The following is a 57,671-nucleotide window of genomic DNA, read 5'->3' as shown; positions in this document are numbered from 1 at the left end:
CTGAAAACAGTATTATCGCGCTTTATGAATTAGCAGAGCTGTACAGAAGAATTGGAAACGAAGAAAAAGGAAAGGAATATGAAAGCTTAATTATGGAAATTGATCCAAGAAGTGATCCAAACGGTATAGAGATTTGGGCTAAAGTGCACCTAAAGAAGGGAAATTACGATAAGGTTATACAGGTGATAGAAAACGTCATAAAAAGTTCTCCGGAAGCAAGACATTTAAATCTGGTTCTGGCAGTTGCTTATGCAAAGACCAATCAGTATGAAAAGGCTCGAAAGATTATTGAGGACTTAAAAGAGGACGACTTCTGGTATCTCTACGGAAAACGTGAATTCTTTGATGAACTACTTACACAGCCTGAGAAGGAACTATGTGGGATAAAGTAAGTTTGTTGTTTTGGTTTGTTGTGGGAACTATTTTTGGGAGTTTTGCAAATGTCTTAATTTACAGACCAATAGCGGGGCTCAAATTAACTGAGCCCCGCTTTTCGGTATGTCCTAATTGTCGCAAACGTATCGCTTGGTACGATAACATACCTATTTTCAGTTTTATTCTCCTTCGAGGAAGATGTAGACATTGTGGTGCAAAGATTTCCATAAGATACCCACTTGTTGAGTTAGCTTTTGGCATTTCTTTCCTTGTTAATCACACACTCTTTCCAATGGACGTTGCTTTATTAACGGATGCGATTTTTGTAGCTTCGGTTCCCGCAATTTTTACAGATTTGAAACTCATGTTGTTGCCTGATTATACGTGGATAACAGTCCTTGGCTCAGCTTTTTTGATTAACGTATTTCATTTCAGAAATTCCATGCTTTTAGATATCTTTGGAGCTCTAGTTTCGTTGGTGATATTGATTGGACTGAGAATCAAGTATAAAGACGGTATAGGTGAAGGTGATTTGTTTTTGCTTCCAGTTTACTCTTTCGCAACTGGATTTTTATTTATGCCGTTACTTTTATTTGGTGCTTCATTAGGTGGCATAGTTTACTCTCTTTTAAGTAAAAACCGCGTTATACCATTCGGTCCGTTCATAATAATATTTGGTTACTCACTTCTTTTTGTAAGGCTCATTTTGAATATTTAACTATTTGAGACGCTGTTGTTTAAGTTGAGCTTTGTGCTATAATATCTTCAGAAAGCTTTCTGTATATTCCCAGTAATACCTGGGAATTTTGTGTTTTAGTACGTGATATAGGAGGAAACAGGGGCGTGCGTGTGTTTTTAATGTTTATCTTCATAAGTGTTATATTCTTGATTTTGATTTTCGTAGAGCTGTTCCCCTTGAAGTATTACGATATCGTTGTCCAATATGCTGATGGTTTGGATCCACTTTTGGTAATTAGTGTAATGCGGGCAGAAAGTAGCTTTAGACCAACTGCACAATCTAATGCGGGAGCATACGGACTCATGCAGTTGATGCCTGATACGGCAGAATGGGTAAATAAAAAATTCAAGACGAACTTTGATTACACAACGATAGAGGGAAATATAGCTCTTGGTTGTAAATATTTGAATTATCTACTAGAAAAAGACGGAGACCTCAAGAAGGCGTTGGTTCATTACAATACAGGTCCGTATGCACCTGATGATGTGAAAATGGATGCCGGCGAAAGATACATCAGCAAAGTTTTAAGGTTTTACCGTATCTACCGTTTACTTTACAGGAGATGAGAACATGTTCGTGATAACAAGTAAAGAGATGAAGGAACTAGAGAAAAGAACAATAATGGATTTCGACATTAGTGAAGAGATTCTAATGGAAAGAGCTGGTATTTCCGTAGTGCAAGCCATTTGGCACGAGTACGGTGAGCTTTCAAACAAGAGCTTTGTCGTCGTTTGCGGTTCTGGAAACAATGGCGGGGATGGCTACGTTGTTGCGAGGGACCTTCTTAACTATACAGAGGCTGTAAGGGTTATATCTGTTGGTCTTCCTACTACAGAGGTTGCTAGAAAGAATTACGAGAGATACTTGAAACATGGCGGAATTGTGTACACCTACAATGAGCTTGGATTGGAAGAAGCATCAAAGATTATTTCTGAAGCTGACATCGTTATTGATGCCCTTTTTGGAACGGGTTTGAACAGAGAAATTAACGACGAAGAACTCACCAAGTTGATAGAAGTGATGAACTTATATTCAAGGTGTGTAGTGTCTGTCGATATACCATCTGGAATTTGTGCTGATGATGGAAGAATAATGGGATGTGCTGTCCAGGCGGATTTAACTGTAACTTTTGGTTTACCGAAAGTGGGACACTTTCTGTTCCCAGGTCGGGAGTTGTGTGGCAAACTTAAGATTGCAAAGATAGGGATTCCCAGTTTAGATATGCTTACATACGATATCAACAAAGAACTTATAACCGCCGAGAAATTGCGACTTGCAAACAGACCGCGTTGGTCAAACAAAGGGACGTATTCACAAGTAATTGTAATCGGAGGTTCGAATAAATACATAGGTGCCCCCATTTTGAGTGCACTTGCCACGTTGAGAAGCGGAGCAAGTATGGTGAAGGTGGTTTCCGTTTCCAAAGTGTGCCAATGTGCTATGAATCACGACCCCTCACTAATATGTGTGAATATTGGCGAGGATTTCGATGTTGAAAGATTGGAAGATTTTATATCGAGTGTTAATAAAGACGCTATTTTTGTTGTTGGACCGGGTTGGGATACGCAGAACATGGAAGAGAAAATTTATATCTTAAAAAAGCTATTACGAACCTCAAATACAACGATACTAGATGCTGATGGCCTTAACATCTTGTCACAAAACATAGAGTTATTGAAGGAGAAAAATCCTTCAAAATCAGTGATTTTAACTCCGCATCCTGCTGAGTTCTCCAGATTGACGAAAAAATCCTTAGAGGATGTCAAACAAAATTACGAACTTGTCTACGAATTCTCCAAGAAATATGATGTGATAACTGTTTTAAAAGATGCAACATCGATAATTTCAGACGGTAAAAAAATATACTTTAACATAACTGGTAACACCTCTCTTTCGAAAGCAGGGAGTGGTGATATCCTTTCCGGATTACTTGCAGGTCTTATCTCTCAACACCTTGAGCCTGTCGAAGCGGTAAAGACGGGAGTGTATGTATTTGGTTTATCGGGTGAAATGGTTCCCGTGGAAGGTATGAACAGTGCTTTCAGCATTTTAAACTATATCCCAGATGCTTTAAAAACGTTGAGAGAAAATAAATAAGAAACTTGAGTATTTGAAATAGGGGTGAAGAGGTGTGGAGAAAAGAAATTCTGATTTTGGCAATGTTTTTGAGAAGAATACTGATTCTGTTGAACGATTTATAAGATTTTTGATATCAAATAATGAGATTTCCCTTGCTAGAAACATATTGGAGGCACTTGGTAAGAAATACAACCATTTGTTATTTGAACTGGAAGTAAAGGCTGGGAATTATGCAAGGGCAGTTGAGATATTCAATTTTATGCCTAGAGAACAGCAAGAGCTCTATATACATGTTGTCGAAAACATAGAAAAAGATGTCAGTAAAGTTTCAGAGGCACTTGAAAAGATTCTCAAAGAGTTTAATGAAGAGAACTATCCGATAGTTATCGCTGAAGTTCAGAGAATAAAGAAAGAGTTTCCTCAGGTTATAGAAATCATCGCTATGGAACTTTTAACGGCGTTAAAGCGTGGGGATAAAAAGAAAATACAACTGCTGTCCGAAATACTTAGCCAGCTTGATAAAACTCACCCTGTTCTCACCCAAGTTAAAAAACAAAAATCATTTGGCACGTTCCTTTTTCCTGCGTTGACGTTAGTTATCTTCATTGTGGTTTCGGTAAACTTAGTCGTATCATTTATGAACTTCGCCAAATCTGGAAGTTTGCAACTTGGAAGATTGGAAAAGACTATCTCCAATCTCCAAGGAAAAATAGAAGGGTACACAAACGATATTACAAAGAAATACGAAGAACTGTCAAAGACTTTGGAAATTGTAAAAACCAGCCTTGATTATATAAGCAAAAAGCTTGAAAATCCAACACAGGTTTCGACCAGTGATTTACCTAAAGCATTAGCAGACCAACTAACCTTGATAAACGATAAGCTATCTGGTGTTGAGCGGGAAATATCCCAGCTTGTTAAGAACTTGAACAAATCAGTTTTAACCGCTAATCCCGGTGTACAAACCACGATTGTGAAATATGACGATACGTCCTTAAAAGAGCTCAGCACACAAGTAAGGTTGCTAAAAGAAAAAATAGTGTCTCTCGAAGGGAAATTGGAAGGTATTGGAGCAACATCATCGGATAATTCCTCTTCTTCTTGGGAATTTGAAAAAATTTATTCCGAACTTGCCGTTGTTAAAACCCGTTTGGGCAAGATAGAGGATAGCGTGATGGAACTTGTGAAAGCAGAACTTGACGTAAGTATGAAAAACATTATAGCTAAGTTGGGTGAAATTTCTTCTCAGATTACTCAGCTTAGTTCCCAATCGGCAAATTCATCAAAATCTACAAATGACCAAGAGAGCTTTACTCTAACGCTTGATGCAATTCAAAAACGTTTGGAAACACTGTCGCAGTCTATAAGTATCCTTTATTCAGAAGTGTTGCAAATTAAAGAACAACCTGTAATTGCTAAGGAACAGAGCAGTCAAACCAATGCGGACCTCTCAGAAAAAATCGTGGAATTTGAACAAAAGTTTGATAAACTTTTGATAATGGTAGAACAGTTATCAAAAGAGATTTCTGGTAGGGAAACTGTGACCAAGTCTGAGGAACAAATTGTTGTAGATAATGATAGATTTCAGGAGATAGAAAAGAAAGTTGACGATGTTTTAACGGCTTTAAAAGAACTTACAAGTGAGGTTACCGGTCAGCGAAAAGAGTTCGAGACTAAAGTCTCAAGCTTAAAAGAAGAGACAATTTCCGTTAAAACTAACTTAGATGATATCTCGAAACAGGTAGTAGATTTGAAAAAGGAACTTGAATTTCTAAAATCAAACGTTTCAAAAATATTGGAGATATTGTCCTCTAATCAAAAGGGTTCTGATTCTTCAGCTTTAGATGAGAATAAAACGTCTGTTGCTTCTACAGAACTATCCAACTTAGAGAAAACTACAAAAACTTCTGAACAAGTTTCTGTGACTTCATTGGTACCTACATATGCTTCGACAAATTCTACCTCACAGAATCAACTGGTGGTGGAACAAAAGACTGTAGATGCGTCTCAACGAAACGAAGTTGTTGAGCAGATTCTCAAACAAACGAAAGACTTAAGAGAGTTATTCTTGATTGGTCTAAGATTCTATGTGGAAGGACAGTATGAAAATGCTATAGCTGTTTTCTCTTACATCGAACCGCGTGTAGAAGATATAGACGTTTACTTCAAGGAAGACATGTACTACTACGAAATTCTTTGTTATGTTGGTTTAGGGCAAAAAGAGCAAGCAGCAAAGAAGTACGAAGTTTATAAGAAATTATATCCGTCAGGGCAATATATAAAAGAATTAAGTGCTTATTTCAAGTGATATCGATGGTTAACCAAGTAAAATAAAACAGACGAGGTGTAAATGTATGAAGGACATGGAAAAATACGGTGTCTTTTCCAAAGAAGTGCGTCCCGCTTTATTTGACTACTTACCTATAGATTGGTCCTGCATCTTTGGCAACAACAATGGAATTATAGTTGAAATCGGTTTCGGAAGCGGTGAATATCTTCAATCTTACGCAATTAAACATCCTGAAAAGAATTTCGTCGGATTCGAGGTTTCAATAACTTCTATGAAAAAGGCTCATAAGAGGGTGGAGAATCTTGAGAACGTAAGATTGGTAATAACCGATGCAAGGTTTGGACTCAGGGAATTCTTTGGACCAAATACTGTTGAAAAGGTGATAATGAACTTTCCAATTCCCTGGGACAAAAAATCTCACGAAAGAAGGCGAGTTATCGTTCCGGAGTTTTTTGAAACACTTTCGAACGTGCTTGTCGACGGCGGGACTTTTGAACTTGCAACAGATGTTGAATGGTATGCGAAACAGACAATGGAAACAGCAAAGGAAATGGGATTCGAAATTGTCGAATTTTTGGAGAATCCAGACAGAGAAATTAAAACGCGTTACGAGCAGAAATGGATAAAGTATGGTAGAAATATCTACTCGCTTGTGATAAGAAAAGTTAAACACACAGAAATTGAAAGACTGATAGGAGGTAGGCACGAAATGCCTCATGCTAGGAGCGTCGTTGTTGAAGAAAAGATACCACTACTTCACAACAAAGTATTCAAAGAAGGCAAGAAAGTTGTGGTTGTCAAAGGTGTTTACAAATCAACAGCAAATGATGCTTACTTAATAAAAGTAATTTCTACAGACGACGAGTTCCAACAACATTATTACTTGGTGGCTTATCCAGAAGAACCTGGAAGCAGAGAATGGATAATCAAGCTTGATAGTGCTTCGAACCCTTATAGAACACCAGCTGTTAAATGGTCCGTATCGGTTTTGGCAGATTTTCTTTCATCAGAAGAAGAACAGGGCAAATAGCTTTCCGTATTCTTAACATTTGATTCGAGGTGTTCTTGTATGCGCTATTTCGTTCTTGGTGCGGGTAGTTGGGGATGTACAATTGCTCAAATGCTAAAAGATAATGGACACGATGTCTTGCTTTGGGCGCATAGTGAAGAACATGCAAACTTATTAAATACTCGAAAGAAAATGCCACATCTTCCAGATGTGGATTTGGATGTGCCAATAACTAGTGATATTTCTGTTGGTAAGAACTTCGATGTTCTGATTATCGCAGTTCCCGTCCAGTTTGTAAGGAGCGTGCTGGAGAAAATTGATTACGATGTTAGTATTGTACTTAATTTGTCCAAGGGTATAGAAATATTAACTGGTAAGAGGGTATCGGAGATAGTTCGTGAAACCTTAGGATGTAAGTACGCGGTTTTATCGGGTCCTTCTCACGCTGAGGAGGTAGCGCTTAAGTTGCCAACAGCTGTCGTTGTGGCAGGAGATATGGCTTTGGAATTCCAAAGAGAATTTTCGAACGATTACTTCAGGGTGTATGTTCATGATGATGTTGTCGGTGTCGAACTGGCAGGAGCACTCAAGAACGTCATAGCAATAGCTGCAGGCATCGTTGATGGACTTGGTGGTTGGGACAACGCAAAGGCGGCTTTAATCACGCGTGGATTGTATGAGATTGCGAGGTTTTCCATGGAATTTGGAGCCAATCCTCTGACTTTTATGGGGCTTGCAGGAATAGGTGATTTGGTAGTAACGTGTGGAAGTAAACACAGCCGAAACAGGCGTTATGGAGAGATGGTTGCAAAAGGGTACGATCCAGTTTACTTGTTAGAAGCAAGTAAAGAGATTGTGGAAGGAGCGTTTACCTGTAAGGCTGTCGTAGAGAATTACGGAAACAAGTATGACCTTCCCATAATCAAAGAAGTTTACGAAGTAATTTACAATAGAAAATCTCCAATTGATTCGATAAAATCATTGATGAGCAGGTCTCTGAAACTGGAAATGGAGGAAGTAAGAAGATGGTTGGAAAAGAGTTTGAAAAACTAGTGGAAATCATGGCAACACTGCGTGGAGAAAACGGATGTGAGTGGGATAAAGCACAGACACATGAAAGTTTGAAGCCATATTTGATAGAAGAGGTATACGAGGTGCTCAACGCTATTGATAATAATGACGATGAAGAACTTAAAGAAGAACTCGGTGACGTACTTTTGCAAGTGGTTTTTCATTCACAAATTGCTGCAGAGCGAGGGGCATTTACAATTGAGGATGTAATAAAGACACTTTCCGACAAGCTCGTGAGACGTCATCCGCATGTGTTTGGTAATGCACAAGGGTATTCGTATGCGCGTTGGGAGGAAATAAAAGCAAAGGAAAAAGGTCAGAAAAAACGTTCAAGTATTGGGGACGTGAATCATGCTTTGCCTGGTCTTTCATTAGCTCGTAGAGTCCAAGAGAACGCAGCTGGTGTGGGCTTTGACTGGACGGAAATCGAAGATGTATGGCACAAAGTTGAGGAAGAAATAAAAGAACTGAAAAACGCAAAAAACGAGGAAGAAATAGAAGAAGAAATGGGAGATTTACTATTTGCAATCGTAAACTTAGCAAGGTTTTTAAACGTGGATCCAGAAAGAGCTATTAGGAAAGCTACGGAAAAATTTATCGCAAGGTTTGAAAAAATGGAGAAAGAGATTGAGAAGGATGGAAAGAAACTGGAGAACATGACTGTTGCAGAGATGGATGAATACTGGAATAAAGTGAAATGGCAGGAATATAAAAAAGTTGAGGAAGTGAATGAAAAATGATAGTCTATGGTAGAAATGTGCTCAAAGAGCTTTTTCAAAGCAGACAACCGATAAAGATGGTTTATTTTTCCGAAAGCGGTGATAGAGAATTGGAAAGTCTCATAGAAGAAGTTAAAAAAAGAAAGATACCGCATTCAGTGGCTCCAAAAAATGTTTTGAAGAGGTTGTGTGGTGAAGAAAAAAATCAAGGTGTAGTGATTGATATCGGTGAATTTGAGTATGCAGATGAAAACAATTTGCCGGAGAACCCATTTCTCGTTTTACTTGACCAAGTTCAAGACCCACAAAACCTTGGTGCTATTGTACGAACTTGTGTTGCAGCTGGTGTAGATATGGTTGTGTTAACCAAGGACAACAGTGCGCACGTTACACCAGGAGCGGTTAAAGCGTCCGCTGGTACAGTCTTTAGAGTACCGATAGCTATAACTGTAAACCTTTCTAGATACATCGAAAAAATCAAGGAAAGAGGCGTTTGGGTATTTGGAGCAGACATGAGAGGAAAACCTATTTGGCAAGCTGACTTAAAAAGACCTCTAGCCCTCGTTTTTGGTAACGAAGGTAGTGGGATAAGACAACTTGTTAAACAATCGTGTGATGAGTTGGTTTCAGTACCCATGAAAACTTCCATTGACTCACTCAATGTCTCTGTTAGTGCTGGTATTATCATATATGAAGTGCTTAGACGAGAGATGATGAACACTTAATCTTGAATTTTTGAATTAGAGAGATGGTGAATAATGATTATCATCTCAGGAAGTTCTTTGGTAACGAGTGAGTATGATGTGGACATACTAATCACTACGAGTATAAACGGGTATAAGTTTGATGTCCCTTACACCTTTTACTTTGATGGGAACAAGGTCTACATCTATCAGTATGCGTTACATAAGCACACCGTTGATAAAAAGGTCGATGTGAAGTTTGATAATACGGTGTTTCGTGTTCTGATTGGCACAGAGATAGGGGTAATTGAAAACTATGTTAAAAATCCTCCCAATCTTTTCATATGTTTCGAGCGGACAAGTTATCCTTCAAAATTTTTCTATAGAAAAGCGCAGATGTGGATTGGTGCCCAAGTTTCGAAAACGAACGTCTTCGGACACATTATCTATAACAACGTTGTCAATCGTATGCTCTTTTCTGTTAACGCAGATGAAGGTGTAGTATTTGAAGGGACTGGAGTCGTTGTCCTTGATGATAGTTTAATATTTTCAAATATGAAGAAAGGAAGTTTTGAAAGCCATGATAAGCCAGGTTGATAATAATAGCAATAGCTCAGAGATAAGAAAAAGAAAAAATTCAAGAGTCGGAGGTTCTCATGAGTATCGGTGCAAATAACAATAGTAGTGAACTTTTTGAGATTGTTGCTTTCTGTTCTTCGGGGTTGGAAGGTGCGGTGGCATTAGAACTTAAAAAATTTGGATACAAGGTCTATTATTCCTCCTCCGGGAGGATATTTTTTAAAGCAAGGTTGGAAGACCTGCCTTTTTTGAACATGTATATGAAAACGGTGGATAGGATATTGATACTGATTAAAAAATTCAAAGCAGAGACATTCGATGAACTTTTTGATAATGTGAAAGATTCAAATTTGAAGGAAATTGTTCAAAAGAATGCAAGGATTGTTATAGACAAACTGAAGATAACAAATTCAAAACTCAGCGCAACTGGGGCGGTTGCTTCTGTCTTAAAAAAGGCAATCGTTGAAAGCTTAGGTGGAACTGACGAAAGTGGTCCTATCTACAGTTTCATCCTCATATTGAAAGATGACGAGGCATACTTACTTCTGGATACTTCTGGAGATGCATTATCAAAACGTGGTTATCGTTTAAAGACAAGTAAAGCGCCACTTAGAGAGACAATAGCCGCAGCGATTATTACGCTTTCAAGATGGGATTTGAATGATAACAATGAAAGTCCTGCCCTTTTTGACCCTTTCTGTGGCAGTGGTACAATTCCCATAGAGGCGAGTACTATAAATTTGCCGAATGTAAATAAGAAGTATATCTCTGAGAACTGGATGATTTTAAAAGAGGAATGGAAAAAATCAAAAAAAGACGCTTTAAGACACCTTCAAAACGTTTCTGAAAAAATTTCTCGAAAAATTATCAAAGGAAGCGATATCGACTGTCAAGTTATACGGATTGCTCAAGAAAACATAAAAGTGGCTTCTAGAATCTTTCAGGCAAACTTACCAGTTGAATTCTCGTGCTTGGACTTTAGAGATTTGCCTGTATTTACCGAAAAAGCATGGGTAATTTCCAATCTTCCGTATGGTCGAAGGTTAGATGATGAGAACGTAATTAGGGATATAAAGATTTTGAGAGAAAAGTTTCCGAATGCGAATTTTTATCTGCTACATCCTGACAAGGATTTTGAGAAAATTTTTGGAAGGGCTACTAAAAAGATAAGGTTTCAAAACAGTGGTCTTTGGACGTACCTTTTTATGTACTATTAAAGACCTCAAAAAGAGGGTGTAAGTATGTTGCTCATCGAAGAATTTCTTGATAATTGCTATGAAATATCAAGAGAAATAAGTGAAGAAGCTCTAAACGCTCTCATAGAATATATCGAGGACAACTACGAAAGGATAGATGACCCCCTTCTTTTTGACGGCGAAATACAGGTTAAGCTTGAAGAATTTAGGAACTACATAATCGAGGCAAAAAAACTTCCAACACAGCGTGCTCTAAAAAGGCTTTCACATGTTCGAGGAATGGTTGAGCGTTTTAAATACAATTTTCTGATATACTCCGTTACTTGTGAGGCATCGAATTCTACTAAGTCGTTGGATGTTCCTATAAAATATGCAAAAGGTGTAGGACCAGCAAGGGAAAAACTGCTTAAAAAACTTGGAATTCAGACTATAGGAGATTTAATAAGTTTCTTTCCTAGGGATTACGAAGACAGAAGAAAAGTTATACCACTGATGTACGTTCGAGAAAATGAAAAAATTACGACTAAGGGAATTTTGAAGAGCGTAGAAAAAACCAAAAAAGGTGACTTGATAATTGTTAGCGCACTTTTGCAAGACGGGATAAACCAGGTTATTCTGAAGTGGTTCAACCAAGAATTTAAAGAAATGGAACTTAAACAACTAGTAGGTAATGAGGTTTATGTAACTGGAACCGTTAAAAGAGGCTTCTTTGGAGCGATGGAGATACAAAACCCGGAGATTTCGTTAAGTGATTCTCCAGAAAGAACAATATTGCCTATATATCCTCTAACTGAAAACCTAACACAGAAGACTATCAGAAAAATTATAGTAGATAATTTGCCCAGCATATGTAATTTGAGGGATTTGATACCGAAAGAAATACTTGAAGATAGAAAGCTTATCGATGTTTGGAAAGCCTATACCGGGATGCATTTTCCAAAGAGTTCTTTCCACTACAAGATATCTCGAAAGCGTCTGGCATACGAGGAGCTTCTTTTGTTTCAAACAGCTTTATATCTATCCAAAAGGAACGTTAAACAAGTTGGAGGAATTCCTAAGAGCTTTTCCGGTAAGCTTGCTGAAAAGTTCATCTTAAAATTACCATTCAAACTTACAAACGCACAAAAGAGAGCACATGCGGAAATTCGCGAGGATATGCGAAGTCCGGACCCGATGAACAGATTACTTCAAGGAGATGTGGGTAGCGGTAAGACGTTAGTTGCAGAACTTGCAATAATAGACAACTACGAGGCAGGTTATCAAAGTGCGTTTATGGTTCCCACTTCCATTCTTGCTATCCAACATTTTCAAAAGCTCTTTAATCATTTGACAGACCTTGGTATCAGGGTTGCATTGCTCATTGGTTCAACTTCTCAAAGGGAAAAAGAAAAGATAAAGTTTGCTCTGAGAAATGGGGATTTGGATGTTGTAGTTGGTACTCATGCGCTAATTCAGGAAGATGTTCACTTTGCAAACCTTGGTCTTGTGATAATTGATGAGCAACACAGATTTGGTGTAAAGCAAAGGGAAGAACTAATATCGAAAGGAAAGGTCGTCGATACACTCATCATGACAGCAACACCTATCCCAAGGACACTTTCTCTTACGCTTTATGGAGACTTGGATGTGTCTGTTATTGATGAAATGCCTCCAGGTAGGAAAGAAATCAAAACATTTACATTGAGGCACACTCGGGCAAAAGAAGTCTACAAATTCGTTAGAGAACAGGTCCTTGAAAACGGGGACCAAGCTTACATAGTTTACCCCTTGATTGAACAATCGGAAGCAATCAACGCGAAAGCAGCGGAGGATATGTACCGTACCTTGAGTAAGGAAGCGTTTCCAGATATTCCCATGGGCTTGCTCCACGGACGGATGTCTGATGAAGAAAAAAGCGATGTAATGAATAAATTTGTGAGGGGAGAAATCAAGGTATTGGTCTCAACGTCTGTTATAGAAGTTGGAGTGGATGTGCCTAACGCAACGATAATGGTCATTGAAAATGCTGAAAGATTTGGGCTTGCGCAATTGCACCAACTAAGAGGAAGAGTTGGAAGGGGCGAAAAACAAAGTTACTGTTTCCTCATTGTGAGTGAAGCAGGCGAGGAGGCGTGGGATAGATTACAATTTTTTGCAAGTACAAACGATGGGTTCAAGATTTCAGAATACGACTTGAGATTGCGTGGACCAGGTGAATTCTTTGGAACACGTCAGCACGGACTTCCAGAGTTTAAAGTTGCAGATATTATATCAGACACAGAACTGATGTTAATAGCACGAGAAGATGCTAAGCGCATAGTTGAAAATTATCCAGATAGTGAGATAATAAGAGAGGTATATAAGATTTATGGAGAGCGAATCAGGTTTTTGGATGTTGGATAACTTTACAGGATATGCTATAATCACTTAGCAGATAAATTCACAATCAAACTCAAGGGAGGTATGATGGGATGAAAAAGTACACAAAAACTCACGAATGGATTGATACTGAAACGGGAAAAGTAGGAGTTTCAAACTACGCACAAGAACAACTTGGTGATATTGTTTATGTAGAACTTCCAGCTGTTGGTAAGGAAGTTAAGAAAGGGGAAAGAATAGTATCACTTGAGAGTGTCAAAGCAGCTGGTGATGTGTATGCACCAGTCAGCGGTAAGATAGTGGCAGTCAACGATAAGGTGAACGCAACACCAGAACTGATAAACCAAGACCCAGAAGGTGAAGGTTGGCTCGTTCAAATAGAGATGTCAAATCCTGCAGAACTTGATGAGCTTTTGACAGAAGATGAGTACAAAGCCACACTATAAAGTTATGAGGATGTGGTTGGGATGACAAATGTTAACGCGTATTCTGTTTTGATGTTCATAGCAAACATAGTTTTAGCAGTGCCTATCTTACTTGCTGTAATACAGCAGGCGAAGGCATCTATGAACATTGCAAATGTTGTTTCAGCAGTCTACATACTTATCTCCGTTGGTTTCTTTTCAGGAGATTTCAAGCTTTTCTTCTCAAAGTTAGGGCTTTCTATATCACCAGTAGCATACGTTATTTTGGCCATTTTTACTTTCCTTATCGCTAAGGATTTTGGTGAGCTGAGAGTTAGACAAGGTATGAGAAAAGCAGTCTCAATGAGTGCGATAATGATTGCCCTGAACGTTATTGACTTTTTCTGGGTGAAGAGCGCTGCCCTTATACCACTTTTCTCAATCACATGGGCTTACGTTGTGGTTCTTATCGTTGGTACAATGAAGTGGAACATAGAATAATTACTCACGTAAAAAAGAAATTGATAAAAAAGCCCGTGACTGCAACAAGTCGCGGGCTTTTTTCTTTTGGTTTTGTGGTATAATATGAAAAAAGCACCACTTGGAAAATATAAAGTATTAGCAAGAAAAACAAAGATTGGAGGTGTAAATGTGAGAAAGACAAAAATTGTTGCGACTATTGGACCTGCAAGCGAATCTGAAGAGAATATTGTTAAACTCTTGGAATGTGGGGTTAATGTCTTCAGGTTGAATTCATCACACGAAACGATAGACGTTCACAGAGAAAGGATTGAAAGACTAAAAAGGGTAAGAGAAAAAGGGTATCAATTTGCCATACTCTTAGACTTAGCAGGTCCAAAGATAAGAACAGGAAGGTTTGAAACGGATTACATAACACTCGAGGATGGAAAAGAAGTAGAAATTGTGTGTGGTGAAGAATTTGTTGGTAATTCACAACGCTTTTGGATAAACTACGATAAGCTCTACGAGGAAATCAAACCGGGCGAAAAGATATTAATTAATGATGGAGCAGTTTCTTTAACAGTTAAGGACATCGATAAGTCCAGAAAAGCTATACTATGCGTAATTGACCGTGGCGGAACGATAACACATAAAAGAGGTGTCAACCTTCCAGGTGTCGATATCTCTATACCATCTATCACAGAAAGAGACAAAGAATTTATCAAACTTGGAAATGAGGAAAGGATAGATTACTTTGCACTTTCATTTGTTAGGAAAGCAAAAGATGTTGAAGATGCGAAAAGACTAACGGACATCCCTATAGTAGCGAAGATAGAAACTGCACAAGCTTTAAATAATCTTGAAGAGATTGTAATTAAAGCGGATGCCGTGATGGTTGCACGCGGAGACCTTGGAGTCGAAATCCCTATAGCTCAAGTTCCAATTGCTCAGAAGCGGATAATAGAAGTTGCGAATCTTTATAAAAAACCCGTAATTACCGCAACTCAAATGCTTGAAAGTATGATAAATAGTGCAACTCCGACCAGAGCCGAGGTAACTGATATATCGAACGCCATTTTAGATGGAACGGATGCCGTAATGCTGTCCGCAGAGACTTCAATCGGTAAGTATCCATGCGAAGCTGTACGGGTTATGGATGAAGTAGCAAAGAACACTGAATCCTTTATGGAGGAGTACGAAACATTTAGACTTGACTGGTTAAAAGAGTATTCGTCAAGTTTGGATCTCCCAAGTGCTATTTCTTACGCAGCGACTAATCTTGCCAAGAACATCGACGCGAAGCTCATAATAACTGCAACTGGAACAGGAACGACAGCTATTCATGTTTCCAAATACAAGCCGTCGATACCCATAATGGCAGCAACAAATTCTTATGAAACGTTCTGTAGGTTATCGTTGGTTTGGGGTGTGGTTCCTGTAATGCTAGAAAAGAGTTTAACAACGGATGAGATGATAGAAGAGGTTACGAAAAAAGCTAAAGAGTTAGGATTCGTTCAGCCTGGTGATAAGGTTGTCATTGTTGCTGGTATTCCTTGGGGTAAACCAGGGACAACAAATACGGTCCAAGTCCAAGAAATCAAATAAAATTAACCTAAGTGCCAAAAAAAACTACTTGAATTTGCAAAGAGAATTGGTATAATATACCACGTAGTGGTCCCTGTTGTATTATTACTTAATTAGATAGAGCAATTAAAATCAAAATAAAGGAGGAAGCGGTCATGGCAAAGTGCGAAATTTGCGGAAAAGAACCAAGAGCAGGTAAGAACGTCAGCCACTCCAACAGACATACGAACAGATGGTTTAAGCCAAATGTTCAGAAAGTAAGGGTTTTACTCGAAGACGGAACTGTGAAAAGGATGAACGTTTGTACGAGTTGTTTAAAAGCAGGTAAGGTCAAAAGGTACGTAAGCAAATCACAATCCGTAGCAGTAGAGGCATAAAAAGCGGGGATATACCCCGCTTTTTTTGAAATTGAATGAGTGATGAGTATGGTTTTGAGAGTAAAGAAGTGGTATAAAGTTTTGGTATTGTTAGAAATAATTTTGAGCACACCTGTTGTGCTCTATCTTTTTTCTTTGCAGCTATCGAATTTGATACTCTTCGCACTTGTATCAGCTTATGCTGGGCTTGTTTTCTTTTTGATAGAGAGTTTTATATTAAAGTTGGAGGTTTCAAAGGATGAAATTTCAACAATATACTTTTCAGTTCCTTTAAGTGATATAATTGACATTGAAGATGGAGTTTTTGAAACAAAGATAAGAACGCGATGGAAAGTGTATAAACTACCACCTATCGAGGATGTAGAGATGATTTTTGAAAATAGTTCAAGAAATATCGTTGAATAGAAGGATTGGGAGGCGCTGCTTGTGGAAAGTCGAAGAACATACGCTGTGATAAACGTTAGGAACTATATCGACAACCTCCGTTTCTTCCAAGAACATTGTGCACCGGCAAAGGTTATGCCTGTTGTTAAAGCAAATGCGTATGGTCATGGCGCGGTTGTGCTATCCAAAGCAGCAGAACGGGCAGGAATGGACTATTTTGCGGTAGCGTTTTTAGAAGAAGCACTTGAATTACGTAAACACGGTTTAAAGTCTAACCTCCTGGTTTTTAATTACATAGAACCAGACATGCTTCAAATAGCCTACAAACACAACATAACCATAACACTTTACTCTTGGGAGCAACTTTGGCGGTATTCGAAAGAAGCCTTGAAGCCAAAATGCCATGTGAAGATAGACACAGGAATGCGCAGGTTGGGTATTCCACCTGCCGAAGCGACAGAGTTTGTCGAAGCGGCACGAAAAGCTGGATTTGAAGTTGAAGGCGCCTACACTCACTTTGCTGTAGCTGATAGTTTGGAAGAGTCGGATGTGGCATTCACTCGAAAGCAAGCAGAAGAGTTCTCTAAACTCGAGTTGGATGTCAAGATAAAACATGTTTGCAACAGTGGTGCAGGTATATCAAAAGTTGTTAATTGTTTTGATTACGTCAGGGTTGGTATTGCAAGTTACGGTTTACAACCAGGTGATACGGTCAGGAGCGATAAATTGAAACCTGTGCTCACTTGGAAAACAGTTGTTTCACATGTAAAAACCATACAGCCTGGAGACACGGTAAGTTACGGTCGAACGTTCACTGCGTATACTGAAATGAGAATTGCAACCATTCCTGTTGGGTACGCTGACGGATATTGGAGAAGTTTATCGAACAAGGGATATGTATTAATACACGGGGAAAAGTGTCCAATTGTTGGAAGAATCTGTATGGACCAGTTCATGGTAGATGTTAGTCATTTGGAAGACGTTAAAATAGGAGATGAAGTGGTTTTGATTGGTAAGCAAGGTTCTAACCAAATTACTGCTGAAGAAATAGCAAAATTAGTAGGAACGATAAACTACGAGGTTACCTGCAGAATATCCGAACGGGTACCAAGAAAATACGAGGGGTTGGAATTGTGAACGGATTCAGAGAAGCACTTGAAAAGCTTAGGTCTCCTTATGTGGAGGAACTGAGAAACTGGATTGACAAAGAAATTGATGGAATATACAAAATTAAAAGCAAAAAACTCCAGGAAGCAAAAGACGGTAAGAAGTTCCTGCTTTTAACGTTGGAAGACAGAACCGGAAGCGTTCGTGCTGTTGATTGGTACAACGCTGAGGCAAACGATGAAAAACTCCAGGTTGGTCATGTTGTCAACGTCAGAGGAAAAGTTGTGTATTTCGAAGAGCGTGTACAGATAAATATTTTAAACGAACATGACGCGATAAAGAAGCTTTCTGAAAACGAATACGATATTGAGCGTTTTGTTAAGAGTGCTGAAAATGTTGAAGAAATGTACAAATCAGTTCTCAGATTGATTGATACAATCCGAGACGAAGACTACAGAACAATCCTTCAAAGATTCTTCGTTGAGGACAAAAATTTTGTAGAAATGTTTAAAAGTTCACCTGCTGGAATGAGGATCCATCACGCGTATAAAGGTGGATTATTGGAACACTCACTGACCGTTGCAAAACTTGTGGATAGTGTTTGTAGGATTTACAACCAACTTGATAGAGATTTACTTGTAACAGGTGCATTGTTACATGATATTGGAAAGGTCAAAGAATACACAGTTAATTACAACGGTATAGAAGTGACAACAGAAGGTGAATTGGTGGGGCATATCGTCATAGGAATCGAAATGCTAGCTCAGAAGGCAAGAGGAATATCCTATGAGAAGTTCTTGAAATTAAAGCATCTTATCGCATCCCACCATGGTGAATTTGAGTGGGGTTCACCTGTGTTACCAAAAACTCCAGAAGCACTTGTGCTTCACTTTGTTGAAAATATGGATTCCAAGATTAATCGTGTTATGCAGATAATAGACAAGGAGGATAAAGAAAAAGATTGGAGCGAATACGACTCCAATCTCAGTAGAAGGTTCTTCCTTAAGTAAAGGGAGTAGGTGAAAGCTATGGCAAAATCCAAGACCAAAGATAAAAGAGACGAATTAGAGAAACAAAATGGTCAACAAGGTGTAGAGGGACACGACAAAAACGAAGAATCAAAGAAAGAAAAGAAAAAAGTTATTATCGTTGAGTCACCTGCGAAAGCGAAAACAATAGAGCGAATACTTGGAAGTGATTACCAAGTCATATCTTCAAAAGGTCACATCCGAGACCTTCCACAGAAACAGTTCGGTGTAGACCTTGATTCGCTTAAACTTGATTTTGAGATTATACCAGGCAAAGAGAGTGTTGTCGAGCAGATAAAGAAGATAACTTCAGGGAAAGAAGTATTGCTTGCTTCCGACCAGGACAGGGAAGGAGAAGCTATTGCATGGCATCTCTCAACAATCCTCGGGGTTAAGGGAAAGAACAGGATTACGTTCACCGAAATTACCGAGCGCGCGATAAAGGAAGCTGTTAAAAACCCAAGAGAGATAGACATGAACAAAGTCAACGCTCAACTTGCCCGAAGAGTACTTGACAGAATAGTAGGTTACATGATTAGCCCACTTCTTTGGCGTATCATAAAGGATGCAAAAAGTGCAGGAAGAGTACAATCTGCAGCCCTAAAAATAATCTGTGAGCGCGAAAGGGAACGACTTAGATTTGTTCCACAGAAGTATTTCAAGGTCTGGATAGATATCGCAGGATTGAAAGCTTATTTAACAAAAATAGACGGTAAAAAGGTGAAACCCACAGACATAAATGAAGAGATAGCAAAAGATGTAGTCAAGAATGTAAAGAAAGTCCGTTTGGCGGATATAGATATCAAGGAAGTAAAGAAAAATCCACCTGCACCGTTTATAACCAGTACGTTGCAACAAGATGCGGCAAGCAAGCTTGGTTTTCCAGTTTCCAAAACGATGCGAATAGCTCAAGAGTTGTACGAAGGTGTTGATACAAAAGAAGGTCACATCGCATTTATAACCTACATGAGAACAGATTCAACGAGAGTTTCCGATGAGGCGAAAGAGGCAGCAGAAGTGTTCATTTTGAAAAATTTCGGAAAAGAATACTTAAATGAAAGTGCGAGCGGAACTTCCAAGAAAAGTTCAAAGACAAAGGGAAAGATACAGGATGCGCACGAGTGTATCAGGCCAGTTGATATAAATATTACCCCAGAGAAGGCTAAAGAATTGCTGGACAAAGACCACCATAAGTTATACGAACTGATTTGGAAGCGATTCATAGCATCACAAATGAGTAGTGCTGTTTACAAACAGTACAGCTACGATTTTGAAAGTGGTAGGTATGTTTTTGAGGCAAGTATAAGAGAACGGATATTTGATGGGTTTGAAAAAGTTTACACATTAGACAACGAACCAAGTGAAGAACATAAAGAACTTAAGGTTAACGAAGAATACTCGGTCGAAGTTAAAACAGCGGAATCACAAACAACCCCTCCAGATAGATACACAGAAGCTTCTCTCGTTAAGACGTTGGAAGCGGAAGGTATAGGTCGACCAAGCACGTATGCGACGATTATCCAAACACTTTTAGACAGAGGATACGTTGTTAAGAGAAGAAAGACTTTGGTTCCTACAGTTCTTGGTTTTGTTGTAAATCATTATCTTGAGCAAAGATTTCCTGACATAGTGGACAAGGGATTTACCGCAGAGATGGAAAAGGACCTTGATGAAATTGAAAACGGCAAAAGGGATTGGAAAGAGGTTGTTAGGGCGTTCCTCAAGGAGTTCAACAAAGATATGGAAAAAGCTAAGAATGAGTTTTTTGCTATAGATTTTGATACGGATATCCAGTGTGAAGATTGTTCAGGTAACTACAAACTCAAAGTTGGAAAGTTCGGCTTATACTTACATTGCCCACATTGTAAAACAAACAAGGCTTTAAAACCGGATATATTCGGGGTTATAGATGGTAATAAGCTTTATGTGGTGAAAGAGCAAAATTCAAATGAACAGGACGAATTAGAACAAGAAGGTCAGGAAGGAACCAACAAAGAAAGTAATACGCAGAGAAAAAACTCGTCGAGTAACTACAGCAAGAAAAGATTTTACAAGAAGGGTCAAACTTCGAATTCAAAGACAACTAAAAAGAAAAAATAACAAAACAAAATATCGATGAGGAGTCCAGTTAAATGGGATTATGGGCAATAGGTGATATACATGGTTGTTTGAAAGCTCTGGAAAGGTTGATAGAAAAGATATCACCAAGTGAGCACGATAAATTAATCTTCCTGGGTGATTACATAGACAGAGGACCCGATGCGAAGGGCGTTGTTGATTTTTTGCTCCAGCTCTCTAAGAAGACGCAGTGTGTTTTTTTAAGAGGAAACCACGAACAGATGTTGCTTGATGTTATCGATAATAACGACGATATTTTCTTATGGAACTTAAACGGAGCACAGGCAACAATTAGAAGTTACGGAAATTTTATTCAATTAGAAACCAACGAAGAACACATGAGTTTCTACAGAGATACTAAATACTACCACATCGAAGGGAAATATTTATTTGTCCATGGTGGTGTTAGACCAAACGTACCAGTTGAGAAACAGGAACCAAGAGATTTGATATGGATTAGGGAAGAGTTTATACTTAAAAGACATAACCTGGGTTTTATAGTCGTTTTTGGACATACACCCTTTGAAGAAATATATTTTGATGAAGATAAAATAGGTATAGACACAGGATGTGTGTACGGCGGGAAATTGACAGCGATTGAAGTAAACGAAAAAGTGGTTATACAGGAGGACTGCAAGAATGTACGATGAAATTTTTAGACCAATCATAGCAGGCTTGTTCATGGGTTGGGCGAATGTGATTCCAGGTATCAGTGGTGGAACAATAGCTGTTATAATGGGCATTTTTGAGAGGTTTATCGATGTTATAAACGACATAATGGGGTTTAAGATTAGTAGGAAAGATATCGCCTTTATAGCAACACTTGCTTTAGGAATTCTTATTGGGGTTATTACTGGGAGTAAATTACTTACATGGGCATTTCAAAATCATTCGTTTTACACTTACAGTTTTTTCTTTGGGCTTATACTGTTTTCTTTGTGGAATTTCAGGAAAGAGGTTTCTAAATTTCGCTTTTTTGAGTTTGTTGTTGGTTTTCTGATAGTTGTGGTTCCGTATTTTTTTAAAAGTGGGCAATCATATGTAACTTCTGTGGTAGGTGGATTTGGCTACGTCTTTATAGCTTTTGCTGGGGTTATCGTGGGAGCAGCGATGGTTTTACCCGGAGTTAGTGGTTCACTACTGCTGATGCTCATGGGGTACTACGAACCGGCTATAAAAACCGTGTCTAAGTTGACAAAGATTGCCAGTGGTGGGTTCACGATTTCCGATTTCCTTTTCATACTTGCTCTTGGTATAGGTGTTTTGATAGGGATAGGAACTATTTCGAAACTTCTGAAGATTTGGTTTGAAAAAGCTAAGCTCTCTGTTTTGAACTTTATCTTGGGATTGATTGCTGGTTCACTTTATCCCGTAACTCCAGCTTATCATGGGTCAGGCAACGTTTTTGGGATGCTTCTCTGGATTGTTGTTGGCGGATTAGTTGTTTACACTCTCGGAAAATTTGAAAAATAAATTCTTGTAAAATGAACAAGGGGGCATACACATGGTTTCTGAATACTCCGGATACTCTGAAGAACTCAAAAGTATACTTGAAAATGCAAAAAGCGAGATTTCAAATGCAGTAGATAGTAAACAACTTAACGACATGAGGGTAAAGTACTTGGGAAAATCGGGTATTGTTACTTCCTTGATGAAAAAGCTCAAGGATTTACCACCTGAAGAAAGACCGAACTTCGGAAAGGTTGTCAATGAGATAAAAGACGAGATAGAATGTTTGCTTGAAGAAAGAAAAAATCAGTTGCTGGAAAGTGAGAAACAACAGCTTTACAAAAAACTCTGGGTTGATCCAACGATGCCTGGTGCACGCAGGTCTCGTGGACATCTGCATATAATTACGAAGGTCCAGAGAGAATTAGAAGATATATTCATTTCGATGGGTTTTTCAGTGGTTGAAGGTCCGGAAATCGAACAGCCTTGGTTTAATTTTGATGCACTCAACACTCCAGAATGGCATCCTGCACGGGATGCGCACGATTCTTTTTACATCAACGACGAGTACATGTTGAGAACACATACCTCACCTGTCCAGATACGTACCATGCTCTCAAGGAAACCGCCTCTTGCAATAGTTGCACCAGGTAGGGTTTACAGAAGAGACTACGATGCCACGCACCTTCCAATGTTTACACAGATGGAAGGTTTGTACGTTGACCACGACGTTACAGTAAAGCACTTAAAGTATTTCTTGGAAGAATTTGCAAGAAGATTACTTGGAGAAAATACTAAGGTAAGACTTCGACCAAGTTACTTTCCGTTCACTGAACCGAGTTTTGAGGTTGATATATACTTTAACAACAGATGGTTTGAAGTGCTTGGTGCAGGAATGGTTCATCCTAACGTATTTAAAAATGTGGGTTACGACCCTGAAGAATGGCGCGGACTTGCTTTTGGGCTTGGTATAGAAAGAATCGCAATGGTAAAATACGGTGTAAAGGATATCAGGGACTTGGTGAGGAACGATATCAGGTTCTTGGAAAACTGGTAATTTGCTAATAGTATAAGCGAGACTTGGAGTGATGTTGTGTCAACTATTTCAGGAATACTACTTGTAGATAAAGAAAAAGGACCCACGTCTCACGACATTGTTGAGAGAATTAGAAAACTGCTTCGAATAAAACAAGTTGGACATGCTGGAACGCTTGACCCGTTCGCAACGGGTCTTCTTGTGGTTGGTGTGGGAAAGGCAACAAGGTTACTTGAGTATCTTCAACATGAAGACAAAGTCTACAAGGTAAAGTTCAGATTAGGTTTAATCACTGACACTTTTGACATAACAGGTCAAATAATGGAAGACCATTCTGATGATATCTCAAAACTTTCTGAAAAGGAAGTCTTGGATGCGGTAAAATCTTTTATAGGAACATACAAACAAGTTCCACCTGCGTACTCGGCTAAGAAGTACCAAGGCAAAAAACTGTACGAACTTGCACGCGAAGGGAAGATTATAAACCTTCCACCGCGTGAGGTAACAATATACGACATATGGGACATAAAGATTAACTTACCTGAGGTTGAATTTGTTGCTAAAGTCTCTTCTGGCACTTACATAAGAAGTCTGTGCATGGATATAGGTTACAAGTTGGGCTGTGGAGCAACTGCAATAGAACTTAGAAGGTTATCTGTTGGAAGATTTGTAGTCGATGATGCAATAATGATACCGGAGGTAAAGAATTTAGATACTCAAGTTTTTGAGAGTTTACGTGAGTTGATTACTAAAAACCTAATTCCGTTGGAAAAAGTGCTCGATTTTCCAAAAATAATTGTGAACGACCAAGAGAAAATTTATAACGGTATTCAGCCAAAGGTTGAAGACCTTGTAGAATACGAGAATTTCAAAAAGGACCAAATAATCCAAGTTTTTCATGGCGGAAAATTAATAGCAGTAGCTCGTGCTGAGAGGAATTCTGAATTCATCGAGACGCTCAAAAAACACAATAGGAACGAACGCATCGCAACGCTAATAAAGGTGTTCAAGGAGGAGTAGAAATGAAGGTAGGCATTGTTGGACTTTCGCAAGTTGGTAAAACGACAATATTCTCTTTGCTCACAGGAATTGAGGTAGACCTCTTTTCTCAAGAGCATCAAAAGGGAACTGCAAAGGTCCATGATAAACGAGTTGATATTCTTGCAAAGATGTACGAACCGAAGAAAGTGACTTACGCAACCCTTGAATTTTTCGATACGCCTGCTTTGAAGATAAAAGATATTAAGGAACGAACAGCGGTATTTAACGCGATTCAAAATGTTGAAGCTATGCTTATCGTGGTTCGAGCATTTAAAAGCGATAGTGTTCCATACCCTGAGGTAGAAAAGCCTATTGACCAGCTCAAGGCTACTTTGGATGAATTCCTTTTCAGAGACCTTGACGTAGTGACAAACAGGATTGGTAGATTAGAAAACGCAAAGAGAAAACTTGAACCAAAGGAAGAGATAGAGTTAAAGTTACTAAAACGCATACAAGAGGCGTTAGAGAACGAGCAACTTTTATCGAAAATTGGGCTCACGGATGAAGAAAAGAAGATGCTCGGAGGTTTTTCACTTACTACCTTGAAGCCGATAGGTGTAGTAGTAAATGTTGATGAGGAACAGTTCTCTGCAAAGAGTTATGAAACAAAGGATGAAGTTATAAAACTTTGTCAAGACAACGGGTTTGCGTATGTCGAGCTGTGTGGTAAGCTTGAAATGGAACTGAACGCTTTGAGCGAAGAAGAGAAGATGGAGTTTCTCAAAGAATTGGGAACAGATGAAACAGGTATTGAAAGACTATCCAGAGCACTTTATACACAATTTGGGTTGATTTCCTTCTTTACTGTTGGCAAAGACGAGGTACGTGCATGGACGCTCAGAAAAGGTGCAACAGCAGTCGATGCGGCAGGCGTTATCCATAGCGACTTAGCGAGAGGTTTCATCCGTGCTGAGGTTATAAAATACGATGACCTTGTAAGGCTTGGTTCCGAGAAAGCGGTTAAAGATGCCGGATTGATGAAGCTTGTTGGGAGAGATTATATCGTTGAAGATGGTGATATAATAACAATAAGGTTCAACGTATAAAAGTAGAAACGTAACAAAGAGGGGGTTAGAAATATGTCTGAAGCGGTTGCGAGAATAAACGAGAACGTGTATATTGTAAGAGACAGGGTAATTGCGGTTGTTCCGGTTACATCAACGATGTCAAGGCGTATAAGAGCAAGCATCCAGCTTGGTGGAAAAATGGTCAATCTGTCTTACGGTAAAGAGTGTAAATCTATAGTCTTTATGGATAGTGGCCATTCTTTACTACTTGCCGAACCTGCCATTGAAGTAAGAAAAAAGATTTGGGGTTAAAGATAATTGGAGGTAATCTCGAAAAGGGTAAGTATGTTTAAAAGGCTCATATTCAGAACAACGAAGCACAATCGTTACAGTGTTACTGCACTTGTTTCCGCTGTGCTTAGTGGGATTGAAAATGTTGAGATTCTTGAAACTAAAAACGTTGCTGATATCTTGCAGTATCCGGTATCGGATACTGCAGTTGCTTTTTCATTTATGACATTCGATTTGGATACTGTAATAGAAGAACTTAGAGTATTGAAAAATCATGGTTACACTGTAATTGCCGGTGGTCCACATGCAACGGCACTGCCTTTTGAACTATTAGAGCTTGGTTTTGACTATGTTTTTATTGGTGATGGGGAAGAGAATATCATCAAGTTCTTGAAAGGTGAATTACCGGAGAATAGAATCTTCGACGGGGTAAAAAATCGTGTCGATTTGAATAAATACCCTCCTATATGTGAGAAGAAGAAACTCTTCATGCCCATAGAGATTACTCGCGGATGCCCTTTCGATTGTGGGTATTGCCAAACGCCAAGATTGGCTGGTAAGATAGTCAGACATCGAAGCATAGAACAAATTGTCGAATACGAAAAGATTTCTGTAAAGAACGGCAAAACAGTTGCACGATTTATTACACCAAATGCGTTTGGGTATGGTAGCAAGAATGGAGTTACTCCTAAACCGGAAGTTGTTGACGAATTGCTTTTTAGGATAAAGTCTACTGGTGTAAAGGAGATATACTTTGGAACGTTTCCATCCGATGTAATGCCTGAGAGTGTTACCGATGAGATGGTCAAAGTTGTCAAAAAATATGTGAACCATGATTACATCGTTATAGGTGCACAAAGTGGAAGCAATAGGATACTACAGCTTATACGTCGTGGACACACGGTTGAGAAGGTAGAAGAAGCGCTTGAAATATTGGCTAACAACGGTTTTTATGCGAAAGTAGATTTCATATTTGGATTCCCGTTTGAAACAAAAGAAGACGTAGAACAAACGTTCAATTTCATCGAGAAGATTGTTAAGAAGTACAATGCAAAGATTCACGCCCACACCTTTATGCCTCTACCAGGTACACCTCTTTCAAACGTTGGACCTGGTGTTTTGAAAGATTACCATTACAAATTCCTTGGACAACTTGCTTCAAAAGGTATTCTCGATGGATATTGGTTGAAACAAGAACAACTTGCCAAAAAGGCTGTTCAAAATATGAAAATCAAAGTTGGGAACGATTTTTAAAGGGGGAAGAGGGATGACGATAAGAAAGGAATACGTGCATTCTTGCGAACCAGAAAAACTCTACGAGGTCGCTATGAAAGAAGCAGAGCCGTACATCTCTAAATTCAACGTGAAGATATCAAGAATAAGTGAGAACGTCTTTGAAGCAAAGGTCAGTATCTTCGGAAAAGGAATAATTGAAGTTCAAAATGACAAAATCATAATCACTGTTGATTCTTCATTCCTCGGGATGCCTGGAATGAAGGAAAAGGTAGAAGAGATGATGGATAAATATATGACTGAGTTGATTGAAAAATGCAAAGTGCAGTAGTGAAGTTGAAACAGAGAATATAAGTGGAGAAATTTTCTCTTGACTATTCCCAAAAATTTGTGATAGAATACTGCAAAACCGGAAGATAACGGACGGTGTGTGATTTTGGTGAGTAAATTTAGATTTTCTTTGAATGTTAATCAATATCAAATGAGTTCAACAAATTCTTGGTGGTGGACAACCGGTGGTTGTCCACCAGCTTGTTGTTGCCGTACATAAGGAGAAAATAGGCAACAACAAAAATGCAAAGTGTGGACAATCGCCGGGTACGTGTAAAAACGTGCCCGGCTTTTTTATTTAACAAGAAAAGGAGGAGGGGACTGTATGTTTAGGGAAGTTGTGTATTTGAAGCCCGAGGAAACGCCAAGAAGTTACTACAACGTGCTTGCAGATTTGCCATTCAAACTGGACCCACCACTTGACCCTCAAACAGGGCGACCTGTGAACCCTGAGAAGTTGCTCAAGATATTTCCAGAACCACTACTTGAACAGGAGATGAGTGACAAAAGATTTATCTCTATTCCAGAACCTGTTTTAAAAGAATACGCAGTCTACAGACCTACACCACTTATACGAGCACACTTTTTGGAAGAATACCTTGAAACGCGTACACGGATTTATTACAAATACGAAGGGCTCAGTCCTACAGGTAGTCACAAAACGAATACTGCTCTTGCACAGGCTTACTATAACAAAATCTCAGGGACAAAAGTTTTGGTAACCGAAACAGGCGCAGGACAATGGGGAAGTGCACTTTCATACGCAGGTGCAAAGTTTGGCTTGGAAGTTCGAGTATTCATGGTAAAAGTTAGCTATAACCAAAAGCCTTTCAGAAAGGTACTCATGAATATATTTGACGGTAACGTGGTTCCAAGCCCGAGCAAGTTAACGCAATTTGGTCAGATGTTCGATGAAAGACATCCGGGAACACTTGGTATAGCAATTTCGGAAGCTATTGAAACAGTACTTAAAGAACAGAATGCAAAGTATGCACTTGGAAGTGTTTTGAATCATGTATTACTACACCAAACGATAATTGGACTCGAACTAAAAGAACAGTTAAAAAAGTTAGAAATTACGCCGGATATGATTGTTGCATGCCATGGAGGTGGTTCTAATTTCGGTGGCACGATACTGCCTTTTATTCCTGATGTTCTCGATGGGAAAGATATCAAAATTGTTGCGGTAGAGCCTGAGAGCTGTCCATCATTAACAAAAGGCGAGTATCGATATGACTTTGGAGATAGTGCAGGTTTGACACCAATGATGAAAATGTACACACTTGGTAAAGACTTTGTCCCGCCAGCGATTCACGCAGGTGGGTTAAGATACCACGGAGCAGCTCCTATTGTTTCAAAGTTACTCTACGAAAAACTGATATCCGCAGCAGCTGTCAGTCAGGATGAAGTTTTCGAGGCCGGAAAGCTTTTTGCAAAAGTGGAAGGAATTGTTCCTGCACCAGAATCGGCACACGCAATAGCATATGTGATTAAGGAAGCGAAAAAGAATGAGAAAAAGACAATTGTCTTCACACTTTCCGGACATGGATATTTTGATTTGAATGCGTACGTCAGTTCTTTAAACGAGAACTTTAGAAACTTTTGAAATTGTCTATGGGAGGTGCGAACTATGTTGGGGAAAACATTGAAGACACTATTTTTTACACTCATTTTTTTGAGTTATACAAGCTCCTTTGCTATCGTTAAAATAGGGGTTCTACTACCATTAACTGGTCCGTTAGCCGCTGCTGGGGATTTAGTGAAAAGGGGTATTGAGATAGCTCACAACGAAAGAGATTCAGTGTTGGGGGAAAAAGTTGAACTTGTTTACATAGACACTAGGAGTGAGAAAACAGAAGCTGCAAATGGAATGGCACGGCTTATTGACAGGGAAAAAGTTGTAGCAGTGATTGGAGAAATAATGAGTGGTAATTCGATGGCTGCTGGTGAGTTAGCTGAGAGTAAGAAAGTTCCGCTCTTGAGCCCTGCGTCAACCAATCCACTTGTTACACATGGGAAGAAGTTTGTTTCACGTGTCTGTTTCATAGACCCTGTGCAAGGGACTGCTTTGGCGGAATTTGTGGTAAAGAATTTGAAATTAACAAAAATTACAGTGTTCACAGATATTGAGCAGGATTATAGCGTTGGGCTTTCAAACTATTTCATCGAAAGGTTCAAAAAATACGGTGGAAAAGTACTACAAGTTCAGTATAAAACAGGAGACATAGATTTCAGTGCCCAAATCACCCAAGCAATTTCTTTTGGTAGTGAAGCTATTCTTATAGCTGGTTATTACAACGAAATAGCTTTAATTGCACATCAAGCAAGAGCTTTAGGCTTTAAAGGATACTTCCTTGCTGGGGATGGTGCAAATGCCCCCGAATTGCTTAAAATAGGCGGTAAAGCAGTTGAAGGTTTGTATTTCTCGGATCATTATCACCCAGATGCAGCAGTATCATCTTCTGGAAAAAGGTTTGTTGAGCTTTATGAAAAGAAATACAGAGAAAAGCCTTCAACACTTTCAGCCTTAGGGTACGATGCTTATATGATTATTTTGAAGGCTATTGAGAATGTCAAAAGTACAAATCCGGAAAAGAGAGCGTTGGGTATAAGGAATATCAAGAACTACGACGGTGTAACTGGGTCAATTACTATAGACAGGATGGGAAACGCAACGAAAGACATTGTTATTCTTGTCGTACAAAACAACGAAATGAACTTTTTCACAAAAATCTCAGCAAGCTCTCTTAAATAAAGTACTGTATCTAATATCAGACAAATATGATAAATATAAAAAGCGGTCCATTTCTGGACCGCTCTGTTTTTTAATTTTCAATTTTATACTTATTCTCTTGGGAAGACTATAAACTTAAGTGCTGTTCTTGTTTCATTTTCCACTGTTACGTCTGTAAATGCTGGAACGCAGACGAGATCGTATCCACTTGGCGCAAGGTACCCTCTTGCTATTGCGATTGCCTTGACTGCTTGGTTAACAGCACCTGCACCGATAGCCTGAATTTCCGCCTTGCCCTTTTCTCTAATAACACCTGCTAACGCACCTGCAACCTTGTTTGGGTTTGATTTTGAAGAGACTTTTAGTACTTCCATAGTTCTACCTCCCCTTCTTTGGCGCTTGATAGCTCAGTAGTTTGTTCTAAGCACCGGAGAATGACGTACTTTATGCTACAACCGCTATTAAAAAAATGAACAGGAATTTTTCTCAAAATTTGGCGCGCCCGGCAGGACTTGAACCCGCAACCATCGGATCCGAAGTCCGACGCTCTATCCAGTTGAGCTACGAGCGCGTCCTTAATAGACACACTATATAAAAAACTGGGGTGGCTAGAGGGATTTGAACCCTCGACCACCTGATCCACAGTCAGGCGCTCTGCCAGCTGAGCTATAGCCACCACAAATAGTTGTTTTATTGATTTTTCCTTTTGGCGCGGCCGGCGGGACTCGAACCCACAACCCTCGGATTAGAAGTCCGATGCTCTATCCTGTTGAGCTACGGCCGCAACCCGCCTTTCAGCGTCAATATTACTAATAAAACTGGAGCGGGCGACGGGACTCGAACCCGCAACCCTCGGCTTGGAAGGCCGATGCTCTACCAATTGAGCTACACCCGCACCGTTGGTCGGGGCGACTGGACTTGAACCAGCGTCCTCCGGTTCCCAAGACCGGCGCGCTAGCCAACTGCGCTACGCCCCGACGCGAAGGACCGTGAGTTATTATAGCACACACGTTTTAGAGTGTCAAGTAAACGATACATATAAAACTACGTTAACTTTGTGTTGATAAAGCCAAACATGTGATAACGTATTATTCTCCACCTTCTTTTGGAATGACACAGATGAACGATGCCTCTTTGTCCGTGAAGTTGTGGAATTGGTGTTCTTCGTTTGGTTCCACAAAAACAAAAGAACCTTTAGATACCCTTGTCCTTCCATTTTTACTCACAACTTCAATTTCTCCATCGACAACAAATACTTCGTGTTCCCATGGGTGGGTGTGATACGGTGTTGAAGCTCCGGGTTTCAATGTAAAGAGTCTCATTACGAAGTTCGGAGCACCGTCTCTTGGACCAATCAAAACACGTTTTAAAATCTTTCCGCCATCGATTTCAAGTGGTTGCATTTCTGAAATGTTTCCTATCTTCATTGTTTCGCCCCCTTCTTCTTGCTTCAATGACAACGTACCTGTAAGGTTCCAAACCTTCAGAGTACGTGTGTATATCTTTATGTTTTTTTGCTAGCTCATGGACGATTTTCCTTTCAAATGCAAACATTGGGTCTAACTTCACTTTGCCGAATTTTCGTGCTCTTTCAACGGCTGCTTCTACAATCTTTACCAGCTGTTCTCTTCTCTTCTCACGGTAATTTCCCGCGTCGATGATTACGGTAACTTTTGTGTCCGTTAGTCTGTTTAGGTATATATTAGCAAGATGTTGCAAAGCTCCCAAGCCTTTTCCGTGCTTCCCTATCAATTTTCCTATCTCTTCACTGTGGCATGTTGCTATAAACGTTTTGCCACGACTTGCTATTTCAATGTAATAATCAGCTCCGAAGCGTTTGAAAATCTCTTCTAGAAACTCTTTTAACTTTCTCTCATAGTATCTGTTAGTTATCGTAATCTCTACCACAGCATCCCTTGCAAAAAGTCCGAAAATACCGTGAGTCCCTTTATCAATAACATTGACTTCATACTCTCCTTCCAAAACATCGTGTTCGCTTTTGAATTGCTCAAGGATTTCGTCTACACTTTTACCCACGTAGTTTATCGTTTTCAAGTCACCCACCCCTTTTTCTTACCGTGTGGTTTGTTGTTTAGCTCGTTGGTTTTATGCCTTCCTTTTTTGGATTCCCCAAAGTTCATGCTGGGAGATGCCCTTTATCTTGTAACGCTTGTATATGTAGTATGTAATGACAAGTTGTATTATCGAGTTCATAGTCCAGTAAAGGAATATACCGCTTGGTAAACTTATAAAGAAGAACGGGAATATGGCACCCATGAGTATCTGCTGCCAAGCTGTTCTACTGTCCTGACTGGTGATAAGTGCAAGATAGTAACTTGTCAGTATCGTGATTACTAAGAAGAGCCAGTTGTTTGACCAGCCACCTACGGAAAGGTCCCTCCAAATCAAGAATCCTTGAGATACTGAGAAAAGTTCCTGGTAGCTTTGAATAACTCCGTAAAGGAGCATGAAAATTGGTAACTGAATAAGTAACATCAAACAACCACTCGATGGATTTATTTTGTTTTCTTTGTAGAGCTTCATTAATTCCTCTTGTTGTTTCTGTGGGTCTTTGTATTTCTTTTTGATAGCATCTACAGCTGGCTGGAGTTTTCTCATTTGAATCATCTGTTTGGTTTGTGCATGATAGAATGGATAAAGAATGAGCCTAACAATGATTGTGAAGATAATAATCGTTAAGCCGAAGTTTTTTGTGAACGAATTTATCCAACTGAAGAATTCGTTGAGACCATCAGATATAAAACTGTACCAGGTTCCTACACCAGGGATGGTTTTTATAAGTGTCGCGAGTCTTTCATAATCTTCTCCATAAACATGTTTTACGACAACCTTTTTGTACGGTCCCATGTAAACTGTGAATTTCAAATCCTTTCCGATGACTTGTGTTTGGTCTAACTTGCCCGAAAATTTGACAATGGATGAGTAGTCTCTATCGGGTCTAAATGAGACAAAGAAATTCACTGCTGAGCGAACTGTTGATTTGTCCCAGATTAATGGTAGCGCGACTTTGATTTCCTCGTTAGAGCGAATTTCTACATCAAAAGTGTAAGTGTAAAACCTCTGGTCAAAGGAGTAAACCTTTTCAATCCCGTTTTCATAACTGAAAATAACTTTGACACTTTCGTATGAGTCCTTCAAATCTTTAGATTTCTCTCCGTATTGAATGTTGTATGTTGGTGTTGCAACTGAAATTTCGTTACCTTGTAAATCAAACAAATCGAAACCATCATTGTCGTTTATAAAAAATAAATACGCTCTACCCAACATGTGGGTAACCTTTTGTAAATTGCCATCTTTTCCCAATTCAACTTGTAGATATCTTGATGTGACAACTATAGAATCAACGCGTTCTTCCACGAAGAATCCAGCAAAAAGTGTTAATCCCGCTACCATTGTTATTAACAACAAAAAAATGACGGTTATTTTTTTCAACTTGACCGCCTCCTTCGGATGTTATTTATTTTTTGATGTTCCACGGGTTTGTTGTGCTTGTGAAGATGGAACAGAGTGAACTCTTCCGGAACAGGGTCAAATCCACCTTTTGACAAAGGGTTACATCGGAGAATGCGCCAGAAACCCAGGAGGAACCCCTTAAAAACACCAAACTTTTCCACAGCTTGATATGTATATGTGGAACAGGTTGGTTCAAACCTGCACGTTGGAGGTTTTAAAGGAGAAATGTACTTTTGATAAAATCTAATAAGTCCCAATATTGCTTTCCGCATCAATTAACCTCTCAAAATTCCCCAAAAGTGCTTTGCAGACAGTTGTATAGTTGCTTTGTTCGAATTTTTCAGACAGTGCCTTTCTTGCTATAACGATAAAATCGTATCCTTTTGGAATAAAATCTTTGTTCAATCTAAAACACTCACGAATCCATCTTCTCAATTTGTTTCTTCGGTTCGCCTTTCCAAACTTTCTTTTAACTATAATAGCCAACCTACTGTAATCAAGTCCGTTCTTCCTGTAAAGCACTACAAATTCTTCGCTTTGAATCGCTTTACCGTATCTAAAAACGAGGGATATATCCCTCCTGAGTCTCAGGCGCTCTCTCTTTCTGAACGTATACCTTTTCAGACTGTGAGTCTCCATCTACCTGTTCTTCTTCTGTTCTTTAAAACTCTTCTTCCGCCAGGTGTGGACTTTCTGGCAAGAAATCCGTGTGTTCTTTTTCTTTTGATGCGAGACGGCTGGTACGTTCTCTTCATACTACTTCCTCCTTTTCATATATTTGTAGGTCTAATTCCGATTATACCAAAACTTTCTAGTTATTCAACACATGATTTTCGTGTTTTCGCGTGTACATATAAAAAAACTGGTGGCCAGGGACGGAATCGAACCGTCGACACGTGGATTTTCAGTCCACTGCTCTACCAACTGAGCTACCTGGCCACCTTTAAGTTTTTATATAATCGTTTCAATTCATTTTTTCCACTTGGTGGGTGCGGCAGGACTTGAACCTACGACCTTCTGCTCGTAAGGCAGACGCTCTCCCTCTGAGCTACGCACCCAACCCATTTTAAAAACTGGCGCCCCCAACGGGATTCGAACCCGTGCCGCTGGCTTGAAAGGCCAGTGTCCTAGACCGCTAGACGATGGGGGCGTTCCCTTTATTTCTTCCTGTTTTTCCACAAAATTTTGGTCGTTCAATCAGTGACCGTTACCAATAATACCAAAGAAAAAATTTTTGTCAAGTGGTTTTGAATAGGTTTTAATGAAAAGAAAAGGTTAACATTTTGTATCTAGTAACTACGAAGCAAGTTATTACACTGCTTTTTTGGATGCCAGAGTATGCTTATGTGCTATAATAAAATTAGTAAACTTACAGAAGGGAGGCTCAGTAAAGTGTTTAGATGGCTGTTCTCAAAGCTCACACCGAAGTCAAGACCGAGGCTTGCCAGCGAAGCTTTTAAGAAAGGTGATTTGGAAACTCACAAAAAGCTACATTCACCTGATGAGATAGGAAAAGAACCTTGGCATAAAACTGAGCAGGGAAAATATATAGGCCAAGCCGTTTACGGTGCAAGTGATGGTATAGTGACAACATTTGCTGCAATTTCTGGAATAGCTGGAGCAAACTTGAATCCTAAGATTGCTATCATTGTCGGTTTGGCGAATCTTTTTGCCGATGGTATTTCTATGGCGATTGGGGACTACCTATCGGAGAAATCGGAGAAAGACTACATAAAATCTGAAAAAGAACGGGAGCTGTGGGAAATAGAACATATGCCTGAAGCTGAAAAACAAGAAGTTAGAGAGATTTACAAGAGAAAGGGACTAACAGGTGAAAAGTTAGAACATCTTGTTGAGGCAATCACAAGTAATAAAGAGATATGGGTAGATACGATGTTACATGAGGAACTCGGGGTTTTTGAAGATGATACGAATCCTCTAAAAAGTGCTGTTGTAACGTTCTTATCTTTTGTCATCGCTGGTTTCATGCCACTGATTGCCTACATCTTTGCGTCTCAGTCTCAATTGTTGGCGCAAAATCAGTTTTTGGCATCGTGTCTAATAACTGCAGCGACATTGTTTTTTGTAGGTGCACTGCGTCAGGTTGTTACTGGTGTAAAGTGGTACAAAGGTGGTCTTGAAATGTTGTTTGTTGGAGGTCTTTCGGCAGTAGTTGCGTATCTAATAGGCTGGTTATTGGAAAAGATAGTAAAAATTCCTGCACTATAGAGTATGCAATCTAATAGAAAAGTGAGTGATTAAAATGAACATAACTTTTCAAGACTTAATTATCCTTTATCCATTAATCTTCTTAGCTGGATTTGTTGACTCGATAGCTGGGGGTGGTGGTCTTATCTCACTTCCTGCATATTTGTTCGTAGGTTTGCCAAGTCATAACGCACTTGCTACAAACAAACTTTCATCGACGATAGGAACAATTTTCAGCACCCTTAGATACGCGAAAGGAAGGGCGATAATCTACCTTGTTGCTCTTCCTTCAGTCGTTGGGTCGCTTATTGGATCACACATAGGTGCGAGGTTGACACTTGTATTGAGCGATAACATCTTAAAATTGGTTTTAGCCTTCTTGATACCTCTGGCAGCTGTAATTGTCCTTTTGGCAAACCCAAGGAAAGAAAGAACATTGGCAGTGAAAAACATCTCAAAGACGCGAGTTGTTGTAGTTTCGGGTGTGATAGGTTTGACTATAGGCACATACGATGGCTTCTTTGGACCAGGAACTGGCACGTTTTTGATAATACTCTATGTGAGTTTTTTGTCCTTAGACCATGTGAGTGCATCAGGAACAGCTAAGATAGTCAATTTGGCTTCAAACGTAGGTGCACTTTTGACTTTTATCGCTGGTGGTAAAGTCTTATATTCCATAGGACTACCTGCAGCCGTTTTCGGGATTGCGGGTAACTGGCTCGGTTCGGGCCTTGCATTGAAGAAAGGTGCAAAGATTATCAAACCTGTGATGCTTGGAGTTCTTGCAGTACTTTTTGCCAAAATACTTATGGACTTAATTTGAGCTCTCAGCTGGGGGTGAACCTATGGGTGACATGTTAGTAAAGTTGTATGAATTACCGGACCTTAATAGTGCATTAGAAGAAGCGAGGAAAAATGGGATTATCATCAAACGTCCAATTGGTCCAGAGAAATACTTTGTTGTTGAATGGGTCAGGTCGAAGTTTGGAAATCACTGGGCAAGCGAAACTGATATGACTTTTTCCAATAAGCCAATTTCTTCGTTCATAGCTATAGATGAGAAGACGAATAAAATCGTTGGATTTGCTTGCTATGACGCTACAGTACGTGGATTTTTCGGACCAACAGGCGTTGATGAAGGATACAGAGGAAAAGGGATAGGAAAGGCTCTTTTGCTGGCTTGTTTGCACGACATGTTCAACGTCGGATACGCTTATGCTATTATAGGTGACCCCGGTCCGATTGAGTATTATAAAAAAACCGTAAACGCGATAGAGATTGAGAATTCCTATCCTGGAATCTACAAAAACATGATTAGAGAAATTTAACATTAACTTTTGAACTTCGTAAGGTGGCTAAGTATTGAGGTCACCTTATATTTTTTGCGATATGATAACGTTACCATATGATAATGAAATTCAAAGTATTTTGAAAAAAACGAATGTTTGTCTATAATCATATCGTCACAGGATTGATTTTCTCATTTTTCCAGACATATTTGGCTTTGGTTTGGCAGGTAAATTTGTGATTAAATTAGCATGTGATAATGTTATCATATCAGCTCATAACTTGAAGAGCAAAAATGCAAAAAGAACAACTTTCGTTTTTGGATGAAAGTTTTTAATTACGAACCTTCCAAGGGGGTGATGTGGATGAAAAGGGTATTAGTAGCGATGCTTCTAGTAAGCCTTTTGGCGATTGTTTTTGCGGCACCTTACAACACAACGATTAAAGTTCTGGCGTGGGATGATGCGCTAACACAAGCTCTCAAGACAGGTATACCCGAATTTGAAAAAGCCACGGGTATAAAAGTTGTTCTTGAGTTAGTGCCATCGGGTAACTTACTTCAAAAGATAGGTGTTAGTGTGGGTGTAGACAGAACGGACTACGATTTGGTAACGGTTGATGAACCATTTATCCCTGCCCTCGCATACCTCATGTTACCATTTGGGCAGTGGGGACCAGGAAAAGTTTACAAAAAGCCGAGTCTCAATGTTTTTGCGCCGAATGCTTTTGAAGCAGCCCAGTGGGCAGGGGTTTTCGTAGGTATGCCCATTAACGCAAACGTTTATGTCTGGTTAACAAGGAAAGATTTAATCAATGACCCGAAGTACAGAACTGAGTTCAAAGCAAAATATGGATACGACCTTGGTGTACCAAAAACGTTCAAGGAACTAAGGGATATGGCAGAGTTCTTCTATTCCAAAGGTATATATGGATTCGCACCGTTCACAAAACAGACGGAAGGTTCAACAGCAGAAGCGATATTCATGTTCGAATCATTTGGCACAAGTCCTTTGACTGTCCAAGGAGGCAAAGTTGTTGTTTCTCTCGATGAAAAGAAAGCAGTCGAAGCGATTAATTTCTACAAAGAACTCTTAAAGTTCTCACCTCCAGGGGCACTTGACATGGGACACTCGGAAAGGATTGCAGCATTTAATCAGGGGAAAGTATTTACGATGTTCCAGTGGCCAGCTCTTGTTCCGCAACATGAAGACCCAAATAACTCACTTGTCGCAGGTAAGATTATCTACTCTGCACCACCAGTTGGTCCGGTAAAAGGAGCAGCCATTAGAGGGTGCTGGGTGTTGGCTATGCCAATTGCTTCAAAGAACAAAGCGGCGGCAGCAGAATTTGCTTATTGGTGGGCTTCATATGAAACAGGGCAAAAACTCATCCCAAAAGGTTTCACTCCAGCTAGGTCTGATTTATTGCTGAACCCGAATTACAACAAGGAGAGACCTTGGTTTAAGGCAATTTTTGATTCTATGAGAAACGCAGTCGCCAGGCCAAGGTTTACAAAATACCCAGAAGCTTCTCAGATAATCAGGAACTATTGGTTGGCAGCAATAAGCGGAAAAATGTCGCCAGAGGAAGCTGTGAGGAAGATGAAAGATGAGCTCAGCGAGCTTGTTGGGAAATAGTAAGACAAAAAAAAGTGGGGGCGCATGCCCCCATTGGTTCTTCATCATTCCTGCCTTAGTAATAGTTTTTGCTATTCTGATATTTCCTGTAATATACTCCGTTTACATGGCAACATTCGAATGGCACTTGTTTTATAGTGCTGAGAGAAAGTTTGTTGGGGTGGGAAACTTTATACAGTTGTTTAGAGATAAAGAATTTTTACATTCTCTATGGCTTCAGTTCGGTTTTGTTGTCATTGCACTACCAATAGAGACGGTTTTAGGCTTCTTCGTGGCGCTGTTATTGAATCGAGAAGGGAAGTTCTATGCTTTGGTTAGGTCGTTGCTTTTGCTACCTGTTTTTATTCTTCCTGTTATCTCCGGTTTGACTTGGCGTTTGATGTTACAACCAGGATACGGTATCATAAGCTTCATTTTGGAAAAACTTGGGTTTGGTGTAAAGGCATGGCTTGCGGAACCTGATTTTGCTTACGGGATGGTGATAGTTCAGGATGTCTGGCGTATGTGGCCATTTATGTTTATGTTCATATACGCCGGATTGACTGGACTACCAAAGGAAATTATCGAAGCCGCAGAAATCGATGGTGCTAGGTTTTGGACAAGGGTGTTTAAAATTATCTTGCCACAGCTTAGGCCAACGATAGCAACAGCATTTTTGCTTAGGTTGGTTGATGCACTGAGAATATTCTCCGAAGTTTACGTTATGACCGGCGGAGGACCTGGGAACGCAACGATGTTGTTGTCACTTTATATCAATAAGCAAGCATTTGAGTTTTTTAATATAGGATACGCTGCTGCGATGGGTGTTGTTTTGCTTGTTCTTGCACTAACATTATCTTTCTTTATCGTACGCGGGAATATTCAGTTTGAAGGTGAGCGTGGATGAAAGCGAACGTAGGTAGAAAAAGAGGGAAAAAGATGGTTGTTTCATTCATTCTTTTCATTGTTTCGTTAATCGTTTTAATAGTTGAATTGATGCCTATAATGGTTGTTATTACCAGTGGGTTTAAAAGAGACATCGATATCTGGGTTCGTGGCCCTTTTTACTTTAAACCAACACTTCAAAGTTACAAAGAGGTGCTTTCAAACACAGACTTTTTAATGAGTTTGAAAAATAGTCTTCTTGTTGGCGTGAGTTCAACGGTAATTTCAATCATTGTTGGTGCCATGGCTTCTTATGGACTTACAAGGTACGTATTTAGGTTCAAAGAAGCGATAGCATACACTTTCCTTGGTTTCAGAATGGTTCCACAAATATCCCTTGTTATACCACTTTACGTCATGTTTAACTACTTAAGACTGAGAGATACGCTGACGGGGATAATATTGGCTCATGTTAGTTTTAACATACCATATGTCATATGGTTACTTTTACCCTTTTTTGCTGCTGTGCCTCGTGATTACGAAGAAGCAGCAAGAGTAGATGGTGCAACGGAAAAGCAGATTTTTTGGAGAGTCTTCTTTCCACTTGTGTCTCCAGGACTTGTGGTAGCAAGTGTATTCGTATTTTTGATGTCTTGGAACGAATTTTTGTATGCTCTGATTTTAACATCGGTAAATGCAAGGACTGCGCCTGTTGCTGTTAACGGTTTGCTTGGACAGTATGCTCCAAAATGGGGGCAGTTGACGGCTGCAGGTACTATTATGCTGATACCGGTGTTTGTTATAACTCTAAGCTTGCAAAGATACATCATAAAAGGTCTTATATCAGGGGGGATTAAAGGATGAGTAAAGAAGTTAAGAAGGGAAACCAAATGAATGGAAACGAAAAGGTTCCGTTCATAACAAAGTTTTTCTTTGGGTTCGGTGATGTTTACGGTGGGGGAGTATTTAACATCATCAACTTCTTTTACGCGATATTTTTAACCGATGTTGTTAAGATTCCTCCAGCTTATGCCTCCATCATTTTTTTGGTCGGTAAGATATGGGATGCTATAACGGATCCAATAATGGGTTACATAAGTGACAGGACGAAATCAAGGTGGGGTAGACGAAGACCGTATTTCTTGTTTGGCGTACCATTTATATTTTTATCGTTCGTTATGGTTTGGTATCCGGTATCGTTTGAGAGTACATTTGCAAGATTTTTATACGCTCTTTTTTCATACATGTTCCTCAATACTGTTGTGACAATGGTCTTAATACCTTACACCGCAATGAGTGCCGAGATTACTCTAGACTACAACGAAAGAACTGCAATAAATTCTTTGAGGCTAATGTTCTCTCTGTTTTCATCACTACTTTGCGCGGTTTTACCGATGATGATAGTGAAAAGCATGGGCGACCCAAAGAAGGGTTACTTAACGATGTCTATCATCTTCGGAGCTTTCTTTGCACTGCCATATCTTGGTGTTTTTGCATTTACAAAAGAAAAGAACTTCAAACCGGCGACAACAAAACTGAATTTTAAAGAATTAATTATAGAACCACTCAAAATAAAGACATTCAGGCTTTATCTTGGCATGTTCCTTTTTGCGTATCTGGCGATTGACACCGTTTCTGTTATCTTCCCGTACTACATGAAATACTACATCGGAAGACCTTACTTTGTTTCCGCTGTTCTAGGTGTTTTACTTATAACCGAAATCATCTTCGTACCAGTTTATGCAACAATTGCGAGGAGAAAAAGTAAGAATTTTGCATATATCGTTGGTGCTTTGGTATGGATGGTAGGTGCCGCACTCACATTCTTCTTCAGACCAGATTGGCCGTCACAACTGTTGCTAGCTGTTGCAGCACTGATAGGTGCAGGTGTTTCTGCAGTCGCTGTTATGCCACATACCATTCTTGGAGATGTTACTGATGTTGCAGAGTTAAAGTATTCCGAAAGAAGGGAAGGAAGTATTTCTTCGCTTGCAACGTTCCTTAGAAAAGTTGCATCAGCGCTTGTTCAAGCTTTAATTCTTTTGATACTTGGTGCTGTAGGATACATAAATCCAAAGGGTAACGAGATTCCAAAACAACCAGAGAGTGTTGTATTGGCGATACGGTTAATAGTTTTCGTTGGACCAATCTTGTTACTGTTGGTGGGTATCTACTGTGCAATAAGATACCCACTCAAACCAGAAGTTCATAAAAGACTGATGGAAACTCTGAACGCCAAACGTTTGGGTACAAATGTAGATGAAGGAGCTTTGGAGGAATTGGAGAGAGAGTTAATTTGACAATTACTTTGTTTGAGCAATTTTGCTGGAGATGGAAAGGGAGAGTGTGACTATAAAGGCACTAAGCCTCTTAATACTTGTCGTTGTATGGGGAACTTATTATGTAGCAACTAAATTAGCCCTATCGGCATTTAGCGTAATCTTCAATGGTATATTTATACGTACTTTTGTGCTCTTTTTGATGCTCTTAGTGGGGGCAGTATTGAGGAGAACTGGTGAATTACTGAAGGTAAGATACATTTTTACAAGACTTCTTTTGATAGGTTTGCTCGGTTTTGCTTTGGATATTACCGCATTCTTGGGTTTCAAATATTCAACGGCTTCGAAAGGTGCGGTGCTGTTGAGAACGGATGTTCTATTTTCCGCTTTCATATCTCTGTTTTTTGGAGAAATCCCAGGGTTGTTGGATATAATTTCGATGGCGCTCATGCTCTTTGGTGTAGTTCTCGTATCAAATGCTCAAAACTTGCTGAAGCTCAGTCAAGGAGATGTATTTTTCTTACTTAGTGCGTTTTTCATAAGTTTGAACGCATTTGTCATTCGGAGTGTTCAGGAAGATAAGAGAAACCCTGGAACAGATTTTGTTATCGCGTTTTACAATAATTTCTTTACACTAGTGTTTTTCTCTCTTTTTTCGTTCAAATCACTACTATACGAGTTGGTTGGTAACTTTAGACTAGTTGGCATTAATATACCTACGTTGGGACTTATTGCTGCCGGCATGTTTCAGTACTTAATATACGTTGTTTATTACAAAAATCTAAGACTTTTCCCGGTATGGCTTGTAAGAACTTCTCTTTTGTTCATGCCGGTGTATGTGCTGTTTGTGATGTCTTTTTTTGGAGAGTCCATTACTGGTAAACAGTTAATAGGTGTCGTGGTGATACTCGTGGGTGCGTTCTTGTTGACCATGAACAATCAGTTTATCAAACAAGGAAAGCAAGCGAGGAGGTGATAAATATGTTAGAAACCGAGAAATTCCAAATCTTTAATCCTGTCAGAATTGTATACGGAAAGGGTGAATTAGAAAACTCGAGGGATATCTTCGGTGTTTCGCAAGTGCTTGTTATATGTGACCCATTTGTTAGCACAAGCGAATATTTTAAAAAGGCTATGGAAAAATACAAATCCGTTTTTGTTTACGATAAAATTGTTCCCAACCCATCGTGTGAAATGGTTGATGAAATTATTGAGATTGTGTACGAGTATTCAAAAGGTTCTCCGAAATTTGAGGGTGTGATAGGCATCGGTGGAGGGAGTACACTTGATACTGCAAAAGCGATAAGCTCTCTGTTGGTGAGTGAAGGGAAACTGAGTGATTATGTCGATGGAAAGAAAAGGTTTGATAAAAGATTACCCCTGATGCTTGTGCCAACGACATCAGGAACAGGCAGTGAAGTGACAAATGTTGGAGTTTACACACTGAATGGAATAAAGAGACCGATGACGAGTCCAACATTTTGGGCGGATGTTGCTTTGATAGACCCTATCTTGACTTATTCGATGCCAAGGAGAATTGCAGCTACAACAGGGCTCGATGCGCTTACACATGCAGTTGAGAGCTACTGGGCTAGTAGTACGCAACCTTACACGGAAGGGCTTGCTTTGAGAGCAGCAAAAATGATACTGGAAAGTTTCGAAGCTTCTATCGATGGTGAAGAATGGGCAAGGGATGAAATGGCTGTGGCAGCGACGATAGCAGGTGTGGCGTTTAGTCAAACAAGAACAACAGCTGCTCACGCTATTAGCTTTCCAATAACGAGCTTTTACAACGTGGAACATGGGCTTGCGTGTGCACTGACGCTACCAAGTTTGATTAGATGGACTTACAAATTTGTTTCCAAGAAAATGGATGATTTTGCAAGTTATCTCGGGTTGAAAGATGTGGGAGAACTTGCCAGGAAAGTGGAGCAACTAATGGAGTATTCAGGGTTTTCACGCAGGCTTTGTGACTATGGTGTAAAGGAAAATGAGCTTGAAGAAATAGCTAGAGTTTCCATGGAAGCGAACATAATAAATCTGACACCAGGGAAACCAAGCTATGATGATGTGCTAAGAATCTTAAAAGAGATATTCTGATGAGGAGGGATTAGTTTTGAGTGGTAAACTACTAGATTTGACACCGGAAGAAGTTACTTTCTTGAAAAAGAAAGCAACGCAAATAAGAATTATTACCCTTGAAATGATAGGTCATCTTGGAGTAGGGCATGTCGGAGGTTCTCTATCCATAGCTGAAGCTTTGGCGGTGCTCTACTACAAGGTTATGAGAATAGACCCCAAGAACCCTAAATGGGACGAACGGGACAGATTTGTCCTGTCGAAAGGTCATGCTGGACCTGCGCTCTACGCCGTATTAGCGGACCTTGGATACTTTCCATACGAATGTATATACACGTTGAACAAACCTAACACGAACCTTCCAAGTCATTGCGACAGGTTAAAAACTCCAGGTGTTGATATGACCGCTGGCTCACTCGGACAAGGTTTATCAGCTGCCGTTGGCATGGCACTTGGGGCGAGGATCAGGAAGATAAACATACGTGTCTTTGCTCTTATAGGGGACGGAGAATCTCAAGAGGGTCAAATCTGGGAGGCAGCAATGTTTGCTTCACACAATAAACTGAATAACTTAATTGCTTTTACCGATTACAACAAAATGCAGATAGACGGCTACATTCACGAAGTTAATAACCTTGAACCACTTGCAGATAAATGGAGAGCGTTTAATTGGCACGTGGTAGAAGTTGATGGCCACGATGTACAGCAGATATACAATGCTATCCGTGAGGGCATGTCGCAAGATGAAAAACCAACGATGATAATATTGCACACAATCAAAGGTAAAGGGGCTTTCTTTGCGGAAGGTAAAGTGACATCTCACAATATGCCTATCAAAAAAGAGGAATTAAAAATTGCGATAGATAGCCTCAGAAAAGAAATCGAAGAAATTGAAGGGGTTGATGTGCAATGAACAATACAAAGAAACAACTGCCTTTGCCAACGCAAGATGATAGGGAAATTAGAGATATATACGGCGAGCTGTTGCTTGATTTGGCAGAACAGGACGAGCGCATTGTTGTGTTAAACGCGGACTTAGCAAGGTCGGATAGCACACTGAAATTCAAAGAAAAGTTTCCCGAGAGATTTATCGATGTTGGGGTGGCAGAGGCGAATATGATGGGTATAGCTGCAGGACTTGCAAATATGGGACTTATTCCAATTGCTCACAGTTTTACCCCGTTTGCAACCAGGCGTGCGTACGACCAAATAACAATATCCATAGCTTACGCGGGATTACCTGTGAAAATAATGGGAACAGACCCAGGTGTTACTGCAGAACTCAACGGCGGTACACATATGAGCTTTGAAGACGCTGGTATAATGAGAAACCTGCCAAATATGGTCATAGTTGAACCTGCTGATGCTATTCAACTTAGAGCGTTGTTTAAGCAAATCATCTATTGCGACCAACCAGTTTATACAAGGCTTTACAGACGAAGAAAGGACAGGTTCTTTACTGGAGATGAAAAATTTGAAATAGGAAAGATATACACTATGAAAGATGGAAAAGATATAACGATAATCGCTTCTGGGCTAATGGTGGGGCAAGCAATAATTGCTACTAATATGCTGGAAGATGAGGGAATAAGCGTGAGATTATTGAATATGCATACACTTAAACCAGTTGATGAGGAGACTATTATTAAAGCGGCAATGGAAACTGGAAAGATAGTTGTTGTTGAAAACCACAGCATACTCAACGGATGGGGAAGTGCGGTCTGTGAAGTAGTAGCCGAACACTATCCAGTTCCCGTTGTAAGAATAGGTGTAAGGGACCACTTTGGCGAGGTCGGATTAACGGACTTTCTTCTTGAGAAATACAAGATGACAGCAAAGGATATTTACAGTGAAGCTAAAAAGCTTTTGGAAAAGTAAGGTTGTGTGACCTTTATAGTTCAAAGAGGTGTTAACAATGATAGAGATTAACGATAAATCAATTAGATTAAAGCTAGGAAATTTTGAATTGATGCATAAGAAGAATTTTCCTATGTTTGCAGTGGGCTATGGTCAAAACAGATACGAAATGTCGCACGGGAATTTTAACATTTCAAAGTACTACAAAAGTAAGATACCGCTGAGAGAGTTTAAAGTGATATCGAAAACGTCAGAAAGTTATGAAATACTCTTCTATTCAAATAGCGGTGAGGAACTGAAATGTAGATTCAGCGTTGGCACAGACACGGTGAGTATTGAAATACTATCACACTCAGAACAATTGAACAGATTTTGGATTTACATACCTGCATTGGAAAATGAGGAAATATACGGATGCGGTGAACAATACTCTTATTTAAACCTTCGTTCAAAAAGAGTTCCGTTGTGGGTTTCAGAGCAGGGCGTTGGAAGGAACAAGAGGGATATCATAACCCATTTTGCGAACTTCAAAGATGATGCAGGCGGAGATTGGTACACCACCTACTTTCCTCAACCAACGTTTGTTTCGAGTAAAAATTACTACGCGATAGTGCATAGTTATGCTTACAGTGAATTTGATTTCTCACATAGAGATTTCCATGAGCTTGAAATACATGAAATACCTCAGAAGATAGAATTTGGCGTTGGAGAGTCGCTTACTGACACGGTAATAAAACTTTCCAAAAGTATTGGCCTTCCAAATCCGCTTCCTGATTGGATATACGATGGAGTAATTCTGGGGCTTCAGGGCGGGCGAGATGTGGTTATGCCAAAAATTATGAATGCACTTGAAAAAGGTTTGAAAATAACTGGGCTTTGGATACAAGATTGGGAAGGCAAACGTGTTACGACTTTCGGAAGGCAGTTGATGTGGAACTGGGTCTATGATGAGAGCATGTATCCAGATTTGCCTGGAATGATAAATCAACTCAAAAGTATGGGAATAAGGACGCTTGGTTATATAAACACATTCCTTGCTTTAGAAGGCTCGCTTTACAAAGAAGCTTCGAAAAAGGGATATCTTGTTAAAAAAGCCAATGGCGAAGAGTACCACGTTGTAGTTACAACCTTCCCAGCAGCACTTGTCGATTTCACAAACCCTGAAGCCAGGGAATGGATAAAGAACGTTATCAAATCAAATATGATAGGTATTGGACTTTCTGGTTGGATGGCTGACTTTGGAGAGTATCTACCAACAGACGCTGTTTTGTACGATGAAACGCCGGCAGAGCTGTATCACAACAAGTATCCTGTGGAATGGGCAAAAATAAACGCAGAAGCAGTCGAAGAAGCAGGAAAAAAAGGTGAAGTTGTGTTTTTCATGAGGGCGGGAAATCTTTACAGTGCTAAGTACTCAACACTTTTCTGGCATGGAGACCAGCTTGTGAATTGGTCGAAGGATGATGGATTACCCTCTGTTATTGTTGCAGCACTCTCTATGACAATGTCAGGAATAGGACTCACTCATTCTGATATAGGCGGATACACAACGTTGGCAAAAAACGTACCTGACATAGTTGTGACAAAACGAACAAAAGAATTATTTATAAGATGGGCTGAACAGGCTACTTTCACACCAGTTATGAGAACACATGAAGGTAATTGGCCAGATGAGAATTGGCAGTTCGACTCGGATGAAGAGACGTTAGAGCACTTTGCACGCATGAGCAAAGTTCATTTTGCTTTGAAACCATATATAAAGCATCTTGTTGAAGAATACACTTACAAAGGAAAACCGATAATAATGCCTCTAAACCTAAAATACAAGGTTGATAATGTCGAAGAGTTAAAGTATCAATATCTTTTTGGAGAAGATTTATTGGTAGCCCCCGTTGTAGAAAATGGTCAAAACGTAAAGAAAGTGTTTTTACCAGATGATGAATGGATACATTTGTGGAGTGGTAAAAAGTACTCAGGAGGTATTTACGAAATAGAAGCCCCGCTAGGTTATCCACCGGTGTTTTACAGGTTGAGTTCTCGCTGGAAAGATATTTTTGAGAAGGCAGGTGACGTGGAATGAGAAGCAGTATGAAACGAAAACTCAAAGTAGGACTTGTTGGACTTATTCAGCTGAATTACAGAGGAAACAAGCAAGAGGTTTACAACAAAAGTGTCGAGGGTTTGAGAAAATTGTCTCAGGAGCTTGATTTTGAATTCTATTGGAGAAAAGACTTTGTTGTGACTAAAAATGACGCTATCCAAGCACTTAAAGAAATGGAAGACCAAAAAATTGATTTTCTCCTTGTCCAGTCTACATCTTTTTCTTCTGGGTATCTGATACAAATCTTGGCTCAAACTAAAGCTTACCTTGGTCTGTGGGCTGTACCGGAGATAACCACTTCTGGTCCTTTACCACTTAATTCGTTCTGTAATATGAATCTAAACATGAGTATTATAGATAGATTCTTACCTTACCTTGGTAAAGATGCAAAATGGTTCTACGGATTTGTTGAGGACGAACTTTTCAAAAGAAGGTTTGAAGTAACAATAAGAGCGCTACGAGCTATAGTCAATGTGAAAGGTTCAAACTATGCACTGGTTGGTGGACGGGCACCCGGGTTCGATAACTTGTTTTACGATCCAAGGCTTTTAATGTCCAAATTTGGTGTTTCAGTTGACGAGATAGAGTTCGGAGATTTAAAGAAGCTGTTCTTTGAACAAAGTGTTGGTAAGGTTCGAGAAATTGAAAGAGAAATCCGCGAAAAATACTTTATTGCTGATGAATTTGCTGAAGGTTTTATAGAGAAGATGGCAAGGCTTGTCTGTGCAGTTAGAGAACTTGCTCAGAAAGGTAATTATGATGGTCTTGCGATAAGTTGTTGGCCAAGATTCAGAAGTGAGTTGGGCATGGTACCTTGCGGAGCGTACGCGTTCCTTTCTGATGAAGGAAATACAACTGTCTGTGAAGGTGATATCGTTAGCTTGCTAAGTATGAAAATACTCGAGTATATATCTGATTATCCGGCAATCTTAATGGACTTATCCAGTTTTGACATGTCCGATAACAGCATCTTCTTGTGGCACTGCGGCATTGGTAGCAAATATTACTCCAAAGGTCAGCCCATCTTAGAAAGACATTTTAACCCTGGACCTTACGTAGATGGAAAGGGATGGTTAGAAATGGCACCGGTGGCGAGTATGAAGTTTTCAGAGATGCCAGCAACCATAGCAAGGATTGGGAATAACTTGTCTGAGTATTTCGTAATGACCGGTGAATTTATAAACGATGAAAGCAAACCGGATTACTTTGGCAGCAGAGGATGGTTGGGAAAACTCAAATACTTTGGGCAAGAAATCAGTGCCCTTGACTTAATGAATACATTGCTTGTTAGAAAGGTAGAACATCACTTCCCTGTTGTTAAAGGTATCTGGGATAACGAATTCATAGAGGCCATGAATTGGCTCGAGCTTTCTCCAGTAAAGAAAGTTACATACAAGGATTATTATCAAAATTACAAATTGATATAATAAAGAAAAGGGGGAATACAGTATGGCTGATAAGAGGATAGTTATTGGTTCTGATAAATCAGGGTTTACTTTAAAGGAGGCGGTGAAAAAGCACCTTCAAGAGAAGGGATACGAAGTAGAAGACGTGGGAACTTTGGATCCAGAAAACTGGCTTCCTTACTATGTAGTTGCGCCGCGTGTTGCGAAAAAGATTCAGTCTGGGGAATACGAGAGAGGGATATTGATATGCGGAACAGGTGCAGGTATGTCAATAGTTGCGAATAAATTTAAGGGTATATACGCGGTTGCCGTCGAAGGTAGCTACACAGGAAAGATGGCAAAAGTTGTGAATAACGCAAATGTGCTTACAATGGGTGGTTGGGTTATTGCTCCTGAGCAAGCATGCGATGTGGTGGATAAATGGCTTGAGTCTTCTTTTACAGAAGGTTTTCCAGAATGGCGCCAAGAGTTTTTGAAGAATGCGTATAAAGAAGTTCAGAAAATTGAGGAGGAAAACTTTAAATAATGGTGAAAAGAAAAAAGTTTGCAACGATAAAAGATGTTGCTGAAGCTTCAGGATTTTCCATTAACACTGTTTCGCGTGCACTAAGTGGGCGCGGATACGTGAAGAAAGAGACCAAGGAAAAAATTCTCCGTGTTGCAGCTGAGCTTGGATACACAAGAGATTGTACAGCGAGTGCATTAAGAACAAGGAAAACACATCTAATAGGTGTTGTCGTTGTCGACAACACCAATCCTTTCTATGCGGAAGTAATAAAGGGAATTGAACTCGAGGCTCGAAACTACGGTTACACAATATTGCTTGTGAACACTGATCGAAATTATGAAAACGAAGAAAAAGCTATAAACACTTTACTACAAAGACGTGTTGATGGTTTAATCATAACAGCGGTGCAAACAAAGATAGACGATATTCTCAGATTAGTCCAGCAGGGAATTCCAAACGTTGTAATCGGGGCAAGATTTGAAAATATACCTACAAACTACGTATGCAGTGATGATGAACGTGGCGGATATATAGCAATGAAATACCTTTTAGACACTGGACATAAAAATGTGCTCTTTTTGAATGCTCAGAAATACAAATATGCAGCAAGAGTTAGGGAACAGGGGATGAGAAAAGCTCTAAATGAGTACGAACTAACCTCGGAAAACAAAGTTGAGTTCGAAGTCATATGCTCAAATGAAGGTTTCGAAAATGCTTACGAAACTTTCCAAATGTTTCTCCAGAAGATGAAAAAAGAGTTTAAGTATGATGCGATAATCTGTTATAACGACATCTTTGCCTATGCAGTTATCAAACTATTAAAAGAGCATGGATTCAAAATTCCTGAGGAACTTTCCGTCATTGGATTCGATGACATCAGCTTTTCATCGATAATAGAGCCTCCGCTAACCACGGTAGCTACAGATAAAATCCGATTGGGAAGGGAAGCATTCAAGAGCGTCATAAGAAATATTGAAACTGGTTCCATTTCGCAGATAATTTTGCCCATTGAATTAAGAATAAGAAACTCTACTAAAAACCGGAGCGATGGAAATTCTTAGTGTAAAGTTTTTCACGTTTATGGTAAAATATTGATGAATAAAAAATAGAAAGGGGTATAAGCTATGTCGGATATCAACAAAATCATCAACGAAAAGGTTGACAAATATTTTGATGAAATCTTAGAAGCTCTCAAAAAGGTTATAGCGATTAGATCTGTAATGAGTGAACCAAAAGATGGAATGCCTTTTGGTGAAGGTCCTGCAAAAGCTTTGCACGAAACCCTGAAGATAGCGGAAGAACTTGGATTTAAGAGTGTGAATGTTGATAACTATGCAGGACACGTTGAATACGGAGAAGGTGGGAAACTTTACGCGGTTCTTGGACACTTAGACGTTGTCCCCGAAGGTGATATAGAAAGGTGGACAAGCAATCCGTTTGAACTGGTGATTAGAGATGGCAAGATGTATGGTAGAGGTGTTTCTGACGACAAAGGTCCAAGCATCGGCGCACTTTTTGCATTGAAGATAGCCTCAGAATTGGTCGATAAACCAAAAAATAGGGTGCGTGTTATATTTGGCACAAACGAAGAGAATGGTTCGCAGTGCTTGAAGTATTACTTTACAAAAGAACCTTATCCGGATGCGGCAGTGACACCGGATGGTGATTTTCCAGCCGTCTTTGCAGAAAAAGGTATAGTTACTTACACTATAAAAAGAACTATCACTAAAGACTACTCCACAAAGCTTGTTGAACTCAAGGCGGGAACAGCAGCAAATGTTGTGCCAGAAGAATGTATTGCAGTGATTGAAACGGACAAAATAAACGAAATAGCGTATCTTGTTTCAAACTATTCAAGCGTATGCAGGTATGAATACGAGGTTGCTGGTGATAGAATAACAATAAAATCACTTGGCAAATCTGCACACGGTGCTCATCCAGAAGCAGGAATTAATGCGGCTTCAGGTATGCTTGAATTACTTTCAAGAATTGATTTTGGTCCGGAAAATGAGACGATTAGAACGTTATACGAACGCCTTGGAAGAGATTACTACGGTATAGGTCTTGGTATATCTGGTCAAGATGATGTAAGTAAAAAACTTACGTGCAACCTTGGGATTTTAAAACTTGAAAACGATACGATAACGGCGGTTATAAACATTAGACATCCGATATTCTTCAATGTAGATATGATAACAATGCAAATCAAAGAAGCTATGAAAGGATTTGAAGTAGAACGAACAAGTTACAGCAAACCTCTTTATGTGTCAAAAGACAGTGACTTTATGAGATTGCTACTGAAGATATACCGTGAAGAAACTCAAGATATGTCCGAACCTATCTCGATCGGTGGAGGTACATATGCAAGAAGCGTTCCATACGGTGTGGCTTACGGTGCGGTTTTCCCAGGAGAAGATACACACATGCACCAGCCTGATGAATGTTGGTCTTTGGAATCGTTTAAGAAATATATTCGTATTTACACAAAACTGGTTTACGCATGGCTAACGCAAGATTAAAATAGATTATCACACTCAAATCCGAAGCCCCCAACGAGGGGCTTACTTATTTCTTTTCCTCAAGTTCTATTTTCTTCAACAGTTCCATTTGCTTTTTAAACTCTTTAATTCCCATGTTTCGCAGTATGAACCGTCCAACAAAGAAGCCAAATGGAAGCCATGTGACGTGTCCACTTGGTATGATATATCGCTTTGGTTTTCCCAGTGCTTCCCATAACAACTTCCTGCTTCTTTTTGGAAGTGCCTTGTCGAAAAGTGCCTCAACGAAGATTATTTTTTCTCTATCCACAAACTGCGCGTATGCAATGGGGTCTAGTTTCAGATAAGGGTGTATGTCACTTGATTGCATTTCTTCAACTGATTTGAATTGTCTTAACGTCTTTAGTTGTTCCTCAAAAATTTCCTTTACTTTCTTCTGGTCATCGATAAAGTGTTTTAATTTTCCTTTGGTTTTTTCGTTTGATTTTAGTTTTTCAATACTTCTTCTAAAATACGCGAGCGTAGGTGAATGCCACATAAGGGTTGCCATTTCTCCCCCAACAGTCATTAGGATTGTTTTTTTGAAATCGTTTCGAATGGCGTTTATCATAACCGATACCATACCACCAAGACAAAAACCGAAGAGATGAGCATTATCAACCCAAAGGTTCTGAGATTTCAAAAGGTCAATTACGGACAGCACATCAACAACTGACTGTTCCCAAAATTTTGTAGCTCTCTCGACATCTGCATCAAAGAAATCCTTTCCACTGACAGAACCATGTGCAACCCTTGTAAAGTTCCCTGGTAAAATTGGCATTACGACCCTGACATTAGCATTTGCAAGGTGTGTTGCCATCCACAGTAAAAACGGGATATTGGATGTTCCAAGACCATGCAAAATAAACAATATACCGACGGGCTCTTCTTTTGGGTCAAAAAGATAGTATTCAACGATTTCTGTACCTTTCTCTGGATTTGGGTAAAGTGTGTGAAAACGAGTGTAAATACCACGAAATCTCTTTGATTTCATTATATACCCTTGTGTAAAATCAGTGATTTTACCTGAGTAGGTAAAACTCACCATAACTTTCCCTCCAAAAATTGTGCGGTTTTCTCTATTATATCAACAGTTTTTCTATCCCTCAAAACAAACTCGAAACCATGATCGCCTTTTGGATGGAGGAGAAGTTTTGCTGGCAGTCCTTTTTCTCTGAGATTCTTAAACATTTTTACGGAAGAAAAATATGGAACAACGGAGTCCTTCAAACCATGCACAAGAAGAGTCGGTGGATAATTTTCGGCTATATTGTTGATGGGAGAATACCTTTCGTACACATCTTTTGCTCTTGTAGGCAATCTTTTTAGCGTCGCCGCAGCAGCGAACCTCGCAAAAATAGAAGCAGAATGCCAAATATCAAGCAAGTCACAAGGTGAATAGTAAGCTACGACGTTTTTAACCCTTTCAGGTATACGACTAGTAGCTAACAGAGCAAGATGACCACCTGCCGATAATCCCATTAGTGAAACTTTTTCATTTATCCCAAGTTTATTTGCCAAGTGATTTTCCAAAAAAACAACTGCTTGGAGGAGCTCTTCAATCAACTTTTCGATACCAGCTTTATATCCTCTTTCGTAATCTATAGTTGCTACGATGAAGCCTTTACTTACAAGGTACCTATACCAAGAAATGTTATTTGGTTGTCTCCTGTATCCACTAATCCAGCCTCCGCCGTGTGCAAAAAGCACGATGCCCTTTACATGTTGGCTTTTTTTCGATACATTGAAGATAGGTGGATAAAACACATCAAGAAAGAGACCTGGCAAATATTCGTATGTTTCGTGATTACTTAGAACGTTTGATTTTCTAAGTTCTTTTGTATCCGTGGGAAGTCTTCCAAAGATTGACTTTCTAAGAAGAGGGATGTTCAGAATCATAACTACAATCAAGAATAGCAAAAAGTTCGTGAAAGCAAGGACAAACGAGAACAATATCAATATTCCTTTTGTGAACAAAATAATCTTTGCAATGTGTGTTAAGTTGCTGAAGAATTTGACGGAACGGTTTTCATTCATGCACTTTACAACTCCCATGCAGTAATTAGTTGTACAAAAATTATATCACACGTAATAAAAAAGTGGGCTCACGCCCACTTGCAAAGTAATCGAATAACCAAAATACTCAATTAAACTTTTGAAATTACTCTGGCAGTGTTATTTAAAAAATTTCAGTAGTTTATTTAGTTACTGTTTTGCTCTTCCGGAACGCTAAGAGTAACGTTGAAAAAGAACTTCATAGCTTTGCTTATAACTGTTGGATTAATTGCTAAGTCGTAGTGAGTAAAACCATTAATAACTTCCGTGTTAGCAAGAGCACTAGCACTTTGTAAAGGAACGGCACCGTCGCTCTTTGAGAAATCAGAACCAAAAATTTTTGCCATTAAAGCAGCTACTATTGCATGTCCTAAAGTATTGGTTACTCCGTTTGACCATGCAGTACTTATCATGCTTGACAAATCAGAGTACGGGACAACACCGGCAAACGTTTTGTATGTGACACCAGTTGGAATTGATGGATGCTGCACACCGTATACCAAATATCTGTAATTTGGAGCTTCAACGAAAACACCACCCATATTAGCAAGTATTAGCGCATTCTTTATCAAAGCCCAGTCACTCCTTGATGAAAGCTTGTTTTTGTCCATAACGACAAGATTTCCAAGAGGACTTCCTATGTGTGGTGTTCCAGAGAAAATAACTTTAGCTACATAAGTTCTAAAGACAGGGTTTTGCAGTGCATATCTAAGAACCAATCCACCCATACTGTGAGCAAAAAAGTAAAATTTCGTTTTTAAAGTACTTCCGAGAGTATTAATCGACTGGATTAGAACACTTGCACTAACATCTAGTGGCACGTCTAAAGTTGGATATGCAAAAAAGTACAGACCATAATGTTTAGGCACATACGAGCTCCATTTGTTAACAATGTCTTTCTTGTAGTTGCTCCATAAACCGGAAATTTCTGATGAATCGATGCCGTGTATAAGAACTATAGATGGATATCCACTGGATGCTTTCCTTATTTCGTAAAGTGCAGGTGTTGCTCGTGTCCATCTATTTGAACTGATATTAGAGTATTCAAAAAACGGTATTATTTTATATAGAGATTTGTAGATTGGTAGAACGTACGCTTTATAGTAAGTATAATACCTGCCATAAGGGTTAAAGTACGTGTAATAAAGTACTACGGTTTGTGATTGCGAACCAACGAAAACTGTGTTTGAAGCTCTCATGAACGTTGTTTTGTCAAAATCCTTGGCTTCGACGGTGAACTTGTAGTTACCATATCTTGGCAGGCTAACTTGAAATTCTGTTGTGGACAAATCACTTTCAACATATTGATACACGACTTCGCCTTGTTCGTTTTCTACGGTAATAACTATATTTTCGAGAATATTGCTATATGCGCTCAGTCCGGGAGAGACTTTTTCAACTTCCTCATTTTCTGTAGACTTTACTATAACTCTTACGGATACGCTTTCTGTGGCTTTTGAATCGAATTGAGCACACCCCATTAGTAACATCATAATCGCAACCAGCAATAAAGCTAAGGTAAGCAAACTACGACAAAGCTTAAACATACCACAACCTCCTCTCTTTATTATTGTTTCACAGAGCCAAGAACACCTTGAACAAACTGTTTCTGCAAAGCAAAGAAGACAACGAGCATTGGTAAGGTTGCAATAACAACCGCCATCATGACAACTCCAAAATCTGGTGTATAACCTGATGCAATACTAGAAATCATAAGAACAATTGTTTTATTTTGTTCACTTTGTATAATGACAAGTGGCCAGAGATATGCATTCCAACTTGTCATGAAAGCATATATAGCTGCTGCCGCATATGCAGACTTCATGGATGGCAAAACTATCGAGAAAAATATTCTCAATTCGTTTGCACCGTCAACTCGTGCCGCCATTATAATCTCTTTCGGATACTGCTTGAAACTTTGTCTGAAGAAAAATGTTAGAAATACAGAAGGAATCATCGGTAGTATGACACCCCAATGAGAGTCTATAAGGTTGAAAAAATACATAAGTCTGAAAAGTGGAACCATTAGGGCAGCGAATGGAATCATCATAGTAAGTAAGAGAGCAGAATACACCTTGTTGCGTGATTTTGAAGCGTATATTTCAAAACCATATCCGGCCATCGATGAGACAATAATTGAAAATACCACAACGAAGAGCGATATCTTTGTTGAGTTTAGAAGGATTCTTCCTAAGTTGTAGTTCTCCCACAGATTTTTCAGATTGTTCAAGAATTCCCTCCCAAAAGTGAGTTTTCCTTTTAGAACATCAACGGAACTGTTGGTGCTTCCAACGATCATCCAGTAAAACGGAAAAACAGATATGAAAGCCGAAACTGTAAGAAAGAAGTATATAAGAGTGTATCTTAATTTTCTGCTCATTCTTTCTCACCCGCCACTTTAAACTGAATAGTAGCAAGAACTGCGGCAATCATAACTATAACATACGAAATAGCTGAAGCATAACCAAAGTTTGGAGAGTATTTGAAACACACGTTGTATATATAGACAGAAGGAGTTAGAAGTGAATTCCCTGGTCCAACACTTGAACCTGTTACAACACCAGCTGCTAAATTCATCGGTTCGTCGAAAAGTTGCAAAGTGCCTATCGTAGATGTAATTGTTGTGAAAAGTATAATGGGTTTTAGCAAGGGAATTGTAATTTTGAAAAACTGCACAGTTTTTGTTGCGCCATCAATTTCGGCTGCTTCGTAAACCTCTATTGGTATATTTTGTAGCCCAGCTAAGTAGAACATCATGTTGTAACCTGTCCATCTCCAGGTCAAAGCTATTATCAGGGTCACTTTTGCCCAAAAAGGATCAAGCAACCATCTTATCGGCTCCTTTATAAGGCCGATAGTTATAAGCACATGGTTCACAAGACCATCGTTACTGAACATTACTCTGAAAATTACCGTGTAAGCGACTAAAGAAGTAACAGCAGGAAGAAAAAGTGCTGTCCGGTAAATACCTTTGAATCTTATTTTAGGGTCATTCAGTAAAGTTGCGAAAATCAAAGCAAGGAAGAGCATAATTGGAACTTGAATCACTAGGATTGTTAGGATATTTTTCAGAGAAAGAAGAAAGTATGTATCCTTAAAAAGCTTTATGTAGTTGCCAAATCCTACAAAGGTCTTTAAGAAACCTCTCGTTGAAAAGGTAGATAGATAGATAGAATACACAATGGGGTAAAAGACAAATAAAACTACACCTATCAACATGACACTAATGAATATCCATCCCCATTTATCCCAAACAGATTCTAACCCTTTTCTTTTATGGCTTCTTGGCATTTTTTCATTCCTCCTTGATATCTTTGAGGGGGTATTAAAAAAACGGGAAGGTCCGGAGACCTTCCCGGAAGAAATGCAAAAAATCACCTAATTGAGTTCAGAAATTGTTGTTCTGCTTTCTTCAGAGCTTCGTCTATAGAAAGCTTCCCACTGTAAACATCGGGCATAACACTCATAATTGCAGCGTCAGCTTCATAAGTGTAAACGCCGAAGTCCACTGGTGGTATCTTCTTCATCCATTCTGAGAAAAGTTGGAAGACTTGTTGGTTACCAAAGAACGGATCTTTTGCTTTGTAAGCAGAACCACCTTGAGCTGGTAACCATGTGCCAACTGCTCCGCGCTCGACTAATATCTTTTGATAGAAATTGGCATCACGTGCGTATATCTTCTTCAAGAAGTCGATA

59 protein-coding genes and 8 tRNA genes (2 of these 67 cut by a window edge) are annotated in these 57,671 nt (G+C 39.4%); 46 read left to right on the top strand and 21 right to left on the bottom strand.

Going from position 1 to position 57,671, the window contains the following annotated elements; translation table 11 throughout:
• The 30 genes from AC3M61_RS09105 to AC3M61_RS08960 form a co-directional block, all read left to right on the top strand.
• A protein-coding gene (locus AC3M61_RS09105; protein ID WP_500780539.1) for a tetratricopeptide repeat protein crosses the window boundary here: on the top strand, positions 1-392 show its end. Its footprint begins 688 nt before the window's first position; only the last 392 of its 1,080 coding nucleotides appear in the window; its start codon lies beyond the left edge, outside the window; the stop codon is at positions 390-392.
• On the top strand, positions 377-1,093 hold the full coding sequence (locus AC3M61_RS09100; RefSeq protein ID WP_500780538.1) for a prepilin peptidase: 717 nt from the start codon (positions 377-379) through the stop codon (positions 1,091-1,093). The genes AC3M61_RS09105 and AC3M61_RS09100 overlap by 16 nt, the downstream gene beginning before the upstream one ends.
• 125 nt (positions 1,094-1,218) lie before the next feature.
• On the top strand, positions 1,219-1,680 hold the full coding sequence (locus AC3M61_RS09095; RefSeq protein WP_500780537.1) for a lytic transglycosylase domain-containing protein: 462 nt from the start codon (positions 1,219-1,221) through the stop codon (positions 1,678-1,680).
• A gap of 4 nt (positions 1,681-1,684) precedes the next feature.
• The gene (locus AC3M61_RS09090; RefSeq protein WP_500780536.1) at positions 1,685-3,211 is read left to right on the top strand and encodes an NAD(P)H-hydrate dehydratase; all 1,527 of its coding nucleotides are present in this window, start codon (positions 1,685-1,687) and stop codon (positions 3,209-3,211) included.
• 34 nt (positions 3,212-3,245) lie between these two features.
• A complete protein-coding gene (locus AC3M61_RS09085) occupies positions 3,246-5,501 on the top strand; it encodes a hypothetical protein (RefSeq protein ID WP_500780535.1) in 2,256 nt (751 codons plus the stop codon).
• Positions 5,502-5,547: 46 nt separating this feature from the next.
• Complete coding sequence (gene trmB, locus AC3M61_RS09080; protein ID WP_500780534.1) at positions 5,548-6,513, top strand: tRNA (guanosine(46)-N7)-methyltransferase TrmB; 966 nt, start codon at positions 5,548-5,550, stop codon at positions 6,511-6,513.
• Positions 6,514-6,552: 39 nt separating this feature from the next.
• A complete protein-coding gene (locus AC3M61_RS09075; RefSeq protein ID WP_029683905.1) occupies positions 6,553-7,545 on the top strand; it encodes an NAD(P)H-dependent glycerol-3-phosphate dehydrogenase in 993 nt (330 codons plus the stop codon).
• Positions 7,518-8,303 (top strand): nucleoside triphosphate pyrophosphohydrolase, encoded by a 786-nt coding sequence (mazG, locus tag AC3M61_RS09070; RefSeq protein WP_500780533.1) that lies wholly within the window; start codon positions 7,518-7,520, stop codon positions 8,301-8,303. The genes AC3M61_RS09075 and mazG overlap by 28 nt, the downstream gene beginning before the upstream one ends.
• The gene (gene rlmB / locus AC3M61_RS09065; protein ID WP_029683908.1) at positions 8,300-9,007 is read left to right on the top strand and encodes a 23S rRNA (guanosine(2251)-2'-O)-methyltransferase RlmB; all 708 of its coding nucleotides are present in this window, start codon (positions 8,300-8,302) and stop codon (positions 9,005-9,007) included. The genes mazG and rlmB overlap by 4 nt, the downstream gene beginning before the upstream one ends.
• A 33-nt stretch (positions 9,008-9,040) precedes the next feature.
• Complete coding sequence (locus AC3M61_RS09060) at positions 9,041-9,562, top strand: hypothetical protein (protein WP_500780532.1); 522 nt, start codon at positions 9,041-9,043, stop codon at positions 9,560-9,562.
• 59 nt (positions 9,563-9,621) lie between these two features.
• The gene (locus AC3M61_RS09055; protein WP_029683910.1) at positions 9,622-10,761 is read left to right on the top strand and encodes an RNA methyltransferase; all 1,140 of its coding nucleotides are present in this window, start codon (positions 9,622-9,624) and stop codon (positions 10,759-10,761) included.
• Positions 10,762-10,785: 24 nt separating this feature from the next.
• Entirely contained in the window at positions 10,786-13,122 is a 2,337-nt protein-coding gene (gene recG / locus AC3M61_RS09050; protein WP_500780531.1) for an ATP-dependent DNA helicase RecG, read from the top strand.
• Positions 13,123-13,190: 68 nt separating this feature from the next.
• Positions 13,191-13,544, top strand: a complete 354-nt coding sequence (gene gcvH, locus AC3M61_RS09045; RefSeq protein WP_014451795.1) for a glycine cleavage system protein GcvH — start codon at positions 13,191-13,193, stop codon at positions 13,542-13,544.
• A 21-nt stretch (positions 13,545-13,565) separates the two neighbouring features.
• Positions 13,566-14,003, top strand: coding sequence for a hypothetical protein (locus tag AC3M61_RS09040; protein ID WP_500780530.1), 438 nt, complete (start codon positions 13,566-13,568; stop codon positions 14,001-14,003).
• Positions 14,004-14,153: 150 nt separating this feature from the next.
• On the top strand, positions 14,154-15,569 hold the full coding sequence (gene pyk / locus AC3M61_RS09035; RefSeq protein ID WP_500780529.1) for a pyruvate kinase: 1,416 nt from the start codon (positions 14,154-14,156) through the stop codon (positions 15,567-15,569).
• 134 nt (positions 15,570-15,703) lie between these two features.
• Complete coding sequence (rpmB, locus tag AC3M61_RS09030) at positions 15,704-15,925, top strand: 50S ribosomal protein L28 (protein WP_029683915.1); 222 nt, start codon at positions 15,704-15,706, stop codon at positions 15,923-15,925.
• 48 nt (positions 15,926-15,973) lie between these two features.
• Positions 15,974-16,330, top strand: a complete 357-nt coding sequence (locus AC3M61_RS09025) for a hypothetical protein (protein ID WP_500780528.1) — start codon at positions 15,974-15,976, stop codon at positions 16,328-16,330.
• Positions 16,331-16,351: 21 nt separating this feature from the next.
• Entirely contained in the window at positions 16,352-17,446 is a 1,095-nt protein-coding gene (alr, locus tag AC3M61_RS09020) for an alanine racemase (protein WP_500780527.1), read from the top strand.
• The gene (locus tag AC3M61_RS09015; protein ID WP_500780526.1) at positions 17,443-18,426 is read left to right on the top strand and encodes a 3'-5' exoribonuclease YhaM family protein; all 984 of its coding nucleotides are present in this window, start codon (positions 17,443-17,445) and stop codon (positions 18,424-18,426) included. The genes alr and AC3M61_RS09015 overlap by 4 nt, the downstream gene beginning before the upstream one ends.
• Positions 18,427-18,444: 18 nt before the next feature.
• Complete coding sequence (gene topA, locus AC3M61_RS09010; protein ID WP_500780525.1) at positions 18,445-20,544, top strand: type I DNA topoisomerase; 2,100 nt, start codon at positions 18,445-18,447, stop codon at positions 20,542-20,544.
• 32 nt (positions 20,545-20,576) lie between these two features.
• Positions 20,577-21,212: a metallophosphoesterase family protein gene (locus tag AC3M61_RS09005; RefSeq protein WP_500780524.1), complete on the top strand. Its 636-nt coding sequence runs from the start codon at positions 20,577-20,579 to the stop codon at positions 21,210-21,212.
• A complete protein-coding gene (locus tag AC3M61_RS09000; protein ID WP_500780523.1) occupies positions 21,202-22,035 on the top strand; it encodes a DUF368 domain-containing protein in 834 nt (277 codons plus the stop codon). The genes AC3M61_RS09005 and AC3M61_RS09000 overlap by 11 nt, the downstream gene beginning before the upstream one ends.
• A 31-nt stretch (positions 22,036-22,066) precedes the next feature.
• On the top strand, positions 22,067-23,068 hold the full coding sequence (gene pheS / locus AC3M61_RS08995) for a phenylalanine--tRNA ligase subunit alpha (protein WP_500780522.1): 1,002 nt from the start codon (positions 22,067-22,069) through the stop codon (positions 23,066-23,068).
• A 45-nt stretch (positions 23,069-23,113) separates the two neighbouring features.
• Positions 23,114-24,067, top strand: coding sequence for a tRNA pseudouridine(55) synthase TruB (gene truB, locus AC3M61_RS08990; protein ID WP_500780689.1), 954 nt, complete (start codon positions 23,114-23,116; stop codon positions 24,065-24,067).
• 2 nt (positions 24,068-24,069) lie between these two features.
• On the top strand, positions 24,070-25,134 hold the full coding sequence (locus tag AC3M61_RS08985; RefSeq protein WP_500780521.1) for a DUF933 domain-containing protein: 1,065 nt from the start codon (positions 24,070-24,072) through the stop codon (positions 25,132-25,134).
• Positions 25,135-25,167: 33 nt separating this feature from the next.
• The gene (locus tag AC3M61_RS08980; RefSeq protein WP_500780520.1) at positions 25,168-25,407 is read left to right on the top strand and encodes an extracellular matrix/biofilm biosynthesis regulator RemA family protein; all 240 of its coding nucleotides are present in this window, start codon (positions 25,168-25,170) and stop codon (positions 25,405-25,407) included.
• A 33-nt stretch (positions 25,408-25,440) separates the two neighbouring features.
• Positions 25,441-26,640, top strand: a complete 1,200-nt coding sequence (locus tag AC3M61_RS08975) for a TIGR04013 family B12-binding domain/radical SAM domain-containing protein (protein ID WP_500780688.1) — start codon at positions 25,441-25,443, stop codon at positions 26,638-26,640.
• Positions 26,641-26,653: 13 nt separating this feature from the next.
• Positions 26,654-26,950, top strand: a complete 297-nt coding sequence (locus tag AC3M61_RS08970; RefSeq protein ID WP_500780519.1) for a hypothetical protein — start codon at positions 26,654-26,656, stop codon at positions 26,948-26,950.
• A gap of 324 nt (positions 26,951-27,274) precedes the next feature.
• Positions 27,275-28,555, top strand: coding sequence for a TrpB-like pyridoxal phosphate-dependent enzyme (locus AC3M61_RS08965; RefSeq protein WP_500780518.1), 1,281 nt, complete (start codon positions 27,275-27,277; stop codon positions 28,553-28,555).
• Between the two features lie 24 nt (positions 28,556-28,579).
• The gene (locus AC3M61_RS08960) at positions 28,580-29,704 is read left to right on the top strand and encodes an ABC transporter substrate-binding protein (RefSeq protein WP_500780517.1); all 1,125 of its coding nucleotides are present in this window, start codon (positions 28,580-28,582) and stop codon (positions 29,702-29,704) included.
• Between the two features lie 89 nt (positions 29,705-29,793).
• Here AC3M61_RS08960 and AC3M61_RS08955 read toward each other — a convergent pair whose 3' ends face one another.
• The 15 genes from AC3M61_RS08955 to AC3M61_RS08885 all read right to left on the bottom strand — a co-directional run bounded on the left by AC3M61_RS08955 (position 29,794) and on the right by AC3M61_RS08885 (position 34,307).
• Complete coding sequence (locus tag AC3M61_RS08955) at positions 29,794-30,057, bottom strand: stage V sporulation protein S (protein ID WP_014451777.1); 264 nt, start codon at positions 30,055-30,057, stop codon at positions 29,794-29,796.
• 120 nt (positions 30,058-30,177) lie between these two features.
• A tRNA-Arg gene (locus tag AC3M61_RS08950) sits at positions 30,178-30,254 on the bottom strand.
• A 29-nt stretch (positions 30,255-30,283) separates the two neighbouring features.
• Positions 30,284-30,359, bottom strand: a tRNA-His gene (locus AC3M61_RS08945).
• A 31-nt stretch (positions 30,360-30,390) separates the two neighbouring features.
• A tRNA-Arg gene (locus tag AC3M61_RS08940) sits at positions 30,391-30,467 on the bottom strand.
• 35 nt (positions 30,468-30,502) lie between these two features.
• Positions 30,503-30,578 (bottom strand) — tRNA-Gly (locus tag AC3M61_RS08935).
• A gap of 5 nt (positions 30,579-30,583) precedes the next feature.
• Positions 30,584-30,660 (bottom strand) — tRNA-Pro (locus tag AC3M61_RS08930).
• Between the two features lie 111 nt (positions 30,661-30,771).
• Positions 30,772-31,110 carry a cupin domain-containing protein gene (locus AC3M61_RS08925; RefSeq protein ID WP_014451776.1) on the bottom strand — a complete coding sequence of 113 codons (339 nt, stop codon included), beginning with the start codon at positions 31,108-31,110 and terminating at the stop codon, positions 30,772-30,774.
• Positions 31,073-31,738, bottom strand: a complete 666-nt coding sequence (gene jag, locus AC3M61_RS08920) for an RNA-binding cell elongation regulator Jag/EloR (protein ID WP_448378515.1) — start codon at positions 31,736-31,738, stop codon at positions 31,073-31,075. Before jag ends, AC3M61_RS08925 begins: the two co-directional genes overlap by 38 nt.
• Before the next feature lie 51 nt (positions 31,739-31,789).
• Positions 31,790-33,136: a membrane protein insertase YidC gene (gene yidC / locus AC3M61_RS08915; RefSeq protein ID WP_500780516.1), complete on the bottom strand. Its 1,347-nt coding sequence runs from the start codon at positions 33,134-33,136 to the stop codon at positions 31,790-31,792.
• Positions 33,133-33,429 carry a membrane protein insertion efficiency factor YidD gene (gene yidD / locus AC3M61_RS08910; protein ID WP_500780515.1) on the bottom strand — a complete coding sequence of 99 codons (297 nt, stop codon included), beginning with the start codon at positions 33,427-33,429 and terminating at the stop codon, positions 33,133-33,135. The genes yidC and yidD overlap by 4 nt, the downstream gene beginning before the upstream one ends.
• Positions 33,401-33,796 carry a ribonuclease P protein component gene (gene rnpA / locus AC3M61_RS08905; RefSeq protein WP_500780514.1) on the bottom strand — a complete coding sequence of 132 codons (396 nt, stop codon included), beginning with the start codon at positions 33,794-33,796 and terminating at the stop codon, positions 33,401-33,403. Before rnpA ends, yidD begins: the two co-directional genes overlap by 29 nt.
• Entirely contained in the window at positions 33,778-33,912 is a 135-nt protein-coding gene (rpmH, locus tag AC3M61_RS08900; RefSeq protein WP_033191903.1) for a 50S ribosomal protein L34, read from the bottom strand. The genes rnpA and rpmH overlap by 19 nt, the downstream gene beginning before the upstream one ends.
• A 108-nt stretch (positions 33,913-34,020) precedes the next feature.
• Positions 34,021-34,096 (bottom strand) — tRNA-Phe (locus AC3M61_RS08895).
• Between the two features lie 44 nt (positions 34,097-34,140).
• Positions 34,141-34,215 (bottom strand) — tRNA-Val (locus AC3M61_RS08890).
• A gap of 16 nt (positions 34,216-34,231) precedes the next feature.
• A tRNA-Glu gene (locus AC3M61_RS08885) sits at positions 34,232-34,307 on the bottom strand.
• 242 nt (positions 34,308-34,549) lie between these two features.
• On the opposite strand from AC3M61_RS08885, the gene AC3M61_RS08880 reads away from it, so the two are divergent.
• The 16 genes from AC3M61_RS08880 (at position 34,550) to pepV (ending at position 51,902) form a co-directional block, all read left to right on the top strand.
• Positions 34,550-35,386: a VIT1/CCC1 transporter family protein gene (locus AC3M61_RS08880; protein ID WP_500780513.1), complete on the top strand. Its 837-nt coding sequence runs from the start codon at positions 34,550-34,552 to the stop codon at positions 35,384-35,386.
• Between the two features lie 34 nt (positions 35,387-35,420).
• The gene (locus AC3M61_RS08875; RefSeq protein WP_500780512.1) at positions 35,421-36,188 is read left to right on the top strand and encodes a TSUP family transporter; all 768 of its coding nucleotides are present in this window, start codon (positions 35,421-35,423) and stop codon (positions 36,186-36,188) included.
• 22 nt (positions 36,189-36,210) lie between these two features.
• Positions 36,211-36,693 (top strand): GNAT family N-acetyltransferase, encoded by a 483-nt coding sequence (locus AC3M61_RS08870; RefSeq protein ID WP_500780511.1) that lies wholly within the window; start codon positions 36,211-36,213, stop codon positions 36,691-36,693.
• A gap of 324 nt (positions 36,694-37,017) precedes the next feature.
• Entirely contained in the window at positions 37,018-38,289 is a 1,272-nt protein-coding gene (locus AC3M61_RS08865; protein ID WP_500780510.1) for an extracellular solute-binding protein, read from the top strand.
• Positions 38,261-39,175 (top strand): carbohydrate ABC transporter permease, encoded by a 915-nt coding sequence (locus AC3M61_RS08860; RefSeq protein WP_500780509.1) that lies wholly within the window; start codon positions 38,261-38,263, stop codon positions 39,173-39,175. Before AC3M61_RS08865 ends, AC3M61_RS08860 begins: the two co-directional genes overlap by 29 nt.
• A complete protein-coding gene (locus tag AC3M61_RS08855; protein ID WP_500780508.1) occupies positions 39,172-40,017 on the top strand; it encodes a carbohydrate ABC transporter permease in 846 nt (281 codons plus the stop codon). Before AC3M61_RS08860 ends, AC3M61_RS08855 begins: the two co-directional genes overlap by 4 nt.
• A complete protein-coding gene (locus AC3M61_RS08850; RefSeq protein ID WP_500780507.1) occupies positions 40,014-41,453 on the top strand; it encodes an MFS transporter in 1,440 nt (479 codons plus the stop codon). The genes AC3M61_RS08855 and AC3M61_RS08850 overlap by 4 nt, the downstream gene beginning before the upstream one ends.
• A gap of 46 nt (positions 41,454-41,499) precedes the next feature.
• Positions 41,500-42,408 carry a DMT family transporter gene (locus tag AC3M61_RS08845; RefSeq protein WP_500780506.1) on the top strand — a complete coding sequence of 303 codons (909 nt, stop codon included), beginning with the start codon at positions 41,500-41,502 and terminating at the stop codon, positions 42,406-42,408.
• A 5-nt stretch (positions 42,409-42,413) separates the two neighbouring features.
• The gene (locus AC3M61_RS08840) at positions 42,414-43,532 is read left to right on the top strand and encodes an iron-containing alcohol dehydrogenase family protein (protein ID WP_500780505.1); all 1,119 of its coding nucleotides are present in this window, start codon (positions 42,414-42,416) and stop codon (positions 43,530-43,532) included.
• A 16-nt stretch (positions 43,533-43,548) separates the two neighbouring features.
• Positions 43,549-44,424, top strand: a complete 876-nt coding sequence (locus AC3M61_RS08835) for a transketolase (protein ID WP_500780504.1) — start codon at positions 43,549-43,551, stop codon at positions 44,422-44,424.
• The gene (locus tag AC3M61_RS08830) at positions 44,421-45,389 is read left to right on the top strand and encodes a transketolase family protein (protein ID WP_500780503.1); all 969 of its coding nucleotides are present in this window, start codon (positions 44,421-44,423) and stop codon (positions 45,387-45,389) included. The genes AC3M61_RS08835 and AC3M61_RS08830 overlap by 4 nt, the downstream gene beginning before the upstream one ends.
• A 37-nt stretch (positions 45,390-45,426) precedes the next feature.
• Positions 45,427-47,448 carry an alpha-glucosidase gene (locus AC3M61_RS08825; RefSeq protein ID WP_500780502.1) on the top strand — a complete coding sequence of 674 codons (2,022 nt, stop codon included), beginning with the start codon at positions 45,427-45,429 and terminating at the stop codon, positions 47,446-47,448.
• Entirely contained in the window at positions 47,445-48,896 is a 1,452-nt protein-coding gene (locus AC3M61_RS08820) for a hypothetical protein (protein WP_500780501.1), read from the top strand. Before AC3M61_RS08825 ends, AC3M61_RS08820 begins: the two co-directional genes overlap by 4 nt.
• A gap of 22 nt (positions 48,897-48,918) precedes the next feature.
• On the top strand, positions 48,919-49,401 hold the full coding sequence (locus AC3M61_RS08815) for an RpiB/LacA/LacB family sugar-phosphate isomerase (RefSeq protein WP_500780500.1): 483 nt from the start codon (positions 48,919-48,921) through the stop codon (positions 49,399-49,401).
• Positions 49,401-50,444, top strand: coding sequence for a LacI family DNA-binding transcriptional regulator (locus tag AC3M61_RS08810; protein WP_500780499.1), 1,044 nt, complete (start codon positions 49,401-49,403; stop codon positions 50,442-50,444). The genes AC3M61_RS08815 and AC3M61_RS08810 overlap by 1 nt, the downstream gene beginning before the upstream one ends.
• A 63-nt stretch (positions 50,445-50,507) precedes the next feature.
• Positions 50,508-51,902, top strand: a complete 1,395-nt coding sequence (pepV, locus tag AC3M61_RS08805) for a dipeptidase PepV (RefSeq protein WP_500780498.1) — start codon at positions 50,508-50,510, stop codon at positions 51,900-51,902.
• A 46-nt stretch (positions 51,903-51,948) separates the two neighbouring features.
• Here pepV and AC3M61_RS08800 read toward each other — a convergent pair whose 3' ends face one another.
• The 6 genes from AC3M61_RS08800 to AC3M61_RS08775 all read right to left on the bottom strand — a co-directional run.
• Complete coding sequence (locus tag AC3M61_RS08800; protein WP_500780497.1) at positions 51,949-52,968, bottom strand: alpha/beta hydrolase; 1,020 nt, start codon at positions 52,966-52,968, stop codon at positions 51,949-51,951.
• Positions 52,962-53,957 (bottom strand): alpha/beta hydrolase family protein, encoded by a 996-nt coding sequence (locus AC3M61_RS08795; RefSeq protein ID WP_500780496.1) that lies wholly within the window; start codon positions 53,955-53,957, stop codon positions 52,962-52,964. Before AC3M61_RS08795 ends, AC3M61_RS08800 begins: the two co-directional genes overlap by 7 nt.
• 164 nt (positions 53,958-54,121) lie before the next feature.
• Entirely contained in the window at positions 54,122-55,522 is a 1,401-nt protein-coding gene (locus AC3M61_RS08790) for an esterase/lipase family protein (RefSeq protein WP_500780495.1), read from the bottom strand.
• A 20-nt stretch (positions 55,523-55,542) separates the two neighbouring features.
• The gene (locus AC3M61_RS08785) at positions 55,543-56,355 is read right to left on the bottom strand and encodes a carbohydrate ABC transporter permease (RefSeq protein WP_500780494.1); all 813 of its coding nucleotides are present in this window, start codon (positions 56,353-56,355) and stop codon (positions 55,543-55,545) included.
• Positions 56,352-57,266: a carbohydrate ABC transporter permease gene (locus tag AC3M61_RS08780; RefSeq protein WP_500780493.1), complete on the bottom strand. Its 915-nt coding sequence runs from the start codon at positions 57,264-57,266 to the stop codon at positions 56,352-56,354. Before AC3M61_RS08780 ends, AC3M61_RS08785 begins: the two co-directional genes overlap by 4 nt.
• 83 nt (positions 57,267-57,349) lie before the next feature.
• A protein-coding gene (locus AC3M61_RS08775) for an ABC transporter substrate-binding protein (RefSeq protein ID WP_500780492.1) crosses the window boundary here: on the bottom strand, positions 57,350-57,671 show its 3' portion. The gene runs 938 nt beyond the window's last position; 322 of the gene's 1,260 nt are visible here — the last part of the coding sequence; its start codon lies beyond the right edge, outside the window; it ends in the stop codon at positions 57,350-57,352.

Source organism: Fervidobacterium sp., from assembly GCF_059913585.1.
Note: the sequence above shows the minus strand (reverse complement) of the source record. Positions and strands in the feature narration are given on the sequence as shown.

What these genes read in the sequence shown, in the direction of transcription:
- AC3M61_RS09100 (WP_500780538.1), top strand. Translation starts at nt 377, where the DNA reads ATGTGGGATAAAGTAAGTTTGTTGTTTTGGTTTGTTGTGGGAACTATT.
- AC3M61_RS09090 (WP_500780536.1), top strand. Translation starts at nt 1,685, where the DNA reads ATGTTCGTGATAACAAGTAAAGAGATGAAGGAACTAGAGAAAAGAACA.
- trmB (WP_500780534.1), top strand. Translation starts at nt 5,548, where the DNA reads ATGAAGGACATGGAAAAATACGGTGTCTTTTCCAAAGAAGTGCGTCCC.
- AC3M61_RS09075 (WP_029683905.1), top strand. Translation starts at nt 6,553, where the DNA reads ATGCGCTATTTCGTTCTTGGTGCGGGTAGTTGGGGATGTACAATTGCT.
- mazG (WP_500780533.1), top strand. Translation starts at nt 7,518, where the DNA reads ATGGTTGGAAAAGAGTTTGAAAAACTAGTGGAAATCATGGCAACACTG.
- rlmB (WP_029683908.1), top strand. Translation starts at nt 8,300, where the DNA reads ATGATAGTCTATGGTAGAAATGTGCTCAAAGAGCTTTTTCAAAGCAGA.
- AC3M61_RS09060 (WP_500780532.1), top strand. Translation starts at nt 9,041, where the DNA reads ATGATTATCATCTCAGGAAGTTCTTTGGTAACGAGTGAGTATGATGTG.
- AC3M61_RS09055 (WP_029683910.1), top strand. Translation starts at nt 9,622, where the DNA reads ATGAGTATCGGTGCAAATAACAATAGTAGTGAACTTTTTGAGATTGTT.
- recG (WP_500780531.1), top strand. Translation starts at nt 10,786, where the DNA reads ATGTTGCTCATCGAAGAATTTCTTGATAATTGCTATGAAATATCAAGA.
- gcvH (WP_014451795.1), top strand. Translation starts at nt 13,191, where the DNA reads ATGAAAAAGTACACAAAAACTCACGAATGGATTGATACTGAAACGGGA.
- AC3M61_RS09040 (WP_500780530.1), top strand. Translation starts at nt 13,566, where the DNA reads ATGACAAATGTTAACGCGTATTCTGTTTTGATGTTCATAGCAAACATA.
- rpmB (WP_029683915.1), top strand. Translation starts at nt 15,704, where the DNA reads ATGGCAAAGTGCGAAATTTGCGGAAAAGAACCAAGAGCAGGTAAGAAC.
- AC3M61_RS09025 (WP_500780528.1), top strand. Translation starts at nt 15,974, where the DNA reads ATGGTTTTGAGAGTAAAGAAGTGGTATAAAGTTTTGGTATTGTTAGAA.
- topA (WP_500780525.1), top strand. Translation starts at nt 18,445, where the DNA reads ATGGCAAAATCCAAGACCAAAGATAAAAGAGACGAATTAGAGAAACAA.
- AC3M61_RS09005 (WP_500780524.1), top strand. Translation starts at nt 20,577, where the DNA reads ATGGGATTATGGGCAATAGGTGATATACATGGTTGTTTGAAAGCTCTG.
- AC3M61_RS09000 (WP_500780523.1), top strand. Translation starts at nt 21,202, where the DNA reads ATGTACGATGAAATTTTTAGACCAATCATAGCAGGCTTGTTCATGGGT.
- pheS (WP_500780522.1), top strand. Translation starts at nt 22,067, where the DNA reads ATGGTTTCTGAATACTCCGGATACTCTGAAGAACTCAAAAGTATACTT.
- AC3M61_RS08985 (WP_500780521.1), top strand. Translation starts at nt 24,070, where the DNA reads ATGAAGGTAGGCATTGTTGGACTTTCGCAAGTTGGTAAAACGACAATA.
- AC3M61_RS08980 (WP_500780520.1), top strand. Translation starts at nt 25,168, where the DNA reads ATGTCTGAAGCGGTTGCGAGAATAAACGAGAACGTGTATATTGTAAGA.
- AC3M61_RS08975 (WP_500780688.1), top strand. Translation starts at nt 25,441, where the DNA reads ATGTTTAAAAGGCTCATATTCAGAACAACGAAGCACAATCGTTACAGT.
- AC3M61_RS08970 (WP_500780519.1), top strand. Translation starts at nt 26,654, where the DNA reads ATGACGATAAGAAAGGAATACGTGCATTCTTGCGAACCAGAAAAACTC.
- AC3M61_RS08965 (WP_500780518.1), top strand. Translation starts at nt 27,275, where the DNA reads ATGTTTAGGGAAGTTGTGTATTTGAAGCCCGAGGAAACGCCAAGAAGT.
- AC3M61_RS08960 (WP_500780517.1), top strand. Translation starts at nt 28,580, where the DNA reads ATGTTGGGGAAAACATTGAAGACACTATTTTTTACACTCATTTTTTTG.
- AC3M61_RS08955 (WP_014451777.1), bottom strand. Translation starts at nt 30,057, where the DNA reads ATGGAAGTACTAAAAGTCTCTTCAAAATCAAACCCAAACAAGGTTGCA.
- AC3M61_RS08925 (WP_014451776.1), bottom strand. Translation starts at nt 31,110, where the DNA reads ATGAAGATAGGAAACATTTCAGAAATGCAACCACTTGAAATCGATGGC.
- yidD (WP_500780515.1), bottom strand. Translation starts at nt 33,429, where the DNA reads ATGCGGAAAGCAATATTGGGACTTATTAGATTTTATCAAAAGTACATT.
- rnpA (WP_500780514.1), bottom strand. Translation starts at nt 33,796, where the DNA reads ATGGAGACTCACAGTCTGAAAAGGTATACGTTCAGAAAGAGAGAGCGC.
- rpmH (WP_033191903.1), bottom strand. Translation starts at nt 33,912, where the DNA reads ATGAAGAGAACGTACCAGCCGTCTCGCATCAAAAGAAAAAGAACACAC.
- AC3M61_RS08875 (WP_500780512.1), top strand. Translation starts at nt 35,421, where the DNA reads ATGAACATAACTTTTCAAGACTTAATTATCCTTTATCCATTAATCTTC.
- AC3M61_RS08870 (WP_500780511.1), top strand. Translation starts at nt 36,211, where the DNA reads ATGGGTGACATGTTAGTAAAGTTGTATGAATTACCGGACCTTAATAGT.
- AC3M61_RS08865 (WP_500780510.1), top strand. Translation starts at nt 37,018, where the DNA reads ATGAAAAGGGTATTAGTAGCGATGCTTCTAGTAAGCCTTTTGGCGATT.
- AC3M61_RS08860 (WP_500780509.1), top strand. Translation starts at nt 38,261, where the DNA reads ATGAGCTCAGCGAGCTTGTTGGGAAATAGTAAGACAAAAAAAAGTGGG.
- AC3M61_RS08855 (WP_500780508.1), top strand. Translation starts at nt 39,172, where the DNA reads ATGAAAGCGAACGTAGGTAGAAAAAGAGGGAAAAAGATGGTTGTTTCA.
- AC3M61_RS08850 (WP_500780507.1), top strand. Translation starts at nt 40,014, where the DNA reads ATGAGTAAAGAAGTTAAGAAGGGAAACCAAATGAATGGAAACGAAAAG.
- AC3M61_RS08840 (WP_500780505.1), top strand. Translation starts at nt 42,414, where the DNA reads ATGTTAGAAACCGAGAAATTCCAAATCTTTAATCCTGTCAGAATTGTA.
- AC3M61_RS08830 (WP_500780503.1), top strand. Translation starts at nt 44,421, where the DNA reads ATGAACAATACAAAGAAACAACTGCCTTTGCCAACGCAAGATGATAGG.
- AC3M61_RS08825 (WP_500780502.1), top strand. Translation starts at nt 45,427, where the DNA reads ATGATAGAGATTAACGATAAATCAATTAGATTAAAGCTAGGAAATTTT.
- AC3M61_RS08820 (WP_500780501.1), top strand. Translation starts at nt 47,445, where the DNA reads ATGAGAAGCAGTATGAAACGAAAACTCAAAGTAGGACTTGTTGGACTT.
- AC3M61_RS08815 (WP_500780500.1), top strand. Translation starts at nt 48,919, where the DNA reads ATGGCTGATAAGAGGATAGTTATTGGTTCTGATAAATCAGGGTTTACT.
- AC3M61_RS08810 (WP_500780499.1), top strand. Translation starts at nt 49,401, where the DNA reads ATGGTGAAAAGAAAAAAGTTTGCAACGATAAAAGATGTTGCTGAAGCT.
- pepV (WP_500780498.1), top strand. Translation starts at nt 50,508, where the DNA reads ATGTCGGATATCAACAAAATCATCAACGAAAAGGTTGACAAATATTTT.
- AC3M61_RS08800 (WP_500780497.1), bottom strand. Translation starts at nt 52,968, where the DNA reads ATGGTGAGTTTTACCTACTCAGGTAAAATCACTGATTTTACACAAGGG.
- AC3M61_RS08795 (WP_500780496.1), bottom strand. Translation starts at nt 53,957, where the DNA reads ATGAATGAAAACCGTTCCGTCAAATTCTTCAGCAACTTAACACACATT.
- AC3M61_RS08790 (WP_500780495.1), bottom strand. Translation starts at nt 55,522, where the DNA reads ATGTTTAAGCTTTGTCGTAGTTTGCTTACCTTAGCTTTATTGCTGGTT.
- AC3M61_RS08785 (WP_500780494.1), bottom strand. Translation starts at nt 56,355, where the DNA reads ATGAGCAGAAAATTAAGATACACTCTTATATACTTCTTTCTTACAGTT.
- AC3M61_RS08780 (WP_500780493.1), bottom strand. Translation starts at nt 57,266, where the DNA reads ATGCCAAGAAGCCATAAAAGAAAAGGGTTAGAATCTGTTTGGGATAAA.